We start from the raw sequence: 57,671 nt of genomic DNA on the forward strand, positions 1-57,671 counted from the left end.
CCCAGGATCCGGCTCAAGCGCCCGCGTCTGAAGCCCTTCCGGGAGCACAACCAGGTCGTGGTCGGCGCCGTCGGCCTCACCGTCCTCGCGCTGCTCACCGTCGCCGCCTTCAACGCCGACAGCCTGCCGCTGATCGGCGGCGGCGACACCTACAGCGCGGCCTTCTCCGAGGCCGGCGGGCTCAAGCCCGGCGACGAGGTACGGATCGCCGGGGTCAAGGTCGGCAAGGTCGAGGGCGTCGACCTTGCCGGCGACCACGTCAAGGTGACCTTCAAGGTGAAGGGCGACCCGGCGTTCGGTACCGACACGGGTGCGTCGATCCGTGTCAAGACGATCCTCGGAGCGAAGTACCTGGCCCTGTACCCGAAGGGGCCCGGCCGGTTGAAGCCCGGCAGCGAGATCCCGCTCCGGCGGACCGTGTCGGCGTACGACGTCGTCCAGGCCTTCAGCGATCTGACGACCACCACCGAGGAGGTCGACACGGACCGGCTCGCGAAGGCACTGGACACGGTCTCCGTCACCTTCCAGGACTCCCCCGAGGAGGTGCGGGCGTCGATCAAGGGGCTGTCGCGGATCTCCCGGACCGTCGCCGCCCGTGACAAGGCGCTGCGCGGGCTCCTCGACCATGCCGACGGAGTCACCGAGGTGCTGGCCGGTCACACGAAGGACTTCTCGGCGCTGGTGAAGGACGGTGACGCCCTGTTCAAGGAGATCGGCAAGCGCCGCACGGCGATCCACAAACTGCTCAAGAGCTCCGCGCTGCTGGGCATCGAGCTGTCCGGCCTGGTCGACGACAACAGCAAGGAGATCGGGCCCGCACTGAAGAACCTCAACACCTTCGTGAAGATGCTCGAACGCAACCAGTCGAGCCTCGATCGCAGCGTCCGGCTTCTCGCCCCCTACGTACGGCTCTTCACCAACACCCTCGGCAACGGCCGCTGGTTCGACTCCTACGTCCAGAACCTGGTCGCCGCCCCGGTCACACCACGAACGGGAGGCACCCGATGACCCGCAGACTCCTGGGCCTGTTCACCGCGCTCGCGATCGTCGTCGGCCTCGCCGTCGTCCTGTGGCCGGGCCCCGGTCCCGTCCGCGTCACGGCGTACTTCCCGCGCACCGTCGGCATCTATCCCGGTTCCGACGTCCGCGTCCTCGGCGTCCGCATCGGCGAGGTCAGGAAGATCACGCCGGAGGGCGACCGGGTACGGGTGGAGCTGGAATACGACCGGGGCCGCAAGGTCCCCGCCGACGCACAGGCCGCCATCATCAACTCCTCGGTGGTCAGCGACCGTTATGTACAGCTCCTGCCGGTGTACCACAAGGGCGCGGTGCTGCGGGACGGAGACGTCATCCCCGAGTCCCGTACGGCCGTCCCCGTCGAGCTGGACCGGATCTTCGACAGCCTGCACACCACCGCCGAGGCGCTCGGCCCGAACGGTGCCGACAAGAAGGGCTCGCTGTCCCGGCTGCTCGGGGTGAGCGCGGACAACCTCCAGGGGCAGGGCGAGAACCTCAACCAGACGGTGGAGGACCTGTCCCAGGCGGTCACCACGCTGTCCGACGGGCGCGGCGACCTGTTCGGGACCGTGCGGAACCTTCAGGTGTTCACGGCCGCGCTGGCGGCGGACGACACCAGCGTGCGGTCGTTCAACACCGACCTCGCCGACGTGGCCGGGCAGCTCGCCGGGGAGCGCAAGGACCTCGCGGCCGCACTCAAGTACCTGGCCACCGCACTGGGCGACGTGTCCGGCTTCGTGAAGGGCAACAAGAAGGCGCTGACCTCGGACGTGAAGGGCCTGGCCAAGGTCACCAAGGTCCTCGTCACCCAACGGGTCGCTCTGGAGGAGCTGTTGACCGTCGCTCCCACGGGCCTGTCGAACCTGCAGAACGCCTACAACCCCGCCGCCGGCACCCTCGACACCCGCAACAACGCGCAAGTCCCGCAGGATCCGGCATCCCTTCTCTGCTCGATCCTGAAGACGACCGGCGACGACCACGACAACTGTGCCGGGCTGAAGAAGCTCTTCGACTCCCTGCCCAAGGTTCCGTCGGCCCCGGCGTCGGCGGGCACGGTCGACAAGACCCTCGGCGGAATTCTGGGGGCACCGGCATGAGCGTGCGACGCAAGGGGCGGGTGGCCGCCTGGACGGCGGTCGGCTCGCTGCTGCTGACCGGCTGCGAGTTCAACGGCTGGTACGACGTCCCGCTCCCCGGCGGCGCCGCCTCGGACAATCACGCCTACCACGTCACCGTCGAGTTCCGGGACGTGCTGGACCTGGTGCCGCAGTCGGCGGTCAAGGTCAACAACGTCACCGTCGGCGCGGTCGAGAAGGTGGAACTGGACGGCTGGCACGCCCGCGTGCGGCTCAGGATCGCCGACTCGGTGAAGCTGCCCGGCAACGCGGTCGCCGATCTGAGGCAGACCAGCATGCTCGGCGAGAAGTACGTCGCCCTGTCCGGGCCGGCCGGCACGCGGCCCGTCGGACGGCTCCGCGACGGCGACCGCGTCCCGCTGTCCCGCAGCGGCCGCAACCCGGAGGTCGAGGAGGTGCTGTCGGCCCTGTCCGCGCTGCTCAACGGTGGCGGGGTGGCCCAGCTGAAGACGATCACCGTCGAGTTGAACAAGGCCCTCGGCGGTCGCGAGGACCGGGTCAGGTCCCTGCTGAAGCAGCTCGACACCTTCCTCGGCGGCCTCGACGACCAGCGGGCGGAGATCGTGCGCGCGTTGAAGGGCGTCGACCGGCTCGCAAAGCGGCTGAAGAAGGAGAAGAAGACGATCGCCCTGGCCGTCGACACCATGCCGCCCGCTCTGAAGGCCGTCGCCGACCAGCGCAAGGACCTGACGAGGATGCTCACCGCTCTGTCCAGGCTCGGCAAGACCGGCACCAAGGTGGTGAACGCCTCCCACGACGACGCCGTCGCCAACCTGAAGAGGCTCCGGCCCATCCTGCAGGAGCTGGACAAGGCGGGGGACGACCTGCCCAACTCCCTTGAACTCCTCACCACTTACCCGTTCCCGCGCAACGCGACCGACGCCGTCAAGGGCGACTACGTCAACCTGAAGATCACCGCCGACCTCGACCTGGCGGAGCTCTACGCCGACGTCGCCGGCAAGCCTGGCAAGGGCGGGAAGTCCCCGGCCCCCGGGACACCGCGTCTTCCCGGCGTCCCCTCGCCCACCCCTCTCCCCTCCACCCCGTCCCTGCCGGGCACCCCCTCCGTGCCCGCCGTGCCCTCCGCGCCCGCCGCGCCCTCGACGCCCTCCGACGGCAGCACCCTGCTGTGCCCGCCGGTGTGCACCGCTGCCTACGGCACCGGGGACGGCTCGCGTCGCCTCCCGCCGGGGGTCGATCCCGGCCTCGCCGAGCTGATGCTGAAGGGGATACTGCCGTGATCACACGTACGGTCAAGGTCCAGCTGCTCGCCTTCGCGACCGTCACCGCCCTCGGGGTGTCGTACGTCGGCGCCCGCTACACGGGCCTGGTGGACGACGTCCTGCACCGCGGTTACACCGTGCGCGCCGACTTCGCCGAGTCCGGGGGCGTCTTCCCCGGCGCCGAGGTCACCTACCGGGGGGTGCCGGTGGGCCGAGTGGGCGATCTGCAGCTGACCGGGTCCGGGGTCTCGGTGGCGCTGAAGATCGAGGACGGCGCCCCGAGGATTCCGGCCGACACGCTCGCGGTGATCGCCGACCGGTCGGCGGTCGGCGAGCAGTACGTCGACCTCCAGCCACGGCGGTCGGGCGGGCCGTACCTCATGGACGGCAGCCCGATCCCGCGCAGCCGCACCCGGACCCCGCTGCCGGTCACCGACCTGGTCCTCAGCCTCGACCGGCTGGTCAACTCGGTCGGCAAGGACGATCTGCGGGTCACCGTCGACGAGCTGGGCAAGGCGTTCGCCGGCACCGGACCGAACCTGAGCCGGCTGGTCGACTCCGGCGACGCGCTGGTGGAGTCGGCATCCGGGTCGCTCCCCCAGACGGTCTCGCTGATCGAGGACTCGCGGAAGGTGCTCAAGACGCAGGCCGACCAGGGCTCGGCCATCAAGTCGTTCTCCCGCGATCTTGCCGCGCTCACCGCACAGTTGAAGTCGAGCGACGGTGATCTGCGCCGACTGATCGGCACCACCGCGCCCGCCGCGCAGGAGATCGACTCCCTCCTGAAGTCCACTCGCCCGCACGTGCCGGTCCTGCTGACCAACCTCATCAGCGGCGGCCAGATCACCGTGGCCCGGCTGCCCGGCGTCGAACAGGCCCTGGTCACGCTCCCGCTCACTGTCGCGGGCAGCTACACGGTCGTCCCCGGCGACGGCACCACCCACTTCGGGCTGACCGTGAACGCCGACGACCCTCCCGCGTGCACCCAGGGCTACGGCACCCAGCGCCGCGACCCCGCCGACACCGGCACGCGCCCGGCGAACACCGACGCGCGCTGCACGGCACCGCGCGGCAGCAAGACCTCGGTGCGCGGAGCGCAGAACGCGCCCGGCGCGACGACCGGTCGGTACGGCGCCGGCCAGGCCGCGTTCGTGGCCCCGTACGACCCGGAGACCGGCACCGTGACCGGCCCGGGCGGAACGCCCGTCGAGATCGGCTCGACGGGCGGGGAACAGACCGTGTTCGGAAAGGAGTCGTGGCAATGGCTGCTCGTGGGACCGATGGTGTGAGAGGCGGACGCATGAGGCTGCTGTCGGCAGGGCTCGTCGCCGCGACCGTGCTGACGACCGTGCCGTGTGTCTGGCTGGGCCACAAGCTGTCCGACCAGCACGCGGCGGAACAGCGCCGTCAGGACATCCTGGCGGCGGCTCGCCAGTCGGCGCTGAGCTTCACCTCGCTCGACTACCGGCACTACGACCGGGACAGCGCCACTGTGCTGAAGGGCGCCACCGGCGAGTTCAAGAAGGAGTTCGCCGCACAGACCGCACAACTGACGAAGCTGGTCGCGCGGAACAAGTCGGTGTCCGAGGGGCAGGTCCTGGAAGCGGGCGTCGTGCGGTCCGACGCACGCTCGGCCCGGGTCCTGGTCGTGGCCGACAGCAAGGTGACCAACACCGCCGCGCCCGAGGGCCAGGCGCGCACCTACCGGCTCCAGCTCGACCTCACGCGCGTGGCCGGCCGCTGGCTGACCTCCGACGTCGCGTTCGTGGGCTGACCCACCCCGTGAGGCCATCGATGAGAAGAGACACCGTGGCGAACCCGACCTCCCGCACCCGCGGCACCGGCTCACCCGCCCGCCGCACCATGACCGCGGCCGCCCGCGCGGCAGCCAAGCGCGCCGGGCGGCCCGCGCGCCCCGAGCACGGCGCCCGCCAGGAAGAGCAGATTCCCTCCGGGAGCACCCTGCTCGTCGAGCCCCCGGCGAACGGCTGGGAGGACCCGCCGGAGCCCGAGTCACCCAAGTCGTTCGAGGAGGAGCCGGAGGAGGACGCGCCCTCGCGCGAGATCTGGCGGATCGTGCTCACCGCGGTGCTGGGCGTCGTCCTCGTGGCGGCCCTGGTCGCGACCGCCGTCGTCGGCTGGCAGTACCGGCAGGGGCGACAGGCGGAGCAGGCCCGCGGCGAGGCCCTCGCGGCCGCGAGGAAGGCGGCGCCGGTCGTGCTGTCGTACGACTACCGGCACCTGGACCGGGACTTCTCCCGAGCCCGCGCCCTGCTGACCGGGCACTTCCGCGACCAGTACGGCAGGACCACGAAGGCAGTGGTCACGCCGACCGCGACGAAGTACCACGGCGTGGTGAAGGCGACCGTGGCCACACCCGCCGACGGTGGCGCCCCGGCGGTCTCCGTCGTGTCGGCCACACCGGACCGGGCCGTCGTCCTGCTCTTCGTCAACCAGGTCACCCGGAGCACCCAGGCCCCGGAGCCCCGGCTGGACCTGAACCGGGTGCGTATGACGCTCACCCGCACCTCCGGCGGCTGGAAGGTGAGCGGCGTCGACGCCCTCTGACCAGGCCTGCGAAGGGGCCCCCGAACGGAGGCCCTCCGTTGTTACCGAAGCCGTTGGGCCGTTCGGAGGAGTTCGGGCAGCGAGACAGCCACGAGTCCCGCTGACCGTCAGTTCCTGTTTTTCCTGCTCCCGGCATGGTTCCGGGCCGGGACAGGGCCGACACCCGGGCTCCTCCCCGGCATCAATGGCGCATACAAGGGACAGTTACCGATATATCTGCGCTTTGTAACGCGAATCCTGTCCTTGCTCCGGTGTCGTCGCAAAGGGCCACAGTGTGGGTTCCTCGGCACCGAGCCGGGAATTTCGGACAGCACGCCCGGCTCAGACCAGGGTCGGCGTGCACGAACGTGAGGTGACAGATTCATGTCTGTTTCTCGTACGACGGTCCGCCTGATCGCCACCTTCGTGGCAACGGGCGCACTCGTCGGCGCGGCCGCGATGCCGGCTCTGGCCGCCGGAGCCGGCCATGACCGCGACAACGGGAGGGGCTACTCGCACAGCGACAGAAGCGACCGCCACCACGACGGTCACTTCGGCGACCGGGACCGGGGCTGGGACCGGGGCGAGCACCGCGGCTGGGACCGGGACCGGGACGACCGCTGGGGCCGGGACCGGGACCACCGCTGGGACCGGGACCGGGACCGGCACCACCGCTGGGACCGGGACCGCGGCTGGCACCACGGCTGGGACCGCGACCGGCACCACGGCTGGGACCGCGACCGCGGCTGGCACCACGGCCACCGCTAGACCGCCCTGGAGGCCGTGCTGCGACGCGGAGGCCCGCACCCTCTGCCACCCGTCGTCATAGCCGGCACGGCCGCCGCACCCATCCGGAGGGCCGAAGACCGTTCCTTGCGGTCTTCGGCCCTCCGGCCACGTCCGCCCGCCGTACGGGCGGGCCTTCGTCCCGCCATGCATCCGTGTTCCGCAGGCGGCGGGCGTGCGCTGTCACCCGGCCACGAGGCCGAGGGTCGGGCCGGCGATGGACAGGTCGCCGCTGAGCCGGGCGGCCTGTGAAACGGTCACGTTCTTGAAAGTGATGGTGCGGGTCGGCGCGGTGGAGTCGGAGAGCCACGGGGGCAGCGCGTCGGGCGTGACGGTGACGCCGCGGTCCGCCGGGAGCGGAGCGCCGCCCAGGCCGACGAGCGTGCCGCTCAGTTTCTGGACGTACAGAGTCACCACGTCCTCGCCCTTGACCGTGGACGTGGTCGCGGGCCTGGCCCGCAGTCGCACCGCCGAGCGGCCGCGGCCCGCCGTCAGATCGAGGCCGCCGAGGTCCAGCGACCGTGCGGTGAACTTCAGTACCCGCTCGGACCCGGCCGCGGTCCTGAGGACGGCCACGCCGCGGAAGGAACTGCCGTGGAGCACCAGCCTGTCGGCGCGCAGCACCCAGGGGACGTCCGGTGGGCGGGCGACCGGCGCGGCGCCGGCCGCCGGCGGCTGGGACGTGCGGAGGCCGCCAGGGGCGAGCAACGCCTTCGAGGCCGTGGGCGTGGCGAGCTGCAGGGCCAAGGACAGGGCGGCCACCGCCGACGCACAGGCGAGGGGCCGCAGCAGCCGGCCGGCCGAGCGGCGCTTCACCGCACCGCTCGGACGGCGGGGATCGCACTCCGGCCCGGTCGCCGTAGAGCCGGTCAGGGCGTCACTTGCCACCGTGGTCCTGACCCACGGGAACGGGAGGCGACGCACGGTCGGCCACGGGCTGCACATCCGTGGCGCCCGTCGGAGGGATCCAGGCGCAGGCCAGGGATCCGCCGATCAGGCCGGAGAGCAGCCCGACGAGGAGACCCCCGAGATTGGCGACGGGGAAGGAGATGAGGGCGAGCAGGATGACCGTGATCCCTGCGAACACACGCGACTGCCGGTGGAACCACAGGGAGACGGCGAGGGTGACGAGGAGAACCCCGATGATCAGCGAACCCGCGCCGGCCGAGGTCGACAGTGCCAGGGGGATGGCGCCGAAGTCCAGGCGGGCATAAGGAAGGTAGATGATGGGCAGACCCGCCGCGAAGGTGAACAGGCCTGCCCAGAAGGGACGTTCGCCCCGCCAGGTCCTGAATCTGCGTCGGGCGTCGGCGGCGAGGACGCGCACGTTCTCGCGTCTGCCGATTCGCTGGAGGAACACGTGAGCTTCCCTGGTGTTCGGCGGGAGGGAGTACGCGGCGAACGGGGGCGAAAGGCGCGTGCTTCGTGCCGGCGGATCAGAAGCACTCGTGGCGGCCTTGCCTCAGTTGCACATCGAGGTCCGGGACGTTGAACGTGGCGGCCGAGACGGCGACCGTGGTGAAGTGCACGTCGGTCAGGAAGACCGAATCCGCCTGCTGGGCGAAGCCGTTGGGATCGAAGAACCGGGAGTTGCGGTCCCCCCGGCTGATCGGGCCCTTGCTGACCGCTCCCGTCGCCACGCCGATGTCGAGGCCGTCGAAATTCGCCTGACTGCTCGACAGGGCTGTCGCGTCGAGGAACAGGTTCTTCGCTTCGACCCGACTGTGATCGCCACCGGTGATCTTCAGCGTGTACGGGCCCAGGACCGGGATCGTGACCACCACGGACTGGCACAGCCCACTGATCTCCGCATGGCTGGCGCCGGTGACGACGACCGGCACGAGGGTGCCCTTCTTGGTCACGTCCACCGTGCCGTAGATGGCCAGACCTCGGACGGCCAGAGTGTCCAGGGCCACCTGGAACTTCTGGCCGGAGATGAGGAACGACACGGCCAGCGCTCCTTGGGCCATGGCGATGCCGAGGGCCGCGGCAGCCACGGCACTCGGGACGAGAATGCAGGCGAAGCGCTTCCAGGAGGTCCTGCCTGCACTGCGCAGCATCCCGTCTCCTCCGCTCATACGTGGGCTCGCCGATGCCGGACAGGGGTAGGCGACGTCTCTCTAGTGGCGGATCCTAGGCTTCCGGACGGGGCAGCCGACGGTACGTCAGGTCGGCCGGACGGGTGAGTCGCCTTCTGTTGCACCATCCGGAGGACACGCGACGCGGTGCTGCCGTCGACATCTCCGAGCTGCCGGACACGGCCGAGTGGGCGGCCTGTCGTCGACGGCCGAGGGCGCTTCCTGGGCAGCGTCCGGCGGTTTCCCGCCGGGGCGCGGACGATGGGGCCGGCTCAGGAGGGTTTCCTCCCGGGCCGGCCCTTCGTCGTGTCCGAGGTGTCGCCCCGCGTGGCGGTGTAGTCCGCGCGGGCCGTGATCACCCGATTGTCGATCGCGTCAGTCGCCGGCCGGGACGATCGTCCAGGGGCGCATCAGGTCGTCGTCCTCGTGCTCGAGGAGGTGGCAGTGGTGGATGTACGTCGCCGGGAGCTTGGCGCCGCTTCCCGGGATCGACGCGATCTCATCCGTCGGCGGGACGAATTCCTGGATGATGATTCTGGTCACCATCTGCGCGGGGGCCTTGACCGTGTCCTTGTAGGACAGCGCTTCGTCCGGGTCCGGGGGAATCGGCGGGCCGGTGAAGTAGTCGGCCACGGCCGGGTGGTCCTCCGCTTTGCGGCCGCCGTCGATCCACTTGTCGTAGTCCTTCTGGTAGGCGGCCGCGTCGAACGGCTGCCTGTCCAGTACCTGGAAGTTGACGAGGTGGACATGCATCGGGTGGGCGTCGTGATTGGGATTGATGTACTCCCAGATCTCGGTCGAGCCCTCCTTGATGAAGTCCTGCGACGGCTCCATGTAGGGCACCGCGTTGAACGTCATCGTCCTGAAGAGCTCGTGCTGGTACACGACCCATTGCCGTCGGCGGGTGTGCGGTTTCGGCTTGATGGCCGGGACCGACTGCAGCTTGAGTTTCTCGGGTGGCGTCGACCTGTCCCTTCCGGACAGTGGCTTGCGGACCCGGAATCGCATGATCTCCGCGATTTCCGGTCCGCAGCCGGTGATGCCGGGGAAGTGGACCTGCGTCCCCGGGTAGTTCGTCAACGTGACATCTTTGTTCGGGGGAATGTGAGTGAAGTCGACGATCAGGTCGTACCGCTCGGCCGGACTGATCAGGAAGTCCAGCATCTGCAACGGAGCACGGAGGCCACCGTCCGTGCCGATCAGCCAGAACGGCAGTTGCGGCTGCGGAAGTACATCCCTGGGAACGTCGAACCTCAGCCGCCAGAATCGCTCGTTCGAAGCGTTGAGAATGCGCAGTCGGTAGCGTCGCGGCTCGACGTCCAGGTAGGGGTAGGCCTTCCCGTTGACGACCGGGGTGTCCTCGCCTTCCCTGTCGACCATGGTGTAGGCGAGCGAGCCGTTCGCGTTGAAGGTCCGGTCCTGCAGGATGAGGGGGACCTCGAATTCACCTCGCGGCAGCCCGAGCCGCTCGTCGGCGGGATCACGGATGAAGTAGAGACCGGCAAGTCCCGCATAGACGTTGAGAGCGCTCATCCCCATGGCGTGATCGTGATACCAGAGCATGCACGAATGGTCGTGGTTGGTGTAGGCGTAGATCGCTTCGTTGGGCTTGACCCGGCCCGGCTCCAGGGTGGTGTAGCCCTCGGCGTGAAAGCCCTTCGGGCTGAACGACTGCTCCGGCAGACCGTCGGACTGCGGTGCGGTGTAACCGCCGTGCTGGTGCACGACGTTCCACACGTTGATGTCGTCGGGGAACTGCGGCATGTACTCGTAGGGAGGCGGAGGGATCGGGGCGACGACGGGCTTCTTGTCGCGAATCATGTCGATCACGGGCTGGAACATGTGGGTGGTCGGCAGGTCGTTGCGGTACTTGACGACCGTCGGGCGGTCCCTGATCGTCTCGAAAGTCGGCCCGAGATAGCCCATGCCGATCGGCTCGTGGGGGTGGTGCGGATCCGTGGCCCAGTAACCCCACACGGGCGATGGAGCGAGATCCCGGTGGAAGCGCCACGACCCCTGCCGCATCGTGAACTCGTAGTAGTCGGCGCCCGGATAGGCGGACGGGTCCGGGACGGCCGTCGACGGTCTGGGCAGCGGGTCGACGAACTTCGTCAGCGAAGGGGTGTTGACCGCCTGGTCGTCACACCCTGCCGGCGGGTGAGCCGGCATCGCGTACGCCCGTGCCCCCAGGACACCCCGTGGAAGCATGCCCGCGGCCCCCATGGCACCGGCCATGAGGAATTTCCTTCGCTCGATCATCGTCTCCAGCTCTCCCTCGCCTCATGCGACGGTCAAGGGATACAGGGCTGGTTCGAAACACCGCCGAAGCGCACCGGTCCGGTCCGGGAAAAGCCACTCATTGAGCCGATCTCGACTCCAATTCCATATACATCGACATTGGGACCCGAGTAATTTGGAATGGGAACCTGATAATTATCGACAACCCTCATCGGATTTATCTGCGTTTTGTATGAGCCGGTAGGTATTTTTCTTTGCTGTCGGCGGAGGTCGGCTGCCGACCGGTCGGCGGTCGCCTGTCACCCACACGCGGGTCAGGGCAGTGCCGGGCCGCCCGTCGGGTCCGTGCCGCCCTGAGTCGCGCGGCTGCGTTGTTCGGCCCACTGGCGGAGTTCCTCGTCGCCCACCTGCTCGATCGCGGCGAGCAGCTCCCGGCGGGCCGTCTCGTCCCGGTCGGCCTCCGGCAGGAGCCGGTAGCGGTTGACTGCCCGGCGGAGGGTCTCGCGGGACTGTGACGCGAGGACGTAGCGCGGGCCGTGTGCGAAGACCTGGCGGAATCCGGTGAAGAACAGAGCCCCGCCCGCGATGATCGCCGTCAGCCAGGCCGGGGCGTGCAGGCCCGCCGCGACCACCGTCGCCGAGGACGTCGCCAGGGCTCCCAGTTCGGACACGCGGTACCACAGGCGCGCCGAGTCGCGGACCCTCTCGTAGAAGGCCAACTCGCCCAGGGCCAGGGCGAGTACCGGATCGGGGGCTTCGGACCAGGCGATGGCGTCTGGCGGCTGTCGGCGCATGGGTACATGGTGTCCTCGTGCCGCCCCACGGGAAACACCTCCCGTGCCCTCACGCACCGGGAACCCCGCGGCGAGGTCACCATCGGGGCACGCGACGGCCGCACCGCGTCGCCGCAGACGTCGGCCGCGCCATCACCGCACACACCGTCACCGCAGGCGTCGACCGCACCGTCACCGCACGCGCCGGGGCTCCCGGGTCAACACGTACGACTCCCCCGCGAGTCGGATCCGGTCGTCGCCGTCCACGTGGCAGCCCAGGCGTGCCGGAAGGCCGCGGAGATAGGCGACGGCGGGGGCGGTGAGGCGGATCCTGCCGTCGCCGAGCTGCGTGATGCCCTCGGGTGCGTCGAGCGCGGCGAACCAGGCGGCGTGCTCCCGGCGCACCTGCGCGGTGTACGTGCCGTCGCGGTCTGTCTCCTGTTCCAGGGCGAACAGGACGTCCCCGTAACGGGCGTGGTCGAGCACCGCGCGCACCGCCTCGACCACGTCCGGCAGGCCGGTGCCCACCTCATCGGTGGCGAAGACGCGGACACCGGGGCGGACCCGGGCGTACGCGGACCAGGCCCCCGCGCGGGACGGGATGACGTAGCCGACCGGGAACCCTCCCGGGAGCCCGTCGTCCACGCAGACGTACACGATCTCCGCGACGTCGCTCCGCTCCTGCGTGAGGAACAGCCCCCGCCGCTTCAGCTGACCCGTGAGGGACCGGTCGATGACGGTCACGTTCGTGTTCCTTCCTCGTCGGGAGGCGGCGGCCGTTCCCCCGGTCCACGGCCGCCGCACTTGCACACCCTCGCGGAAGACGCTGCAATGCCGGTGAAATTCTGATGATGCGCGGAGCGGAGGCCTCGGGGTGGGCTCGGAATCCCGTCGACGGTTACGACTCGCGGTGCTCGGGCCGATGCGGGCCTGGCGCGACGGCGGACAGCTGGCCCTCGGGCCCGTCCGGCAGCAGGCCGTGCTGGCCGCGCTGGCGCTGCGTCCGGGACTCCTGGTGAGCCGCGAGCAGTTGCTCGACGGAGTCTGGGGGGAGAGCCCGCCGCAGTCCGGCCGCAAAGTACTGCCCAGCTACGTCTACGGGTTGCGGCAGACGCTCGACGAGAGCGGCACCGCTCCGGCGGACTCGCTGATCCGCGGGGAGCGGGGCGGATACCGCCTCGTCGTCGACGGGGTCCGGCTCGATGTGGCGGAGCTGGCCGAGCGGGTCGACGAGGCCCAGCGGGCGAAGGCGTCCGGCGACCCGGCGACGGCGGCGGACCGGCTGTCGGCGGCTCTCGCCCTGTTCGACGGCGAGCCGCTCGCCGGACTGCCGGGACCGTACGCCGACGCCGAGCGGCAGCGGCTGCTGGCACGCCTGCGCACGGTTCGGCTGGAACGGCTCGAATGCCTCGTCCTGACGGGCCGGTTCGCCGAAGCCCTGGACGAGCTCGCCGCCCTGTCCGCGGCCGATCCGGCCGACGAGTCGCTGGTGGCGCTGCGCATGCGTGCCCTGTACGGCAGCGAACGTCAGGCGGAGGCGCTGGGCGTCTACCAGGACATGCGCGGGCGGTTGCGCGAGGAGCTCGGCGTCGACCCCGGTGACGAGCTCCGCCGCGTGCACGAAGCGGTGCTGCGCCGGGACGACGAACGTCTCCTCGGCCCGGCCGCGGCCCCCACCACCGACGTACCCGGTGCGGCACGGCAGGTCTCCTCGCCCCGCCGCACGGTCAACGACCTGCCGGGCGACTCGGGCCGGCTGATCGGCCGGGACAGCGAGCTGGCGCAGCTGATCGCGCCGGCCGCGCCCGGGTCCGTATCGGTCGTCACGGTGGACGGTACGGCCGGGGTCGGCAAGACCGCGCTCGTCGTGCGCGCGGCCCGCGAGCTCAGCGGCCACCACCCGGACGGCTGCCTGTTCGTGGACCTGCACGCGCACAGCGCGCAGCGGCGGCAGGCGCCGGAGCGGGCCCTGCAGCGGCTGCTGCGCAGCCTCGGCGCGGCGAGCGGTGAGCTGCCGGGCGACCTCGAGGAGCTCACCGCCGCCTGGCGCGCGGCGACCAGCCCGCTGCGGCTGCTCCTCGTGCTGGACGACGCCCTCGATGCCGACCAGGTAAGGCCGCTGCTGCCCGCGGGGGCGGGCAGCAGAGTACTGGTGGCCGGCCGGCGGCGGCTCGCGGAACTGGACGCCGACCGCCGGGTCACCCTGGAGCCCCTGGAGAGCGGGGACGCGGTGTCGCTGCTCACCCACCTCATCGGAGCGGAACGCGCGAGCGGGGAGCCGGAGGCGACGCGGCGGCTGGTCGGACTGTGCGACGGGCTGCCGCTGGCGCTGCGCATCGCGGGGTCGCGGCTGCAGAACCGCCGCTCCTGGACGGTGGAGTACCTGGTGGGCCGCATGGCGGGCGACGAGCACCGGCTCGGTGAACTCAGCGTCGGGGACCGCAGCGTGGAGGCGGCCTTCCGCCTGTCGTACGACCAGCTCACGCCCGGGCAGCAGCGCGGGTTCCGCGCCCTCGGTGCGGCGCCGACGGTCGAGTTCGACGTGCTGACGGTGGCGGCCGTGCTCGACGCGCCGCCCCGCGACACCGAGCGGGTCCTGGAGAGCCTGGTCGACACGAGCCTGTTGCAGGAGCCGCGGCCGGGCCGCTACCGGCTGCACGACCTGGTCCGCGTGCACGCGCGGCGGGTCGCCGAGGCCGTGCCCGACGAGGCCGCCGCGGCGCGCAGCGCCGCGTACCGGCTCTTCCTCGACGCGGGCCGGATCACCAGCGACTGGGGCCGTACCGGTTTCCCCACCGGGCCGCGGCCCTCCGGCGCGCCGTTCGGCACCTGGCAGGACGCCGAGGCCTGGCTGGACGCGGCCGGCGGGGAGCTGCCCGACGTCGTCGCGCACGCCGCGGCCCACGGCGAGGCCGACTTCGCCTGCTGGATCGCGGAGGCGTTGTGCGACTACTTCGTGCGGCGGGGCCGCTACCAGGAGGGCCGGACGGCGCTGGAGATCGCGCTCGCGCGGATCGACGAGGCCGGCGATCCGCGCATGTCCCAGGCCCTGCGGAACTGCCTGGGCTACATCTGTGTCCACCAGCGCCGGTACCCACAGGCCCGCGCCTGCTTCATGGAGGCGCTGGAGATCGGCCGGCGTGACCCCGACCCGCACGAGAAGGCCCGTTCCCTCACCGGGCTGGGGGCTCTCGACCTGAGTCTGGGGGACGGTGACGGCGCTGTTCGCCATGCCGCGGAGGGGGCGGAGCTGGCCGAGCGGCTGGGCAGCGACTGGGTCGCCTCGATGGCGCTCGTCATCCTCGGGCTCACCCACTACTTCGGCCGACGCGACGAGGAGGCGCTGGCCTGCTTCGCCGCCGCCCGGACCCACGCCGAGCGGGACGGCAGACCGCGCATGCTCGGCAGGCCCCTGAGCTGCGCCGCGGACGTCCACCTGCGGCTCGGCGAGCACGGTGAGGCCAAGCGCATGCTCCGCCGGGCGGTCGGCCTGGTCGAGCAGGCCGGGGACGTCTTCCTGTGCGCGCGCAGCCTGACCCGGCTGGGCACGGCGGAGCAGGCCGAGGGCGACCCGGACGCGGCCGTCGCCCTCCACCACCAGGCCCTGCGTCAGCACGCGCTGCTGTCCCCCCTCACGGAACCCAGCTACGACTGGCTGGAGATGGACATCCGTTCCCGCCTGGGCCAGGCCTATCTGGCGACGGGTCGCGTCCATGAGGCGAGGCAGCAGTTCCAGCACGTGCTCGCCGTCCACGCCGCCCACGCGCACGGAGCCGGACGCGCGGGCGGCGTCTGAATCCCTAGGGCGGGCGGAGGCGACACCGCACGCCGGCCGGGGACCGCCCGCCCTTCGGGCCCCGGCCGGCGTCGTCCGTCACCACATCGCCGGCAACCGCTCCGGGATGCGTTTCATGAATCCGGTGCGCCAGACCAACTGCTCGATCGGCACCGCGAGTCGGACGTCGGGCATGCGGGTGAGCACGGCCTCCAGGGCGATCTCCGCATGGCGCTTGCCCAGTGCGGTGGCCGGGCAGTAGTGGCGTCCGCCGCCGAAGGACAGGTGGGTGGTGCTGTTCTCGCGGGTCAGGTCGGGCCTGAGCGGGTCGGGGAACTCCTCGGGGTCGAAGTTGGCGCCCTCGACAAGGACCAGGACGAGTTCGCCCTTGCGGACGTCGACGTCGCCGAGCCGTACGTCCTCCAGGGCGAGTCGGGGCAGTCCGTCGCCGATGGAGAGGTTGATGCGTAGGAGTTCGTCGACGGCGGCCGGGATCCTCTCGGGGTGCTCCGTCACCTCCCGTCGCAGTCGCGGGTGCTGGAAGAGGGAGACCAGGGCCATGGTCAGGAACCCCGACGTCGAGATGACGCCCGCGCCGAACATCGTCACCCCGACCGTCGCCAGCATCTCGTCGGTCAGGTGCGCGTACTCCGGGTCCTCGCGCAGGGCCGCCAGCGCGGACATCAGGCCGGTCGTCGACGGGTCGTCGAGGCGGTCGGTCATGTACGCGATGTCCCGGTCCCAGTTCAGGCGGGCGCCGGTGACGGGGCAGGCGGAGTTCATGAACGCGATGTCCAGGCTGCGCATCAGCCGGGGTGCGTCCGCCTGGGGGATGCCGAGGATGTGGCAGTGCATGCCCGCCGAGTACGGGTCGGTGAAACCGCCGCGCAGGTCCACGGGCGCGCCCTCGGCGAGCAGGGCGTCGACCAGTCGGGCCGCGTGCGAGCGCATCCAGTCGGCGAGGCCCTCGCTCTTCGGGTTGAGGGCCTTGAGGACGGCCTTGCGCAGTCCGGCGCCGGTGATGTTGCCCATGTTGTCGACGACCTCGGGCGGGATCGTCAGGGCGTACTGGCGGGGCACGCCGGGCGCCGAGGTGTCCTTCAGGCTGAAGCGGGCGTCCTCCAGCACCTGGGTGCACAGCTCGTAGGACGAGACCAGCCAGGCCTCGTCCCCGGCGATGGTCCGCACCCGGCGCACGGGAGTCGACCCAGGCAACTCGGCTACCTCGGAGGGGAGTTGATCGCCGCGCCAGGAGAAGGGGAAGTCGAGCAGTTCCTCAGTGGGCATCGCCGGCTCCTTCCGCGGGCGTGACGATCGCGTGCCCCTGGTTGCGGGATGCGCGCAGGCCCGATCCGCGCGCGTAGAGCAGTTCGGCCATCGGCAGCAGCTGGTGGTAGCAGTTGAGGGAGGAGGGGACGCCCAGGATGGCCGGGGTGTCCAGGAAGAGCGGTGCCTCGGCGCACACGTACTCCAGGCACACGGCGCGCTGCCGCTCGGTGGCCGCCTGCCCGTCGAGGACCTTCGTGGCGAGGTACGCGTCCACCAGTGCGTCGCAGGTTTCGCGGAACTCCGCGTCCTCGTCGAGGAGTTCCCGGATGTGGTCGTGGATCCGCCGGTAGGCGGGGTTGTCCGCGAAGTCGGACATGGCGTGCGCGGCGAGCCTCCCGCCGCCCGCGCCGTGGGCCGCCGCCGCGGCGGTCACCTTGGCGCGTACGCCCCGCAGGTTCTTCACCGCCTTGCGCCGGGCTTCGTCGGCGGGATAGCCGAGCGCCTCGTACATCTCGGCCACATGGAGGTCGGTGTAGACGAGGTCGACCCGGTCGAAGTGCTCGGCGCCCCAGCGGGCCAGGTCGTCGACCCGGCGAGCCGAGAAGTAGCTGTTGCCCGGCGAGACGCCGATCACGGCGTGGTCGCCCGCGGCGTGGATGACCTGGCAGTGCGGTGTGTAGGGCTGGACTCGGAAAAGGCCCGCGATGGTCGGGCGGGGAGTGACGTGCTGGATCTCGGAGACGGTCGCAGTCGTCAACTGGAGAGTGTCCTTCGCGTCGCTAGTCCCGATGGAGCCTGGTGCTCCTGGTGTGGCGACGACGCCGCGAAGTTAGCTGGCGGACACGGAGAGTGTCAACGCCCGTCCGGAGAGTGGCCGGTTGCGGCGCGTCAGGGGCGCGGCGCGCGGATCAGGTGGTATTCCGACGGGTCCACACGGCGGGTCCGTTCCGCGTACTCGCCCATGTAGCCGGGCCAGTTGGCGACGTTGCGGCCGTCGGCCGTGCGGTACCAGGAGGTGCAGGCGGTCCATGCGGTACCCGCGAACCGGGCCCGCAACCGCTCCAGCCCGCGCGCCTGGGCCTCGGCACGCACGTCGAGGGCCGCCGCTCCGGTCCGCAGGGTCAGTTGCAGGGCCCGGCGGACGTAGGCGGCCTGCGCCTCCAGGAAGAACAGGATGGAGCCGCCCGAGGTGTTGGTGTTGGGGCCGTACATCAGGAACATCGACGGGAAGCCGGAGACGGTGATGCCCAGGTGGGCCTGGGCGCCCTCGGACCAGGCCTCCTCGACCGTGCGGCCGCCGCGGCCCGTGACCCGCATCGGCAGCATGAAGGTGTTGGTGCGAAAGCCGGTCGCGTAGATCACGCAGTCGACGTCGTGGCGGCGGCCGTCGGCGGTGACGGGGCCCTCCGGTTCCATCCGCACGATCCGGTCCGTCACCAGTTCCGTGTTCGGGCGCCGCAGGGCCGGCAGGAAGTCCGAGCTGAGCAGGACCCTCTTGCAGCCGAAGGGGTGGTCGGGCCATGCCTTGCGGCGCAGTTCCGGGTCGGGGAGCTGACGGCGCATGTGGGCGGCGGAGAGCGCGGCGCCGATCCGGCCCACCGTGCGGGGGTGGCGGACGCACAGGGTGATCAGCTCGATGCCGTGGTGGAGCAGTCCCCGCCAGGCCCGGCGCGCCACCGGCAGGCGGCGCAGCACCCGGGCCAGGAGGGCGGGGGTGGGGCGGTCGCTGCGCGGCAGGAACCAGTTGCCCGTCCGCTGGAAGACCGTCAGCCGGGCGGCCAGCGGGGCGATCTCGGGGACGAGCTGGGCGGCGCTCGCGCCGGTCCCGATCACCGCCACGCGCTTTCCCCGCGGGTCGTAGGTGTCGTCCCAGCGCGCGGAGTGGAAGCTGCGGCCGGCGAAGCGGGACAGCCCCTCGACGGCGGGGAAGGACGGCTTGTCCAGCTGCCCGGTCGCCAGCACCAGCGCGTCGGCCACCCGCTCCTCGTAGGGCCCGGTCGTGTCCGTGCGGCGGCTGCGGACCGTCCAGGTGCAGGTGCGGTCGTCCCAGGTGCAGGCGGTGACCTCGGTGCCGGTGACGATGCGCGGGGTGATGCCGAGGGAGTCCGCCGTCCGCCTCAGGTAGGCGAGGATCTCCGGCTGGTGCGAGAACAGGTGGGTCCAGTCGGGGCGTTGGGCGAAGGAGTACGAGTACAGGTGACTCGGTACGTCGCAGGCGGCGCCCGGGTAGCGGTTGTGGTGCCAGGTGCCGCCGGGCCCGGGCGCCGCCTCCAGCAGGGTGACGTCGTCCAGGCCGTGGCGCAGCAGCTCGGCGGCGACGGCGATGCCGCCGAAGCCGGCGCCCACGACGATCACCCTCGGCCTGCGCCCGTCACGCTCGCGTCCGTCGTCCACGCGGCCAAGCTAGCCCGCCGGCGCGCGCGGCGACAGACGGCCACGGGTCCTGGGGACCCTGGCGGCCCCGGGGGACCCTGGCCGCCCCAAGGGACCCCGGCGGCCCGGGCCGGCCTGCCGGCTCCGGTGCCTACGCCGATTCCGGTGTCTGCTCCGGCTTCCGTGCGGCGGCCGGACCGGGCCGAGGTTCCTGTGCCGGGCCCGACTCCGGCTCCGGGTCAGGCCGCGCGGGCCGTCGTCGTGCGGGGACCAAGGCCAGTGTCAGCGTCGTCGCCAGCGACGCGAGCGCCATCACCGTCATCGCCGCGCCGGGCGAGGTCAGCTGGGCGACCGCCCCCGCCACCGCCGCGCTGACGCCCTGCAGGGTGAGCATGCCCGAGGAGTGCAGGCCGAGCGCGTGGCCGCTCAGCTCGTCCGGGGTCAGCGACATCAGCTGCTCCTGCTGGATGAGGCTGGCGCCGAAGCCGACCGAGGCGACGGCGACGCAGACCGCCGCGACGGCCGTGCCCGGCCGCAGCGCGAACAGCAGGTACGGGGCCGCCAGGAGCAGTAGATAGGGGATGCCGAGACGGCAGCGGACCGCCGGCGGGACGAAGCGGCCGATCGTCACGTCGCCCACGAACATGCCGAACGCCGCGGACGCGAAGAGCAGGCCGGCCCGGTCGGGGGCGTACGACACGAACAGGGACTCGCAGCCGACGATCAGGCCGTTGGGGATCCACAGGAGCAGATAGGTCGTCCGGCGCGGGGGCGAGGACCACAGGAGCGCGTTGGTGCGCCAGGTCTGCGCCACCGAGGGGCGGCCGGTGGCCCGCGGTGCCCGGCGGGCCATGCCGAGGCGGACGGTCAGGGCCGACCCGAGGTACAGGACCGCCGCGGTCGCCAGGGTCACCTGCGCGGAGAGCAGCGTGACCAGGGCGGCGCCCGTCATGTAGCCGGTGATCTGCATGAGGCCGTTGACCATGTTGAAGACCGAGCGGCCCAGCAGGTAGCCCTCCTTGGGGAGGATCTCGTTGAGCAGGCCCCAGCGGACCCCGCCGCCGAGCGAGGAGACGAGGCCGAGGACGGCGATGAGGGCGAGGACCGTCCAGACGGGCAGGCCGGGCGTCGCCATCACGGCCGTGCCGACGGCGAACGACAGCGCGATGCCGGTCAGGGTGGCGCGCGGCGCCAGCCGGTCGGCCGCGGACAGCAGGGTGGTCGCGCCGGCCACCTGGGCCAGTTGCGGGCCGAACATGCTCACGGCCGACAGCAGGGGCGATTCCGTCGCCCTGTACACCAGCGTGCCGATGGCCAGGCCGCCGATCGTCGAGGCCGCCGCGTGGAGGGCGGAGGAGAGGAAGAGGGGGGTGAACTCCCGGGTGCGGAAGAGGTCCGAGTAGCTGCGCATGCGCGGAGTCTGGGGCGGGCCGCGGGACGGTCGATATTGTTTCGCGCGGGGGCGAAACCAACGGTCACGGACCGGACGGCGGACGGCCCCGCGCCGGGGACGGGTTGCTCCCGGCGACGGACGGCCCCCGCCGGACGGTCGCGGACCGGACCCGACGGCGGACGGCCGCGCGACGGACACGGACCGGACCCGACAGCGGACCGGGCCCGCAACGGACAGGGACCGGACCGCGCGGCGGACAGGCGTCGCGACGGACGGTCCCCGGAACGACGGACGGTCCAAAACAGGGACAGGCCCCGGAACGAGGGCGGGCCAAGGAGCACGGACGGAGGGTGCGCGCATGGGCTGGTGGCAGGTCAACGCCGACACCCTCGCCGGCAGCCGTTTCGTGCTGTCCCCGCTCGCCGAGACCTTCGCGGCCCTGAAGACGCTGGAGTCGGGGACCGCCTCGCACCCCGGCGAGCTGCGGTGGCTGCGGGACCATCTGCCCGCCTACCGGAGGCGGCTGGCCGCCGACCCGCTCACCGCCGTACTGATCCGCTCCGGGCTCGGGCGGGAGTGGATCGCCGACTTCCTGACCCCGACCCCGTACGGCGACGAGCCCTTCGAGGCGGAGATCGCCAGGGTGCGGGAGACCCCGCCGCAGGCGGCGCGCGCGCATCTCGCCGTCTCGCTCGGCGGCCCGCTGCCCGCCGCGCTGGCGGGCCGCGACGACCTGCCCGGGCGCGCCGCCGATCTCCTCACGCACGTGTGGGAGGAATGCGTACGCCCGGACTGGGAGCGGCGGCGGCGCGTCCTGGAGGCGGACGTGGTGGCACGGACCGCGCACCTGAGCCAGGGCGGCTGGGCCGCGGCGCTCGACGCGCTGCGGCCGGGGACGCGGTGGCTCGGCGACAACCGGCTCCAGGTGAACCTCCACGAGTATCCGCCGCGGGAGATCTCCGGTGCCCAGCTGCTGTTCGTACCCGTCACCCCGAGGGCCGGGTGGGTGTCCTGGGAGGATCCGCACCGGTACGCCGTCGTGTACCCCTGCACGGGCGTCCTCGCCGACGGACGGGCCGAGGCGGTGCCGGAGAGCCTCGGCGCGCTCCTGGGGACGGCGCGCGCGGGGGTGCTCGTGCTCCTGGACTCCCCCATGTCGACGAGCCAGCTGGTCGCGGTGACCGGACAGGGGCTGGGTTCGGTCGGACGTCATCTGAAGGTGCTGCTGGACGCCCGGCTCGTCGAGCGGCGGCGGGCGGGGCGGTCGGTGCTGTACTCGCGGACGGCGGCCGGTGAGGTGCTCGTCACGGCCCAGCGCGACTGACGGTCCTGTCACCGGGCGGAGTTAGCATCCGCTCATGACTACTGACCATTCTGTGCTCGACATCGAGATCGGGGCCCTCCAGGGCGGCTCCGCCGACCTCACGCAGTACCGCGGCAAGGCCGTGCTCATCGTGAACGTCGCCTCCAAGTGCGGGCTGACCCCGCAGTACGCGGGCCTGGAGCGCCTCCAGGAGCGCTACGCGGCCCAGGGCTTCACCGTGCTCGGCGTGCCCTGCAACCAGTTCATGGGCCAGGAGCCCGGCACCTCCGAGGAGATCGCCGAGTTCTGCTCGGCGACGTACGGCGTGACCTTCCCGATGACCGAGAAGGTCGAGGTGAACGGCGACGGGCGGCACGGCCTCTACGAGGGTCTGGTGGGCACCGCGGACGCCGAGGGCCACAGCGGTGACATCCGCTGGAACTTCGAGAAGTTCCTGATCGGGCGCGACGGCACGGTCGTCGGCCGTTTCTCGCCGCAGACCGAGCCGGAGTCGGCGGAGGTCGTGGCGGCGGTCGAGAAGCAGCTCGCCGCCTGACGTCGTTGACCTTGCCCCTGGGGCAGGGGGGAGCGTCCTCGTCACCGGGCGGAAGGCGCCCGGTGACGGAGGTGACGAGGGGCGGACCGGGCCCAGGAAGAAGGGGGTGCCGCCGTGGACGGGGACCTGCTCACCATCGGCGCGTTCGCCGCTCGGGCCCGGCTGTCCGCGAAGGCGCTCAGGCTGTACGACCGGCTGGGGCTGCTGACCCCGGCGCACGTCGACGAGGTCAGCGGCTACCGCTACTACCGCGTCGGTCAGGTCGAGCGGGCCCGGCTCGTCGTGCTGCTGCGCCGGCTCGACATGCCGCTCGCCCGGATCGCCGAGGTGGTGGAGGCGGAGGGGTCCGCCGCCGCCTCGCTCCTCGGCGCGTACTGGGACGACGCCGAGGAACGCTTCGCCTCGCAGCGGGCGCTGGCCGCGTACCTCCGTGGACGGCTGTCCGGGAGGAGTTCGCAGATGTACGAGAAGTTCGTGGTCGAGACCGTCGAGGTGCCCGAGCGGGTGGTGCTGACGGAGACACGGCATGTCCTGGCCACCGAGCTGCCGGTGTGGATCCCCGCCTCGCTGGGGCGGCTGGAGGAGGGCGCCCGCGCCTGCGGAGGGTTCGACGGGCCGCCCTTCGTCGTCTACTACGCGGAGGTCAGCACGGAGAGCGACGGGCCCGTGGAGGCCTGTGTGCCGGTCGCGGACGCCGACGCCGCGCGGGCGTGGGTCCGCGCGCAGGGGCGGGGCCGGGAGGTCAAGGTCCGCGTCGAGCCCGCGCGGCGTCTGGCCTACGCCCGGATCCCCAAGGCACAGGTCGCCTATCCGCAGATCCACGTGGCCTTCGAGGCCGTCGAGGCGTGGATCGCCGAACGGGGACTGTCGTACGACGGCCCCTGCCGGGAGGTGTACTTCGCCGACTGGGACGCCGCCGGGCCCGAGGACCCGGTGTGCGACGTGGCGTTCCCCGTGAAGTGAGGCGGCGCGGGTCGGCGGGGCGTGGGCCCCGCCGGGTCAGCGCATGTCCTCCGGGCAGGGCGTGCCGCGGGGCAGCTGGTAGGGCGCGGCCAGGCGGTAGGTGCCCGGCTTCGGGGCCAGCAGCTCCGTCCACTTGTCGCCCGCCGGGGTCTCCTCGGTCGGCATCAGACAGCCGTTGAGGTTGTCGTACGTCTTGGGTGTGCTGTCCTCGCGGTGCTTGGACTCCTCGGTCTCCTGCGGGGGCTGCAGGCTCTTGCCCTTGTCGTCGACGATGCTCAGCCACGGCGAGTAGGGGACGCGGATCAGGATGCGGCCCGCCTTCTTCACCTCGATCGTCATCTCGCCCTGTTCGGCGCGCTCGACGACGGCGTCGGGCTCGGCGAGCTGGACGGGGTCGGTGACGGCGAACAGCTGCCAGTTCGCGTCGCCCCAGATCTGGCGCAGGTAGGGCATGCCCCGCTGGACGAGTTGGCGTTCGCGTTCCCCGCCGTCGCCGTCGGGCTCGTCCTTGGGCAGCACGACGTAGTGGACGGCCCAGCGCTGGAGCCACTCGTGGTAGTTCGCCGAGTTGAGGGTGTCGTCGTAGAAGAGCGGGTTGCGCTCCATGTCGGCCTGGCGGTTCCAGCCGCGGGCGAGGTTCACGTAGGGGGCGAGGGCGGAGGCCTCGCGGTGGGACCGGGCGGGGACGACCTCGACGCGGCCCTTCTCGGCGCCCACCACCTGGAGCTGGTTGACGAGGGGGGCGAGCTCGCGGGCCCAGGACGCGGCCGGGGTCGTGTGGATGATGTCGTCGACCGACTTGACGCCGATCCAGGTGGTGAACCCGACGAAGGCGACGACGATCACGTACCACTTGCGGGAGCGCGGCACGGTGAAGGGCAGTGCCGCCAGCAGGGCGACGCCCCCGAAGAGCATGGCCAGGCGGGTGATGTTGGAGCCGATCTGCGAGCTGATCAGCCAGACGAGGACGACGGCGGTGCCGTACACGGCCGCCGTGATGCGGACCGTCGTCCACTCCTTGGGGACGAGGAAGAAGACGAACCCGGCGTACAGGAACGGCAGGATGACCGAGTAGACGGTCATCGGCTGAGTTCCGGAGAAGGGGAACAGCCAGGCCGACACCGCCACCACGATCGTCGGGGCGATCCCCAGGGCGTAGGCGCCGGGGCGGCGCTTCTGGAGGAAGAGTGCGACGGCGACCAGGCCCACGAACAGTCCGGCCACCGGGGACGCGGTGGTGGCGAGCGCGGCGAGCGGCGCCGCGCACAGCGCCTTCGCCCAGCGTTTGTAGCGCCAGCGGTAGGGCCAGCAGAACACGACGGCCGTCGCGGCGAGCGCGAACACCATGCCGAGGCCGTAGGTCACCCGGCCGGAGATGGCGTTGCACAGCAGCGCGAAGATCCCGGCGAGGGCCGGCCACAGCGGATTGCGCACCGCACGGCTGCGGATCAGGATCAGCATCAGCAGGCCGGCCGATATCGTCCCCGCGATCATCATGGTCGTGCGGACGCCGAGGACGGACATCAGGTACGGCGACACCACGCTGTACGACACCGGGTGCATCCCGCCGTACCAGGCGAGGTTGTACGCGGAGTCCGGGTGACGCCCGACGAACTCCGCCCAGGCGTCCTGCGCCGCCAGATCCCCACCACTGTTCGCGAATGTGAAGAACCAGGCGAGGTGGAGCACACCCGAGAGGACGGTGGCCAGGGTGACGGGGTGCCGCAGGAAGCGGCTCAGCCGGGTGCCGTGCTCCTGCTCCCGGGCGCCGGGGTCGTCACCGGCCTCCTCGGATATGCGGGAGCGCAGCGGTATTCGCGGACCCGTGCCCGGGCCCGGATCGGCGTCGTCGGCGTGTGTCGGCTCCGCTGTCGCCACTGCAAGGCACTCCCCGTGTCCCGTTTTCCGTTCTCGTCCGGGACCCGCGGCCCGCGGCGAGCAGCCCCGACTTCGCGACGCTAGCACGCACCCCGCCGGGTGGCGCCCGGGTGGGGCGCCGTCGGCGGGGTGCGGGGCGTGTGCTCGTATCCGGAATACGTCACCGACACGTGCGCGGGTACGTCATCGGTGCGTACGTCCGTCCGGGCGACGGCGGCGGCTCAGCCGACGCGCGTCAGCTTCGCGCCGAAGCCGGGTTCCACGAGGTCCGACTGGAGCGCCACGGGAATCTTCACGGCGTGGCTGGACCCGTCGCCGACCGTCAGTTCGCCGACGACCGTGCCGGCCTTGCCGGAGTGCGGGACCGCCTTGCCCGCGTCACCGATCGACAGCTCGGTCTTCAGACCCGGCCAGCCGATGGCCGTCATGTCCTTGGTGGCGACGACCGGGGTCCGGCCGCCGAGCTGGTCGTCCACATAGCCGACGATCTGCCCCTTCTTCACCACCTTGGCGGTGGTCAGACCCTTCTGGACCTTGTCGATCAGCTTCTGGCTGTTGACGAGCGCCAGGTGGAGGCTGTCCCAGACCTTGCCGGTTCCGGCGTTCTGGTTCATGACCGCGCCGTAGACGGTCTGGGTCTTGCCGTTCACCGTCTTGGTCGCGGCCCACACCAGGTTGCCGCCCGCGGGCGTGGACGAGCCGGTCTTCAGGCCGATCACCCCGACCTGCTGAACCAGCAGGTCGTTGTTGTTGTAGATGGGCTTGTCGAGGCCGGGGATCTTCGCGCTGGCCATCCCGACGATGCCGCGGAACACGTCGTTCTGCATGACTTCCTTGGCCAGCTTGAGCTGGTCGGTGGCCGTGCTCACCGTCGTCTTCTGCAGACCGCTCGGGTCGGTGTACGTCGTGTTCGTCATGCCCAGCTCGTCGGCCGCGGCGTTCATCTTGGCGACGAAGCTCTTGTTGTCGGAGTCCCAGCGGGCCAGCAGCCGCGCCGCGTTGTTGCCCGACGGGATCATCAGCATCTGGAGCATCTGGCGCTCGGTGAACTGCTGGCCCTTCGACATCGCCGCGGTCGACTCGTCCGGCAGCTTCGACTCGTCCTCGGCCTGCTGGTCGACGGTGATCTTCTCGCCGCTCTCGTCCCCCTTGAGGGGGTGCTCCTGGAGGATCACGTACGCCGTCATGATCTTGGCGACGCTCGCGATGGGCGCCGGCGTCTGCTTGCCGTCGGTGCCGAGGCTGCCGACGCCCTCCACCTCGATCGCCGACTGCCCCTGGCCGGGCCACGGCAGGTCGAGGGAGCCGCCGTCGAAGGTGTACGTCTCGTCGGCGGTCAGCGCGAGCGACGCCGCCGGGAGCGGACGCACGGCCTGCGCGACTGCAAAGATCACGGCGAGCAGCAGGACCAGCGGGGTCCAGATCTTGACCCGCCGCACGATCGTGCGGACCGGAGTCTGCGGGGGCGGCGGCGTGTTCGTCAGCTCCGCCAGGAGGTCCAGCGGCGGCTTGGGCGGCAGCGGTTGCTGGGTGGTGCGCTCGGGGCCGACCTGCGGGAGGGCGGCGGTCGCGTCCGCGGCGGGCCTGTCGGCGGTGCCGGGCGCGGACTCGGCGGGCTTCGGCTTCGCCGGGGCGGGCTCGTCGAGCGGCTTGAGCGCGACGAACCTGCTGGTGCGCTCGGCGGCGGGCTCGGGCTTCGCGGCCGGCTTGTCGGCGGGCTTCGCGGGGGCCTTGCCGGCGGGCTCGTCCCCGGGCTTCGCGGGGGCCTTGCCGGCGCCCGGCCTGGTGCCGCCGCCCAGCTTGAGCATCGTCGTGGGCTGGTCCACGGCGGGCGGCCGCGGCGCCTTGAAGATGGCCGTGGGCTGGTCGACGGGCGGCTCGGCGGGGGCCTTGGCGTCGGCCGGGGACTCGGCGCCGGCGCCGGAGCCCGCGTCGGCGGGAGCCTCGGCGTCCGCCGACGGCTCGGAGCCGTCCGAGGACTTGGCGTCGGCGGGGGCGTCGCTGCCGGCGGAGGCCTCGGCGTCGGCGGGAGCCTTCGCCTCGGTGGAGTCGGCGGGAGCCTCGGCGTCGGCCGGGGACTTGGCGTCGACGCCGGAGCCCGCGCCGGCCGGGGACTTGGCGTCCGCAGCAGGCTCGGAGCCGTCCGAAGGCTGGGAGTCGGCGGGAGCCTCGGCGTCGGCCGGGGACTTGGCGTCCTCCGGCGTCTCCGCGTCCGCGGCCGGCTTCGCGTCCGCAGGGTCCCCCGCGTCCGCGGAGTCCTCCCGGGAGTCCTCGGGCGCACTCTTCGGGCGGCCGGGGGCGGCGGTCTCGTCCGAGCGGGCGGCGTCCGCCCCCGACTTGGACTCGGGCTCGGACCCGGGCTCGGCCCCGGACCCGGACTCGGCCGTGTCGTCGGCGGTCGTGTCGTCGGTGGCCGTGCCGGACGCCACGTCGTCCCGGGGCTCGTCCCCGGACCCGTCGGTGGCGGCGTCGGTGTCGGCAGCCGTGTCCGCGGCCTCCTCGGCGGCTGCCCCGGAGCTCTGCCCCTCGGCGGCGTCGGCACCCGCCGCTGACGCTTCGTCAGCGTCCACGGAGTCGGCCTCGGCGCCGGAGCCCGCGTCCGCGTCAATGTCGGCGTCGGCGTCGGCGTCGGCGTCGGCGTCGGCGTCGGCGTCGGCGTCGGCGTCGGCAGCGTCGTCGGAGCCCGCGTCGGCGCCATCGTTCACAGCGTCGTCGGCGGCATCGGCGTCGTCGTCGGCACCGTCGGCGTCACGCCCCGACTCCCCCGCCCCGGCCGACGTCCCGGCCCCGGCGGGCTCACCGGCTCCCGCCGGCGCCTCCTCGTCCGTACCGGCCACCCACGCGGCCACGGCCGCGCGCAGCCGGGCGTCGCCCGCGGACCCGGCCCCGCCGGACCCGGCGGGCTCGTCGGCGGCGTCCGTGGAGTCCACGGTGTCCGCCGACGCGGGAGCCGACTCGGGAGCCGACTCGGCCTCCGTCACCGCCCGTTCCGCCGTGACCGCCTTCGTGGAGAACACCGCCGTCGCCTGATCCACCCGTACCGTGGCCGCCCTCTCGCGGGCCATCGCCACGCGGGGGTCGGCCGAAGCCGGAGCCGTGGACGGACTCGACGCGGCCCCGCGCGCCGGACCCGGAACCGCAGCCGGGGTCACCGGCGTCGGTTCTGCCGACGGCGCCGACGACTCGTGCTGCTTCGACCTGTCGGGGGACTCGCCCGCCACCGATGCCTCCTCCATGCGACGCACGCCCCGTGCGTCCAAACGAACCGTCATCCGTTGAACCGCCGCCCGAACACCGCTGTCCGAACCATGTACCAGTGTCCTGTGTGAGGGCTTGGCCCCTGTGGTAGACGAGAACGACATACCTACCGGTTCCACTGCATTCCGGTCACGCACCCTCGACAGACCGATGTGAGAGGGGTCACCCTGTCATTCATCCACGCGGGGAGGCATGGATGGGCAGGAGCCGCAGAACACTTCCGGAGGAGCTTCTGCTGCTGGCGTTGGACCCGACCACGGGTACCACCGCACAGCCGCAGTCGCTCGACCTCGGTCTGGCCGGAGCACAGCTAGTGGAGCTGGCGCTGGCCGGACGGATAGCCCCAGACGGGGATCGTATCGCCGTGGTGGCCCCACGGCCGACTGGAGATCCAACACTGGACTGTGCGTTGGAGTTGCTTCGCCGCCGCGGAGCACCCGTACGCGCGGTCAACTGGATTGGCGGACCCCGGCTGGGGCTGCGCCAGACCTACCTCTCGCATCTGGAGAGGTGCGGCATGGTCCATGCCGTGGCCGGCCAGATGTGCGGGGTGCTGCCGACGACTCGCTACCAGGCGACGGACACGGCGATCAGCCGGGAGATCAGGTCCCGGCTGGACAGTGCGATCCGCACCGGTGTGCCGCCGGACCCGCGGACCGCGGCGCTCGCCGCGCTGGCCCACGCGGTCGGACTCGGCAAGCACCTGTACCCGGGGAACGAGGGACGCTCGTCCCGCTCCCGGCTGCGGGATCTGATCAGGCATGACCCCATGGGCGGTCTCGTGGCCCACGCGGTCATGGACGTCCAGAACGGCGTGGCCGCTCAGCCTCGCCGCAACCCGGCACCGGCAGGCCGTCCGGCCACCGCCGGAGTCAGGTCCGCGCCGGAACCCGCCCGCGGTGTTCCGATGCAACCGCGCCGCGGTTCCATGGCGCGCGCCGTGGTGCACTGAGCCGCAGTCCCACGGCACCCCACAGCAGGACCAGCACCGCCGGAACCACCAGCACCGCCAGAACCTCAGCGCCGCACCGCAGTCCCCACGACCCGGTTCGGGAGCCGCTGGCTCGCGCGGGGCGATGAGGCCGTACGTCCGGACGACGACACGGCCCCAGCGCCCCGCGCGGCCGCATCCGGGGCCGCGGAGGCACGCCGCCGCGCGGCGGATCGCCGAACTGGCGCGCACCCAGCGCATATCCGCTGTTTCCCAGCGGTAGAAAGCACCTTGGTGGCAATCTGCTCAACAGCAGATACGCAAAGTACAGGCCTGCAGCCGGAGGTGCACGTCCCGTGGCGTCCAATGTCAATCCCACCGTCCGGCGGCGCCGGCTGGGCCAGGAACTGCGCCGGCTCCGCGAACTGAAGGGCATGACGGCCGAAGAGGTCGCCGAGCGGCTGCTGGTCTCGCAGTCGAAGATCAGCCGGCTGGAGAACGGGCGGCGCAGCATCAGCCAGCGGGACGTCCGTGACCTGTGCGGCGTCTACGAGGTCGAGGACCACCGGATCGTCGACTCGCTGATGCAGATGGCCAAGGACTCGCGCCAGCAGGGCTGGTGGCACTCCTTCGGCGACATCCCGTACAGCGTCTACATCGGCCTGGAGACGGACGCGGCCTCGCTGCGCGTGTACGACCCGCAGGTCGTCCCCGGCCTGCTGCAGACCCGGTCGTACGCCGAGGCCCTGATCGCGGGTGCGCTGCCGGAGACGGCGCCCGGCGACATCGACAAGCGGGTCCAGGTACGGATGAAGCGGCAGGAACGAATCTCCGCGCCGGACAACCCGTTGCGTCTGTGGACGGTCCTCGACGAGGCCGCCCTGCGCCGAACGGTCGGCAACCGTTCCCTCATGCGCGACCAGCTGGAGCACCTCGTCGAGCAGTCCCAACTTCCGCACGTCACGGTGCAGGTGATCCCCTTCGACATGGGAGCGCACCCCGGGCTGAACGGCCAGTACGCGATCCTGGAGTTCCCCGACGCGGCGGACTCCAGCGTGGTGTACATCGAGGGCGTGACGAGCGACCTGTACCTGGAGAAGGCGAACGACGTCCAGAAGTACAGCGTGATGTACGAGCATCTGCGGGCCCAGGCCCTGAACGTGGAGCAGTCACGCCAGTTCATCGCGGACATCGCCAAGGAGCACGCGCGCTGAGGCGGGGGGCTCCGGACGTCGGGGACGGCCTCACGGAGGGGTCCTGACGGGAAGGTGCCGGACGATACACCTTCGCCGGGCCGGGGCGGAAGACCCCATTGGAATATGCCATCCAGTCGAGTGAATAGTCGCTTCGTCAGCCGATGTTGGCGAGTAGCGTCGATCACGCCACCGAACAACAACGTTGGCGCAAACCGGACTGCGGGTTCCGAAGCGGACCCGTGGCGCGGTGGCACCGCGTCGACCGCGTCGTCGGGGGTACTCACAGATGAACGACTGGCTTACTGGAGCGAAAATGGCAATTCAGCAGGGCGCCACCGACACGTGGACCAAGTCTTCCTACTCCACCGGGAACGGTGCCTGCGTCGAGGTCAAGTCCCCGGTCCCCGCGGCGATGGCGGTACGGGACTCCAAGGTCCCCGCAGGCCCCACCCTGGCCTTTCCCGCGGACGCCTGGAACGTCTTCGTGGCCGACGTGAGCCGTGGGGCCGCCGGCCTCGTCTGAGGTGCGACCCCACGCCACGTCCGGCACATGACCCGACACAACTTCATACGATCCACCGACAGAGCCCTCTCGACCGGCCCGCCGTCCTGGCCGAGGGGGCTCGGCTTTTTTCCCCCGCGCTGCGCCGGGTGGGGTGACCCCGCCGGCTAGCGCAGCCGGTCCACGTACCTGTCCGTCCCCGGGATCGTGGGGATGAAGGGCGCTACCAGCTCCACCCTGCCGAGCGCCCCCGAGTCCGGGCCGTCGGCGGACGCGGCGGCCACCTCCGCGTCGAGCCCGGTGAAGTACTCCTCCCAGCAGTCCCGTGGGTCCGCCTCCAGGAACCACAGCAGCGTCAGCCGTGTGTCCACGCCCTCGACCTGCTTGACGTACGTCATCCGGTCGCCGGGCAGCGGGGTCGGGCTGAAGACGGTGACCATGGCGGCCGGTGAGCCCGCGAGCCGCTTGGGCAGGTGCCGGGAGCGCAGCCACTCCAGCAGTTCGGCGCGCCGCTCGGCGGACTCCGCGTCGACGACCTCCAGCACCAGCCCCGCGTACGGGTGGTCCAGGGCGTGATGGTCGCGGGGTCCCGCGGCACCGTCGCGGTACACGGTGGCCTCGTGGTCCTGGAAGGCCGTGAAGACGTGCGTGCGGTCCTGATAGACGCGGCCGTCGCGGTTGAGCCGCTTGTTGATGCCGACGGTCCACTTCATGTGGTCGTCGTAACGGCCCTCGGTGACCCAGTACGTGGAGAGGTAGCAGCCCGCGGTGACCGGCTGGGCGACCGCCGACTTCTCCGGGTAGCGCAGCAGTTGGAGGTCGCGGGTGGCGACCCAGCGGCGGCCTGCGTACATCCAGGGCATCGCCATCGCGCCGGCGTAGTAGTGGTCGTCCTCGTACCAGCGGTTGTACGCGTACTCGTGGCCCGGGTGCGGTTCGACCATGGTGATCAGGGCATGGCCCGGCCGGACGCCGTACGGGCCCACGGCGGCCAGTTCCGCGTACACCTCGCTGCGGGTCTGCTCACTCACGTCGCTCCCCTTCCTTCCTCCGGTCGACGCCCCTACTCTGACGCTCCGTCAGATAATGCGCCAGAGGTACGGCAACCGAAGGGGAGGCAGCGATGTCACTGCTCGCGGGCAGGACCGTGGTCGTGTCGGGCGTCGGGGCCGGACTCGGCCATCAGGTCGCGGCGGCGGTGGTGCGCGACGGGGGCCACGCGGTGCTCGGTGCGCGCACGGAGGCGAACCTCGCCAAGTCGGCGGCGGAGCTCGATCCGGACGGCTCGCACACGGCGTACCGGGCGACCGACATCACGGACGAGGGCCAGTGCGAGGCGCTCGCCGCGCTGGCGACGGAACGGTTCGGACGGATCGACGCGGTCGTCCATGTCGCCGCCTGGGACAGCTACTTCGGCGGCCTCCAGGACGCCGACTTCGCGACCTGGCAGTCGGTCATCGACGTGAACCTGCTGGGCACCCTGCGGATGACCCGGGCCTGCCTGCCCGCGTTGAAGGCCCGGGGCGGCTCGATCGTCATCATCGGCACGCAGTCGTCGGTGGCCGCGCCGAGCCAGGTGCGCCAGGCGGCGTACGCGGCGTCGAAGGGCGCGCTGACGAGTGCGATGTACTCGCTCGCGCGGGAACTCGGACCGCACCGGATCCGGGTCAACACCGTGCTGCCCGGCTGGATGTGGGGGCCGCCCGTGGAGGCGTACGTGCAGTTCACGTCACACACCGAGGGCGTGCCCGAGGCGGACGTGCTGCGGCGGCTCACCGAGCGGATGGCCCTGCCCGAGCTGGCCACGGACGGGGACGTGGCGGACGCCGCGGTGTTCCTGGCGTCCGACCGGGCGCGGGCGATCACGGGGCAGTCACTGCTCGTGAACGCCGGCGAACTCATGCGGTAGTCACTGCTGTCGCCCCTCCCTTCCCAGGCGTACGGGACCCGCATCCCGTACGGCTGTCGTCCGGTCGTCCTTCTTCGTGGGTCCGCCGGTCTGGCGAAGTGCCCGCTCATCGTGTGGTCCACGTCACGAGCACGACAACAGCCCGACGGGTAAAGTAGACGTAAAATCGTTCTGCTTTCTGATCTGCGTTCATATCTGTGACCGCGAAAGGTCTTGACCGGCCGGTCGGACCAGCGGTTCAATCCCCGAAGTCCCCGCTCCCGCACGGGGGCGCCGCCCCAGCGCGTACTGGCGAAGTGCCGTCCGGTATCAGCAGGTTCACAAGGCGGACCCCTGGAGGGGGCACATGAACGGTCTCGACTGGGCCGTCCTGGTCGCGTACTTCGGCGTGATGACAGCGATCGGCGTCTGGTCCCACAAGCGTGTGGACGATGTCAGCGACTTCTTCACCGCGGGCGGCAAGATGCCGTGGTGGCTGTCGGGCATCTCGCACCACATGTCGGGCTACAGCGCGGTGATGTTCACCGGTTACGCCGGCATCGCGTACACGTACGGCATCACGTCGTACGTCACCTGGGCCCTGCCCATCGCCATCGGCGTCGCCATCGGCGCCAAGGCCTTCGCACCCCGGCTCAACCGGCTGCGCTCGCGCCTGCACGTCGCCTCGCCCCTCGAATACCTCAAGGACCGCTACAACGTACCGACGCAGCAGGCCCTCGCCTGGTCCGGCATCCTGCTGAAGATCGTCGACGTCGGCGCGAAGTGGGCCGCCATCGCGACCCTCCTCAGCGTCTTCACCGGCGTCACGCTCACCCAGGGCATCATCATCACCGGCGGCATCACGGCGGTGTACTGCACGATCGGCGGGCTGTGGGCCGACGCGCTCACCGAACTCGGCCAGTTCGTCATCCAGTTGCTGGCCGGCCTCGCCATGCTGGTCATCGCGCTGAACAAGATCTCCGACCAGGGCGGCCTGTCCAAGGCGCTGGACTCACCGAAGCTGGACGGCCACGCGGACGGCTTCGCGGGCCCGTACCTCACCGTGTTCTTCATCGCGTACCTGTTCATCAAGCTGTTCGAGTACAACGGCGGCATGTGGAACCAGGCCCAGCGCTACATGGCCACCGGCAACGCCAGGCAGGCCACGCGCTCGGCGTTCCTGTCCGCCGGACTGTGGTTCGTGTGGCCGGTCATCCTGTTCATCCCCATGTGGCTGTCGCCGCTGCTCGTCACCGCGGAGAAGCCCGACGGCTCCGACGCGTACGGCCTGATGACCGAACAGCTGCTGCCCCACGGTCTGCTGGGGTTGGTCGTCGTCGGCTTCTTCTCGCACACGATGGCCATGTGCTCCTCGGACGCCAACGCGATCGCCGCCGTGTTCACCCGGGACGTCGTCCCCGTGCTGTCGAAGGCCGCGCGGGCCTGGGACACCCGGACCGGGCTGATCGCGGGCCGCGTCACCACCGTGGCCTTCCTCGGCCTCTCGATGGCGGTGGCCACCCAGGTCAACTCCCCCACCTTCAAGGACATCATCACGGTCGTCATCAAATGGGTGGCCGGCCTGATGGGTCCGATCGCGATCCCGTTCATCCTCGGACTGCTCCGCCCGTTCCGTAAGTCCGGGCCGACGGCGGCGCTGACCAGCTGGGCCTGCGGTCTGCTCGCGTTCTTCTTCGTCAACTACAACCTGGACTTCTCGCAGCGCACCGACGTGAAGCTGGAGTACCAGGTGGCCGTGCCCATGGTCATCTCCCTGGTCCTGTACATCCTCATCGGCCACCTGAGGCCCGAGGACACCCCGGAGCGGGACGCGATCATCGAGAAGATCAACACGGACGACGACACCGGCGGCGCGGCGGCGGCGATCCCGGCGCCCGCCGGGGCGGCCGACGGCGTGGTGGGAACCCCGACGAAGGACTAGGAGAGCGCCTCAGCCCCGCGGATAGCGGGCGAGCCACCCGGGGGACGACCCGCCCGGCCCGTGCAGCGCGGGCCCCTGGGTCATCTCCATCGCGAAGTCGTCCGCGAGGACCAGCACGGTGGGACGGCCCTCCAGCTCGGCCAGCCAGGCCGGGGGGAGGGCCGTTTCGCCGTGCAGGGCGCCGAGCAGCCCGCCGGTGAGCGCCCCGGCGACACCGGACGGGCCCCCGTGGTTGACCGCGAGACGCAGCCCGTGGCGGATGTCCTCGCCGACCAGCGCGCAGTACACGGCGACCGCGAGCAGCCCCTCCGCGGTGGCGTTCCCGGCGAGTTCCTCCACCCGCCCCGGCGTCGGCATGCCCTGCCGGACGGCACCCAGCGCGTGCTGGAGCGCGTCCGTGACGGGCTGCTGTCCTGGCCGCGCGCCGAGCAGCCCGAGGGCCCGCTGCACGCCGGCGTCCAGGCTCTCGCCGCGGGCCAGCGCATGCACGATCACGGCGTACGCACCCGCCGCCAGATAGGCCGCCGGATGCCCGTGCGTCTGCGCGGCACACTCCACGGCCAGCTGCATCACCAGCTGCGGCTCCCAGCCGACGAGCAGTCCGAAGGGCGCCGAGCGGGCCGCGGCCTCCGGTCCGGCCTCACCGGGGTTCTTCGGCGCGTCGAGCGTGCCCATGATCTCGTCGCCGAAGCCGAGCAGACAGGACCTGGCCGGGTCACGGCGCGCGTACAGCCATTCCTCGCGGGCCAGCCAGCCGTCGTCCTTGCGGCGCTCGTCGGGCCCCCAGTCGCTCTGGGTGGCGGCCCAGCGGCGGTAGGCCCGGTGCAGGTCCGTGGGCGGATGCCAGGCGCCCGTGTCGCGCCGCACCTGGGCGCGGATCAGCCCGTCGACGCTGAACAGCGTGAGCTGGGTGAGATGGGTGACGGCGCCGCGTCTGCCGTACGCGGACGCCAGATCGGTGAGGCCCTCCGCGCCGTGCGCCTCGCGGATCTCCTCCAGGCCGAGTCCGTCGAGCGGTGCGCCCAGCGCGTCGCCCACGGCCGCCCCCAGCAGCGTGCCGCGCACCCTGCTGCGAAAGTCCTGCTGCTCGGTACGGCCCCAGACGGCACCGGCTGTCGCACCCACCGAGACCTCCCAGGCACCGTCCGCACGTCCGACAGCTCAGCACTGTAATCGAACGCGAACGGTCGGTTGAGGTTCCGGATCCATATACGGGATGTGCTCCGAGTGACCTCAAGTGGTCGAGTATGGGCGGCGTTCGGACGGCATGTCCTGTGATGCTCCCCGTCGACGGAGGCAGGTCACCGACGCACGCGCGTCCGCCCGCGCCGCCTTCAGCGGCCGGCCCGTGCGGGCGCCCGGGCGCGCTACGCCGTGCCGCCCTCCCCGGCACGCGAGGCGCGTGCCAGGATCTCCGCCCGGCGGCTGTGCGCCCACGCGTAGTCGGGCCTGAGGCCGAGGGCCCGGTCCAGGTCCGCGAGCGCCTCCTCGTGGCGGCCCAGTTCGCTGCGGGAGACGGCCCGGCTCGCGTACGCCGACGCGTACCCGGGGTCGAGCTCCACGGCGTGGTCGTAGTCGGCCAGCGCCTCGGCGTGCCTGCCCGCGACGCGCAGGGCGTCTCCCCGCTCGCAGACGCCCCACGCCCAGTCGGGTTGCACGGCGACGGCCCGGTCGAGGTCCGCCATCTGCCGGACTTCCTCGCCGAGGGCGCGCCACACCCGGGCGCGGCGGGCCAGTGCCCACCCGTAGTCCGGTTTGAGTTCGAGCGCCCGTCCCAGATCTGCGAGGGCCTCGTCGAGTTCGCCGCGGCTCAGCCGGGTGGCTCCCCGGGAAGCCCAGGCGAAGTCCCGGGTGGGTTCGAGGGCGATCCCGCGGTCCAGGTCGTCGAGCGCCGCGTCGTAGTCGCCGAGAACCCGGTGGTACTCGCCCCGGACGGCGAACGACCGTCCGTCGTCCGGCAACAGGGCCAGCGCCCGGTCCAGGTCGGCGATTCCCGCCACGTAGTCACCCGACTCGGCACGGGTCATGGCCCGGCTGCGATAGGCCCGCACCAGCTCGGGATCGAGGGCGATCGCCCGGTCGAACTCCGTCATCGCCCGCTCGTACGCCCCGCCGTGCCGCAGGACGCTGCCGCGCACCGCCCGGGCGAACGCCTCGGTGGGCGCGTCGAACCCGGCGCGGTTCAGCAGCAGTTCCAGGGCGGCGGCCGGTCCGTCCTCGTCCAGCGCCCGGAGCAGGTCGCTCCCCAGGCGGGACGGCACCTCCGCACCGGCGTCACGCCCCGCCTCCGCCAGCACACGCGCCCACTGCCGGGCGGGAACGTCACCGGCGTCGCACGCGTCCACGACGTCGCGGAGCACCACCGCAAGCGCGGTCCGCGGACTCGCGCACAGCAGGTGGTACGACTCGGCGAGCCGCAGCTCCCGCCACCCGTCGTGCGCCCACAACCGGCTCCTGTCCTCTCCCGCTTCGGCCTCCTGCCGCCACCGGCCGAAGGTCTCCGCGAGACGGCCGTGCCGTTCGGTCCAGCCGCGCGGCGAACGGAGGCGCTGCGAGCGGAGCATCGGCGCCCGTACGACGTCGTGGTACTGGATCCCACCGCCGCGTTCGGTGACGAACGGCAGCCCGCGCAACCAGTCGAACAGGGCGTCGGCCGGCTCGTCCGGACAGTCCGCCGCCACGCGGAAGACATCGGCGTCCAGTCGTCGGGGGAACGCGCAGTTCAGGGCGACGGCCCGGTGCACCGGGTCGTGTTCCCACTTCAGGAAGCGGTCCACGGCCGTGGCACTCGGGTCGCCCACGTCGTCCGGATCGGCGGGGCGGGTCTCGGCGAGGGTCGAGACGAGGACCGGCAGCCGGCCGGTGACGCGGAGGATCTCCTCGACGACCGGCTCCGCCACCACGCCCCTGCCCGCGAGCACTTCCCGCGCTTCCTGCTCCGTGAACGGCAGCAGCGGCATCTCCGCCACGGAGCCGCCGCAGCTTCCCCAGCGCCCGGCGTCCAGCGGATTCCGTCCCGCGGTCACGACCACCACGTGCGCGGGCATCGCGCCGTGGACCCCCAGGGCCATGGTCGCGTGCAGCCAGGCGTCGAGGAACGGGCCGGTCCGCTCGTAGGTGTCGAAGAACAGCACCTGGCGGGGGCTACGGCCGACGGTCCTGGTCAGTTCCTCCAGCAGGACCGGAGTGAGCACGTCCTCGGGCGACAGAAGGAGCCGTACGTCGTCCCGGCTGCGGAAGTGCGCGCTGAGTCCGGCCCGCACCTGGTCGGCCGCGCCCGCGAGGAGGGCCGGGTCGACGGCTCCGGCCAACGGGCCGACACCGGGCACCATGCCGATCCCCACGAGACCCGCCCGCGCCAACGTCGTCCCGACGGCGGAGGGCTCTGCCGGCGGGGATCCCTGCAGCACCGAGTCGGCCTCGTGACGCCGCTCGCGGTGTCTGGCGAGCAGCCGCTCCAGATCCTTGAACCGGCGCCCTTGGCGGGCGAACTGCGCGCAGATCGCCTCCAGCGCCTCGGGCACGCTGCCGGTGCTCTCGTCGACGTACGCGGTCAGTGCCCCGGCCTCCTGGGCGAGCTGCTGCAACTCCCTGACGAGAAAGGTCTTTCCGACTCCGGCGTTGCCGTGCACATGGAACAGGAAGCGACGGCCCGGATCCCGCAGCGGCACATCGAAGTTCGCCAGGAACGCCGCGCGTTCGGCACCGCGGCCCACGAACGCGAGCCGTCTGCGCGCCTCGATCAGCTCCTGCATCGACGGCACCGAACGCGCCCCAGGCATCCGTCGTCCTCCCGACTCCCCCGGCGCACCACGCCCCGGCCTCTCCGTTCAGTCTGACCCAACTCGGCTGCGGGCGCCCGGCGGTGGGCCGAGCAGGAGAGCCCGCCGGAACCGGGGTTCCGGCGCCGTAGGGTGTTTCCCCGTCGCTACTCCAGCACCGGCAACAACTCCGGCAGATGCCCGTCCGACGCGGCGGCGGCCCGCTGCCGTTCCTCCGGCACCTCGCCGTACAGCGTCGTCCGGGGCCTGGCCGGGCGGCCCGCCGCGTCGGCCACCGCGATCAGGTCCTTGACCGACTTGTACGAGCCGTAGGACGACCCGGCCATGCGGGAGATGGTCTCCTCCATGAGGGTGCCGCCGAGGTCGTTGGCGCCGGAGCGCAGCATTTCGGCGGCTCCCTCGGTGCCGAGTTTGACCCAGCTGGTCTGGATGTTGGGGATGTGCGGGTGGAGCAGGAGACGGGCCATCGCCACCACGGCGCGGTTGTCGCGGGTGGTCGGGCCGGGGCGGGCGATGCCGGCCAGGTAGACGGGGGCGTTGGTGTGGATGAAGGGCAGCGTCACGAACTCCGTGAAGCCGCCGGTCTCCCGCTGGATACGGGAGAGCGTGCGGAAGTGGCCGAGCCAGTGGCGGGGCTGGTCGACATGGCCGTACATCATCGTCGACGACGAGCGGATGCCCAGCTCGTGCGCCGTCGTGACGACCTCGATCCATGTCGCCGCCGGCAGTTTGCCCTTCGTCAGCACCCAGCGGACCTCGTCGTCGAGGATCTCCGCGGCGGTGCCCGGGATCGAGTCGAGGCCCGCCTCCTTGGCGGCCGTGAGCCACTCCCGGAGGGACAGGCCGGTGCGGGTGGCGCCGTTGACCACCTCCATCGGCGAGAAGGCGTGGACGTGCATGCCGGGGACCCGTTCCTTGACCGCCTTCGCGATGTCGAAGTAGGCGGTGCCGGGCAGGTCGGGGTGGATGCCGCCCTGCATGCAGACCTCGACCGCGCCGACGTCCCAGGCCTGTGCGGCGCGGTCCGCGACCTGTTCCAGCGACAGGGTGTACGCGTCGGCGTCCGTGCGGCGCTGGGCGAAGGCGCAGAAGCGGCAGCCGGTGTAGCAGACGTTCGTGAAGTTGATGTTCCGCGTGACGATGTAGGTGACGTCGTCGCCGACGGCGGACCGGCGGACGTCGTCGGCGACCCGGCAGAGCGCGTCGAGCGCGGCGCCGTCGGCGTGCAGCAGGGCGAGCGCCTCGGCGTCCGTGAGCTTCGTGGGGTCGTCGGCGGCGGTGGCCAGCGCCTGCCGTACGTCGGTGTCGATGCGCTCGGGGGCCATGCCGGGCGCTGCCGCCTCGCGCAGCGCCTCCCAGTCGCCGTACACCTCGTCGAAGTCGTCGCGCCGGTCGCCGGTGCGGCCCTCGGTGTCGATGGTGTGGTGCAGGTCGGTGCGTCCGGAGGAGACGAAGGCCTCCTCGGGCTCCTGCCACGGGTGTCCCTCGACGACCGCGTCGGGGCGGGCGAGGCCGGTCTCCGGGTCGGCGAGCGCCCGGACGTGCGGCAGCAGCCGCGGGTCCAGCCAGGGCTCGCCGCGGCGCACGAACTCCGGATAGACGCAGAGGCGTTCGCGCAGTTCGAAGCCCTCGGTGGCCGAGCGGGCGGCGAGTTCCTCGATCCGCGGCCAGGGTCGTTCCGGGTTGACGTGGTCGATGGTCAGCGGCGAGACGCCGCCCCAGTCGTCGATGCCCGCGCCGATGAGCCGTCCGTACTCGCTGTCGACGAGGTTCGGCGGGGCCTGGAGGCAGGCCGACGGGCCCATGATGTGCCGGGCCACGGCGACCGCGGCGACCAGTTCGTCGAGTTCCGCGTCCGGCATGCCGCGCATCGCGGTGTCCGGCTTGGCGCGGAAGTTCTGGATGATCAGCTCCTGGATGCCGTGGTACGACCGCGACACCCGGCGCAGCGCGAACAGTGACTCGGCGCGCTCCTCGTACGTCTCCCCGATGCCGATGAGCAGTCCGCTGGTGAAGGGGACGGAGGAGCGGCCGGCGTCCTCCAGGACCCGCAGTCTGACGGCGGGTTCCTTGTCGGGGGAGCCGTGGTGCGGGCCGCCGGGCTCGCTCCACAGCCGGGTCGCGGTGGTCTCCAGCATCATGCCCATCGACGGGGCCACCGGCTTGAGCCGCTGGAAGTCCGTCCAGGACATCACTCCCGGGTTGAGGTGCGGGAGCAGGCCGGTCTCCTCCAGGATGCGGATGGAGATGGCCCGTACGTAGGCGATCGTGTCGTCGTACCCGTGGGCGTCCAGCCATTCCCGGGCCTCGGGCCAGCGGTCCTCGGGCTTGTCGCCGAGGGTGATCAGGGCTTCCTTGCAGCCGAGTTCCGCGCCGCGGCGGGCGACGTCGAGCACTTCGTCGGGGGACATGAACATCCCGTGGCCCGCGCGGCGCAGCTTGCCGGGGACCGTGACGAAGGTGCAGTAGTGGCATTTGTCCCGGCACAGGCGGGTCAGTGGGATGAAGACGCTCTTCGAGTACGTGATGACGCCCGGGCGGCCCGCCGCCGCCAGGCCCGCGTCGCGCACGCGCGCGGCGGACGCGGCCAGGTCGTCGAGGTCGGCGCCGCGCGCCTGGAGGAGAACCGCCGCCTCGCCGACGTCGAGCGCGACGCCGTCGCGGGCGCGCCTGAGCGCGCGCCGCATGGAGTTCGCCGTCGGCCCGGTCCCGGATGTCGCGGGAGTCGTGGGCCCGGTTCCGGGAGTCTCGGAAGTCGTCATCCTTCGAGCATACGATCGCGGTGATCAGGCCCAGCAGGGCCCGCGCGCATTCCCGGTCCGCCCCGGGGGCGTCGCCTGCGCGCAAACCGCCGATCCCCTTCCCGTGCAACGGCGTTCACGGCCGGGCAGCAGGGTTGCCCCTGCCACCCCCGCGCCACACCATGGCAGTCAATGTCATGCCACTGTCATGCTCGACACCCCTGGGAGCAGCAGCATGTGCGAGGACGACCACGGAAACGGGATGGGCAGACGCGCCCTGTTCGTGACGGGCGCCGCCGCGGCGCTTACGTTGGGAAGCGTGACCTTCGCGAGCGGCGCCGACGCGGCCGACGGCTCCGGCACCCCGGCAGGCGGTTCGGAGACCCGCACGGTGCGCGGCACCCTGCCCACCGGTTCGCCCGACTTCGTGTACCTGCCGGTCGAAGTGCCGCGCGGTGTGCGGGAGATCAGGGTCGCGTACACCTACGAGAGGCCGTCCGTGCCGGCCGGCACCGCGGGCAACGCCCTGGACATCGGCATCTTCGACGAGCGCGGCACCGCGCCGGGCGGCCGGGGTTTCCGCGGCTGGTCGGGCGGGGCGCGCACCGAGTTCTTCCTGCGTGGCGACGACGCCACCCCCGGGTACGTCCCCGGCCCGGTCCGCGCCGGCACCTGGCACATCGCGCTCGGCCCCTACACGGTGGCCCCGCAGGGACTGGCGTACGAGGTCACCGTCACCCTCACCTACGGCGAGCAGGCCCCGACCTCCGAGCCGGTCTACCCGCCGGAGCGCGCGAAGGGCCGCGGCCGGGACTGGTACCGCGGCGACTGCCATCTGCACTCCTGGTACTCGGACGGCCGCCGCACACCGGCCGAGATCGCCGCGCTGGCCCGCGCCGCCGGTCTCGACTTCATCAACACCTCGGACCACAACACCCACTCCGCGCACCCCCATTGGGCGGACCAGGCGGGCGACGACCTGCTGATCATGCTCGGTGAGGAGGTCACCACCCGCAACGGCCACGTGGTGGCCCTCGGCACCGACCCCGGCACCTTCGTCGACTGGCGCTACCGCGCCCGGGACAACCGCTTCGGCCGGTACGCGCGGCAGATCCGGGGCGCCGGGGGCCTCGTCGTGCCCGCCCACCCGCACGCCACCTGCGTCGGCTGCGCCTGGAAGTTCGGCTTCGGGGAGGCGGACGCGGTCGAGGTGTGGAACGGCCCGTACACGCCCGACGACGAGGTGGCCCTGGCCGACTGGGACGGCATGCTGGTCGCCTCCGTGCGCTCCGGGCGCGACTGGATCCCCGCGATGGGCAACAGCGACGCACACCGCGACCCCGACCCGGTCGGCACCCCGCAGACCGTCGTCCTCGCCGACGACCTGACGCGCGAGGCCGTCCAGGACGGCATCCGCGCGGGCCGCTCGTACGTGGCCGAGTCGAAGACGGTCTCGCTGTCCTTCACGGCGTCCGGCGGCCGGGGCGAGCACGCGGGCATCGGCGAACGGCTGCACGTGGACCGGGAGACCCCGGTCACCGTGCGTCTGGAGGCCACCGGCGTCCCCCGCTGCACGGTCCGCTTCGTCACCGACCAGGGCGTCCTGTTCACCAGCGCCCCGCTGCCGGTGTCCGGCTCGGGCACGGTCGAGTGGCGCACCACGGCCTCCTACGCGGCGTACGTACGGGCCGAGGTGCGGCACGAGGTGGCGGCCGGTCCGCTGCCGGGGGCCCTCGCCGCGTTCACCAACCCCATCTTCCTGGGGGCGTCCGGGGCCGCGGACGGGTGAGTCGGCCCCTCAGGCGCTGAGGGCCTGCATCACGACCAGGAGGAGCACCAGCACGCCCAGCCCGGCCCCGCCCACCTTCGCGCCGCCCCGGGGCAGGAAGACCCCGAGGACCGTGCCGAGGGTGACGAGCGGTACGGCTCCCTGCGCGACGGCGATCAGCGCGTCGCCGTGGCGCGGGGTGCGGACGCCGTCCTCGCAGGCCTCGCAGGCGATGGCGAGCAGCGGCCCGAACAGGCCGACGAGGGCGCCGGTGAACAGCACCAGCAGCGCGAGCGTGGTCAGTCCGGCCCATGCGGCGGGGGTACGCCGTGTTTCGGTGACGGGTTCCGTCGGTGCGCTGGAGCCTTTCGTGTGATCCATGCCCCGACGCTAGGGAGCCCGGCCCGCGCCGGACATCCGTGCCCGTACTCAGTCCGCCCCGGTACTCCGGCTCAGGACCGCCGTCCGCCCGACGGCCGTCCCGCCGGGCCGGTGTCGTCCGGGGGCGTGTTGGAGAGCCGGTCGAGCCACTCGCCGAGCAGGCCCGTCTCGGCGGGGGTGAAGGCCGGGCTCGGGGACTGGCGCAGGAGCGCGCCGAGGCGGGCGGCGGTCGCGGGGACCTGCGGCCCTTCCGCCCCGTCCGCGGACGGCGTACGGGGCTCCGCCGCGTCCGGGGTGAAGACCACGGCGTGCACGGCGTCCCGGACCCGTCGGGACAGGGACGCGTCGGTGAAGCTCGCCGGGCGGGAGACCAGCATCAGCGCGACCCCGACATTGGCGGACATGATCATCTGGGCGGCGAGCTCGGGGGCGAGACGCAGCCTGCCCTGTTCGGCGGCGCGCCGCAGGTCCGACGTGAGGATCTCGTGGGACTCCAGGGCCGCGGCCGGGGGCGTGCGCATGACCGGGGAGTTCATGAGCCGGTAGAGGTTCGGGTTGCGCAGGGCGAACTCGGTGTGGGTGTCCCAGCCGTCGCGCAGATCCTGGATCGGGTCCGTGCCGGGGCGGCGATCGCGTTTGGTCGCCAGGTACTGGTCCCAGCCGTGGTCGACGACCGCGGACAGCAGGCCTTCCTTGTCCCCGAAGTGGCGGTAGAGCGCCGGGGCGCCGACGCCGGCGGCCTCGCAGACCGCCCGGGTCGAGACGTCCCCGTCCGGTGACTCGGCGACCAGCGCGGCCGCCACTTCGAGGATGCGTGCTTTGGTACTCACGCCAGGGACGCTATCCGAGGCCGCGGTGGCGGCGGTGCGGGTGCTCACGCCGCCGTCCCCTGCGGGGCGAGCAGGTCGCCCAGGCCGATCCGGGTCAGGAACTCCACGCGGATGCGGTCCGCGACCCGGCTGACCTCCTCCGACCCGTCGTCCGCGGGGTCGACATGGACCCGGAACGGCCGCTCGCCGTGCGGGGTGTCGACGACCTCGACGACGGCGTCGGCGACCAGGGACGCGTCGGCGTCGGCCGGGGCGAGTTCGGCGAGCCGCCGCGCGACCTGCTCCGTCAGCGCGCCGTAGCGCTCCTCGTACGCCGGCAGCACGGTCCGCTCGGCGGGGTGACCGCCCGTCGCGAAGTGCTCGGTGCCCGAGGTGAAGGCGCCCGGCACCACGATGGTCGTCTCGATGCCGAAGCGGGCCAGCTCGGCGGCGTAGGACACGGCGAGCGCGTCCATCGCGGCCTTGGCGGCGAAGTACGGCGCGAGGTACGGCGGGGTGCCGCCCCTGCTGGACGTGGAGCCGATCCACAGCAGCAGGCCGTGTTCCCGGGCGCGCAGGTGGGGCAGCGCGGCCCGGTTGACGCGCTGGGTGCCGAGGACGTTCGTGTCGTAGACCGCGGCCAGTTCCTCGGGGGTGAAGGCCTCGGTGGGGCCGGTCACCATGTGGCCCGCGTTGTGGACGATCACGTCGAGGCCGCCCGCCTCGGCGAGGACGGTGGCCACGGCCGCGTCGGCCGACTCCTGGGAGAGGACGTCGAGTTCGACCGTGCGCAGGTCCACGCCGTGCTCCGCGGCATGGGCCGCCGCCCGGGCGACGCGGTCCGCGTTGCGCCCCCGTGTGTCGCGCATCGCGGCGTAGACCGTGTGCCCGGCGCGGGCGAGCGCGCGGGCGGACAGGGCGCCGAAGCCGCTGCCGGCGCCGGTGATGAGGATCGTCTTCTTGCTCATGTCGGAACTCCTGGGGTGCGGGACGGGCAGGCGGCGGGGGCGGCGGTGCGTCAGACGATGCCGCCGTTGGCGCGGACCACCTGGCCGTTGACCCAGTGCCCGGCGGGCGAGGCGATGAAGGCGACGAGGGAGGCGATGTCCCCGGGGGTGCCGAGGCGCTCCAGCGGCGGCTGGGCGGCCATCCAGGCGATGGTCTCCTCGTCCTTGCCGTCCAAAAACAGCTCGGTGGCGGTCGGTCCGGGGGCCACGGCGTTGACGGTGACGTCCCGGCCGCGCAGTTCGCGGGCCAGGATCAGCGTCATCGCCTCGACCGCACCCTTGGAGGCGGCGTACGCGGCGTAGCCGGGCAGGGCGAGACCCAGCACGGAACTGGAGATGTTGACGAGCGCGCCGCCCGCGCGCAGCCGGCGCGCGGCCTGCTGGTCGACGACGAACGTGCCGCGGATGTTGGTGCGGTGCATCCGGTCGAGGACGTCGAGGTCGAGGTCCGCGAGCGGGGCCAGGGTCATCGATCCGGCGGCGTGCACGACGACGTCGACGCCGCCGAAGGCCAGCTCGGCCGCGTCGAACAGGCCGGCCACCGCGGCCTCGTCGGCCACGTCGGCGCGGACGGCGATCGCCCGCCCGCCCGCTTCGGTGATCGCGAGGACGGTCTTGTCCGCCTCCGTGCCGTTGCTCGCGTAGTTCACGACGACGGCATGCCCCTGGGCGGCGAGCCGCTCGGCGGTCTCCCGGCCGATGCCGCGTGATCCGCCGGTGACGATCGCGACGCGGGGGAAGGCTGCGGCCGGCTCGTGCTGCTCGCTCATGGCGTTGCTCCTTGGACTGACGGTGGTAGCGGTGTTCCGCTCCCGATAGAAGCAACGCTAACACTTATGAGGTAGCGACGCTACCCCTGCTCCGTAGCATCGCTACGGAACACCGGTACGGCGGCTCGGCGGCTCGGGGGCTCGGCGGCTCAGCGGCTCAGCGGCTCGGCGGCTCGGCGGCTCGGCGGCTCACAGTGGCGTGAGGCGGTGGCCGGGAACGGCCCGCCCGGCCGCCCCCACCACGCCCCGATAGGGTCGACCGGACCGAACGGGAGAAGCCCTCATGCCGCGCTACCTCGACACCAAGCACCGGGCCGTCACGACGTTCCAGCGGCGGATCGGCAATCCGCTGCTGAAGCGGTTGCCCTGGCAGACCCTGCTGGAGACCACCGGGCGCACCTCGGGGCTGCCGCGCCGGACCCCGGTCGGCGGGCGCCGCGTCGGCGACTCGTTCTGGCTCGTCTCGGAGTTCGGCGACAAGTCCCAGTACGTACGGAACATCGAGGCCGACCCGCGGGTCCGGGTCCGCATCCGGGGCCGCTGGTACCACGGCACCGCCCATCCGCTCCCCGACGACGACCCGCGGGCCCGCCTCAGGCTGCTGCCGCGCCTGAACAGCGCTGCCGTCCGCGTCCTCGGCACCCGGCTGCTGACCGTCCGGGTCGACCTGACCGACTGACCGCCCGCGCCTGCCTGACCGGCCGACCGTCCGCAGCCGGCCGGACCCGCGGGCGGTCGTCCGGCCCCGCCTCACCCCGGCCAGACAATGGCCTGCACCTCGCTGTAGGCGTGCAGCGCGTAGGACCCCACGTCCCGCCCGACGCCGCTCTTCTTGAAGCCGCCGAACGGGGCCTCCATGTTGCGGCCGACCGTGTTCACGCCCACCCCGCCGGCCCGCAGCCGGCGGGCGACGCGGAAGGCGCGGGCGACGTCGCCGGACCAGACGTAGTCGATCAGGCCGTAGTCGCTGTCGTTGGCGAGGGTGACCGCCTCCTCCTCGTCGTCGAAGGGGAGGACGGCGACGACCGGGCCGAAGATCTCCTCACGCACCACCCGCATGTCGGGCGTGCAGTCGGCGAGCAGGGTGGGTGCGACGTAGAAACCCCGTTCGGCGGCGGGCCGTTCGCCGCCCGCGACGACGCGCGCGCCTTCCTTGCGCCCCAGTTCGACGTACGCCTCGACACGGTCGCGATGGGCCGCGGAGATGACCGGGCCGACCACCGTGCCCTGCCCCCTCGGGTCCCCCACCGTCAAGTGCCGTGCGTACGCGGCCAGTCGCTCGACCAGCCGGTCGTACACGCCTCGCTGCACGATCACCCGGGTCGGCGCCGTGCAGATCTGCCCGCTGTAGAACGAGAACGTGGTGCCGATCCCCGACACCGCCGAGTCCAGGTCGGCGTCGTCGAAGACGACCGCCGCGCCCTTCCCGCCCAGCTCCATCAGCTGCCGCTTCATCCCCCGGCCGCACACCTCGGCGATCCGCTGCCCGACCGCGGTCGAACCGGTGAAGCTGACCATGTCGACGTCGGGGCAGTCGACCGCGGCCTCCCCGGCCTCCGGGCGCGATCCCGACACCACGTTCACCACGCCCGGCGGGGCGCCGGCCGCCTCCAGGGCCTCCGCCATCCGGTACACCGACAGCGGGTCCTGCGGCGCGGGCTTGACCACCACGGTGTTGCCCATGGCCAGGGCGGGGGCCACCTTGCCGGCCGGATTGGCCCAGGGGTTGTTGTACGAGGTGATGCACGTGACCACCCCGACCGGGTGGCGCACGGCCAGCGCGCCCATCACGGCGGCCCCGCCGAACGGGCCGGCCTCGTTGATCTGCGGCGGCAGCGGCTGTTCGACGGGCTCGACCTTCGCGTAGCGCCGGAAGCGGGCCACCGCGACCCCCACCTGCATGCCGCGCGCCGTGCCCGTCGTGGCACCGCTCTCGGCCTGGGCGAGCTCGGCGTACGGAAGGAAGTTGCGCTGGATGATCCCGGCCGCCCGGCCGAGCACCGCGGCGCGTTCCTCCGCGGGTGTGCGCGACCACGCGCCGAAGGCCTCACGGGCCGCCGCCGCGGCCGCGTGCACCTGGTCCCGCGAGGCCTCGGGCGCGAGCCCGACGGCCTCCTCGGTCGCCGGATCGATCACCTCGTAGTGCCCGTGCTCGGGCTCCACCCACGCCCCGCCGATGAACAACCGCTGCTCGCCGGTCACCTGACCCCCTCGAAGAACCGGTCCGGGCCGCCGCGCGGCGGCCCGGACGCCCGTCACCTGGTGTTCACCGTCCGCGTGTCCCGCCCGGAGCGGAGCACCTTGCCGGGCACGGCGCCGGTCACCGTGTCCTGCCGGATCGCCTCGACGCCGTTGACCCACACCGCGGTCACGCCGATCGCCTTGGAGTCGAGGCGCGGGCTGTCACCCGGCAGGTCGTGCACCAGGGTGGCCTTGCCGGCGTCGATCCGTTCCGGGTCGAAGAGGACCAGGTCGGCATGGAACCCCACCTCGATGCGTCCGCGCTCGCGCAGCCCGAACAGCTGCGCCGGATCGTCCGTCAGCATCCGTACGGCCTGCTCCAGCGTCGCCAGCTTCCGCCCGCGCAGACAGTCGCCGAGGAAGCGCGTGGTGTACGGGGCTCCGCACATGCGGTCCAGGTGGGCGCCCGCGTCGGAGCCGCCGAGCAGCACGTCCTGGTGCTGCCAGGTCTCCGCGCGCAGCGCCCACGAGCCGGGGTCGTTGTCGGTGGGCATCGGCCACAGCACGGTCCGCAGGTCGTCGTGGGCGCAGATCTCGACCAGGCACGCGAAGGGCTCCTGGCCGCGCTCGGCCGCGATGTCCCGGACGACCCGGCCGGTCAGGCCCTCGTTGGCCGCGCTGTACGTGTCCCCGATGACGTAGCGCCCGAAGTCGGCGAGCCGCCGGAACACGCCCGCCTCCTTGCTGTCGGCCCGCCGCAGCATCTCGGCGCGGACGTCCGGGTCGCGGAGCTTCGCGATGCGTTCCGGGACGGGCAGCGCGAGGACCGGACCCCAGCCGGGGATCAGGTTCAGCGCGCAGAAGGTGCCGAGCGACATGTTCATCGGGGTGAGGATCGGCATGGTGAGCGCGACGACGCGGCCACCGGCCTTGCGGGCGCGTTCGCTCGCCTCCAGTTGCCGCGGGACGCGTTCGGGCACGGCCGCGTCGATCGTCAGGACGTTCCAGTTCAGGGGGCGGCCCGCCGCCGCGCTCATCTCCACGAACAGGTCGATCTCGGCGTCGCTGAACTGATCGAGGCAGCCCGCCACGATCGCCTCGATCTGTGTGCCCTCGTGCTCGCCGACCGCCTTGCTGAGCGCCAGCAGTTCCGCGGGCCGGGCGTGCCGTGAGGCGACCGGTTCGCCGTCGCCGTCGGAGTGGGTGGAGGACTGGGTGGTGGACAGGCCCCAGGCGCCCGCGTCCATCGCCTCGTGGAGCAGGCGCAGCATGTCCTCCAGCTGGCCCGGGGTGGGCCGGCCGCCCACCGCGTCGGGTCCCATCACATGGCGGCGCAGCGCGCAGTGCCCGACCATGAAGCCGGCGTTGACGGCGATGCGGCCCTCCAGGGCGTCCAGGTACTCGCCGAAGGTGTGCCAGTTCCAGGGCGCGCCCTCCTCCAGGGCGACCAGGGACATGCCCTCGACCTTGGACATCATGCGGCGGGTGTAGTCGGCGTCGGCGGGGCGGGCGGGGTTCAGCGGCGCCAGGGTGAAGCCGCAGTTGCCGCCCGCGACGGTGGTGACCCCGTGGTTCAGGGACGGCGTCGCGTACGGGTCCCAGAAGAGCTGGGCGTCGTAGTGCGTGTGCGGGTCGACGAAGCCGGGCGCGAGGACGAGGCCGGCCGCGTCCTCGGCCGTGCGGGACTCCTCGGTGACCGCGCCGACGGCGGCGACACGGCCGTCCCGTATGCCGACGTCGGCGACGAACGCGGGCGCGCCGGTCCCGTCGACGACGGTCGCGCCCCTGATGACGTGATCGAGCATGGCGGCGTCCCTCCTTGAACTCCGCGGCGGTGGGCGCCCCCACAGGGGCGCGGGGAACTGCGCGGCCGGCCGCCGGGGGTCCGCGGTCGCCCGGCGGTCCGCGGCCCCGCGGCGTTCAGGCGCTCTGCCGGAACCGCGTGGTCCGGTGCACGGGATCCGTGTCGATCTTCGGGATCACGTGTTCGCCGATCAGCCGGATGGTCTGCAGGGTCTCCTCCTTGGGCACCCCGACCGGCAGACCGAAGCTGAGCTGGTCGGCGCCCGCCTGCTCCCAGCGCTTGCACTGGGTGAGCACCTCGTCCGGGTCGCCGCAGATCAGCAGTTCCTCCTCGATGAGGAGCTCGACGAACTCGGGGGTGTACTCGGGGAGCGTCTCGGGCCAGACGGGGAAGCCCTCGGGGCGCGGGAAGGTGTCGTGGTAGCGGAAGACGAGGGACGGCAGGTAGTGCAGTCCGCCGCGGACGGCGATGTCGATGGCCTCGTCGTGGGTGGGCGCGCAGATGGCGGTCGTCGTCACCATCACGTTGTCGTTGACGAAGTCGCCGATCGGTTCGGCGTTCACGATCGCGGTCTTGTACTGCTCCAGCACCCACTCCATGTCGGAGACCTTCTGGATGCTGAAGCCGAGCACTCCGAGGCCCTTGCGGGCGGCCATGGCGTACGAGGGCGGTGAGCCGGCGGCGTACCACATGGCCGGGTGCGACTTCCCGTACGGCTTCGGCAGGATCTTGCGCGGCGGCAGCGACCAGAACTTGCCCTGGAAGCCGACGTACTCGTCCTGGAGCCACATCTTCGGGAACTCGGCGATCGTCTCCTCCCAGATCTCCTTGGTGAAGTTCATGTCGGTGACGCCCGGTATGAAGCCGAGGATCTCGTGCGAGCCGGCGCCGCGCCCCGAGCCGAACTCGAAGCGGTTGCGCGAGAGGTGGTCGAGCATGGCGACCTTCTCGGCTACCTTCACCGGGTGGTTGACCTGGGCGAGCGGGTTGAAGATGCCCGAGCCGAGGTGGATGCGTTCGGTCGCGTGCGCCAGGTAGCCGAGGTAGACGTCGTTCGCCGAGAGGTGCGAGTACTCCTCCAGGAAGTGGTGCTCGGACGCCCAGGCGTACTTGAAGCCGGACTTGTCCGCCTGGATGACGTACTCGGTCTCCTCCATCAGCGCCTTGTGCTCGGCGAGCGGATCGGTCTCGGCCCGCTTGCCCACGTATCCCTGTACAAAGAGCCCGAATTCCAAGGAGGTTCACCGTCCCCACGTCTTTATCTGACAGACCGTCAGATCTAATGCGCCGACTGTTGCACCGCACCCTTGAGCCGTCAATAGCTGACAGCACGTCAGATGACGCTGATCCCGGCCAGCCATCCCCCGTCGATCACGAACGGCTGCCCGGTGATGTAGGAGGAGTCCTCGCCGGTCAGGAACAGGGCCAGCCGGGCCACCTCCTCCGGCCGCCCGACGCGCCCCAGCGGCACGAGCTTGCGGTACAGCTCGTCGAGGGCGGCGGAGGTCTCCTCGGGGTCCGCGTCCGGGTCGAGCTGGGCGGGGTTGCTCATGGCGGTGTCGACGGCTCCGGGGCACACCGCGTTGACCCGTATGCCCTTGGCCGCGAGCTCCAGGGCGGCCACCCGGGTCAGCCCGACGATGGCGTGCTTGGTCGCCGCGTACGCGCCCACCCACGCCATGCCGGTGAGTCCCGTGTACGAGGCCGTGTTCACGATCGTGCCGCCGCCCGCGGCGGCGATCTCCGGCGCGACGGTCTTGATGCCGAGGAACACCCCGACCTGGTTGACCTGCACGATCTGCTGGAACTCTTCGAGGGGCGTGTCGACCAGTTCGTTGAAGCGCAGGATGCCGGCGTTGTTGACGAGCCCGTCGACGCGCCCGTACGCGCCCTTCGCGGCGGCCGTGGCCGCGCGCCAGTCGTCCTCACTGCTCACGTCGAGGTGGACGTACCGGGCCCCGATCTCCTTGGCGAGGGTCTCGCCCTGGTCGTCCAGCACGTCGGCGAGGACGACCCGCGCGCCCTCCGCCACGAAGAGCCGCGCCTCCTGCTCGCCCTGTCCGCGCGCCGCGCCGGTGATGAGGACGACGCGTCCGTCCAGCTTGCCCATGCCGTGTCTCCCTGCTCTGCCTGGTTGGGGTGGGTGCGGGCGAGGGCGGCCCGGCCGCAGCTCCTGGATCCGGACCGTGCCCCGCCTCAGTCGAGGAGGGGCCCGACCTCCGCGCCGAACGCGGCCATCTGGTCGGTGAGCTCGCCGCGGCTGCGGCTGCGGAAGCGCACCTGTATCTGGTGCACGCCCATCGCGCGGTACGCCCGCAGCGACTCGGCGAGCGCCTCGGGCGATCCGTGCAGGGTGCGCCGCCCGACGTCCCAGCCCGGCTCGCCGACGTACAGCGGCTCGGTGATGGCGCCGACGGTCAGGGGGTCCTCGATGCCCGCCTGCGCGCGCAGCTCGCCGAGCCGGGCGATCTGCGCGGGCAGCCGGTCGCGCGGGTCGCCCTGCGGCAGCCAGCCGTCGCCGCGGACCGCGGCACGGCGCACGGCGGCGGGCGAGGAGCCGCCGACCCACACGGGCACCCGGTCCTGGGCCGGCCGCGGCCGCTGCCCGAGCCCCTCGAAGTCGTACAGCTTGCCGTGGTGGACCGGGAACTCCTCGGGACCGAGGGCGGCGCGCAGCGCGTCCACGGTCTCGTCGAGCACCGCCCCGCGCCGCTCGAAGTCGGCCCCGACCGCGTCGAACTCCTCGCGCACGTGCCCGGCGCCCACCCCGAGCACGAGCCGGCCGCCGGACAGGTGGTCGAGGGTCGCGTACTGCTTGGCCGTGACGAGCGGATGCCGCAGTCCGACGATCGCGACATGGCTGAGCAACCGGACCCGTTCCGTCACGGCCGCCAGGTGCGCGAGGGTGGCGACGGGGTCGTACCAGATGGTGCTCATCGCCCCGGCGAGGCGGCGCGGGATGGCGACGTGGTCGCAGCTCGCGATGTAGTCGAAGCCGGCGCGGTCGGCAGTGCGGGCGATCTCGACGAGGTCCGCCGGGCCCGCCGAGGCCTCCCACGCCTCCGCGTAGAGCGTGCTCTGCGACTGGACCGGGAGCTGCATCCCGTACGCCAGTCGTCCTTCGGGCAGCACCTGCATGGCACGCCCTCCCATCTGACGATCCGTCATGTCGCTCGGGCTGTCGCCCATCGTCGTAGCTGACGGACCGTCAGACAAGAGGCGGGCCGGTATTCAGGGCGCCCAGAGACCGTCCTCCGTGAGCCCCAGCAGGTCGATCGCGTTGCGCCGCACGATCCGCTCGACGACATCGGGGGCGAGATGGGCCATCTGCGCCTCGCCGACCTCCCGGGACTTCGGCCAGGTGGAGTCCGAGTGCGGGTAGTCCGTCTCGTACAGGACGTTGCCGACGCCGATCGCGTCCAGGTTCCGCAGGCCGAAGGCGTCGTCGAAGAAGCAGCCGTACACATGGTCGGCGAACAGCTCGGACGGCGGCCGGTGCACCTTGTCGGCGACACCGCCCCAGCCCCGGTTCTCCTCCCACACCACGTCGGCCCGTTCGAGGATGTAGGGAATCCAGCCGATCTGCCCCTCCGCGTACATGACCTTCAGGTTCGAAAAGCGTTCGAACTTGCCGCTCATCAGCCAGTCCACCATCGAGAAGCAGCAGTTGGCGAAGGTGATGGTGGAGCCGACGGCGGGCGGGGCGTCGGCGGAGGTCGAGGGCATACGGCTGGAGGAGCCGATGTGCATGGCGACGACCGTGCCGGTCTCGTCGCACGCGGCGAGGAAGGGGTCCCAGGCGTCGGTATGGACGGAAGGCAGCCCCAGATGGGGAGGGATCTCGGAGAAGGCCACCGCGCGTACGCCACGGGCCGCATTGCGCCGTACTTCTTCCGCCGCAAGTTCGGCGTCCCACAGCGGAATGAGGGTCAGCGGTATGAGGCGGCCCGCGGCCTGAGGTCCGCACCATTCCTCCACCATCCAGTCGTTGTAGGCCCTCACCGCGAGAAGGCCCAGCTCGCGATCCTTGGCCTCGGTGAACGTCTGGCCGCAGAAGCGCGGGAACGTGGGGAAGCAGAGAGCGGACTGGACATGATTGACGTCCATGTCGGCCAGGCGCGAGGGCACGTCGTACGAGCCTGGTCGCATCTGCTCGTACGTGATGACTTCGAGCCTGATCTCGTCGCGGGAGTACCCGACGGCCGTGTCGAGCCGGGTGAGCGGGCGGTGCAGGTCCTCGTACACCCACCAGTCGCCGACCGGACCGTCGTCGCCCGGGGCGCCCATCACCGGGGCGAACTTCCCGCCGAGGAACGTCATCTCCTTCAGCGGCGCCCGGACGATGCGGGGGCCGGTGTCCTGGTACCTGGCCGGGAGCCTGTCGCGCCAGACGTCGGGGGGCTCCACCGTGTGGTCGTCCACCGAGATGATCTTCGGGAAGGGCGTTTCGGAGGTCACCGAAGGGCCCGCCTTGCTCTGCGTGGTCTCCATACGGCCCACGGTAGCGCTGATCTGACGACCCGTCAGCTCCCTGTCCAGCCGCCCGTACCGCCACCCGTGGGCTGGGCGATTGTGTGCGGACATGTGAGGAGACTGTGTGAGGACCTTGTGGTGTACCGTCCGGCGCCCTGTGACAGCCGTCTCCCACGGCTGACGCATCCGCCATGAACAAGGCAAACTGGCCTCGTTGTACTGACGGTTCGGCAGGGGGACAGCGATGGTCGGTGTGCCGCGGGTACCGGAGCAGCGGCGTCCCGAGGGATCGGCGGCGTTGCGCTTCAGCGTGCTCGGACCGGTGCGCGCCTGGCGCGGGGACGACGCCCTGCCCGCCGGGTCACCACAACAACGCGCCCTGCTGGCGGCCCTGCTGCTGCGCGAGGGCCGCACGGCCACGGCATCCGAACTCATCGACGCCCTCTGGGGCGACGAACCCCCCTCCCAGGCGCTGGCCGCCGTCCGCACCTACGCGTCACGGCTCAGGAAGGCCCTGGGAACCGACGTCCTGGTCAGCGAGTCCGGCGGATACGCCATCCGGTCCCTCGGCGACGGGGCGCTGGACCTCGCCCGCGCCCAGGAACTCGCCGCCGACGCGGAGAAGGCCCGCGGCGGTGGAGACCTGTGCCGCGCCCGCGAGCTGCTCCGGGACGCCCTCGGCCAGTGGGACGGCGAGGCGCTCGCGAGCGTGCCCGGCCCGTACGCGGAGACCCAGCGGGCACGGCTCGACGAATGGCGGCTGCAACTCCTGGAGTCCTGCCTCGACATGGACCTGGAGCAGGGCTGCCACGCGGAGGCCGTCTCGGAGCTGACCGCCCTGACGGCCGCGCACCCGCTGCGCGAACGGCTGCGCGAACTGCTGATGCTCGCCCTCTACCGCAGCGGCCGCCAGGCCGAGGCCCTCGCGGTGTACGCGGACACCCGGCGCCTGCTCGCCGACGAGCTGGGCGTGGACCCGCGGGCGGGCCTCAAGGAGCTCCAGCAGCGCATCCTCCAGGCCGACCCCGGCCTCGCCGAACCGTCCGCCCCGGCCGCCGAGCCCGCCGCGGCTCCGGTACGCCCCGCCCAGCTGCCGGCCACCGTCACCGACTTCACCGGGCGCGCCTCCTTCGTCCAGGAACTCAGCGAGGTCCTGGCCTCCGCCACCTCCGCGGAGGGCAGCGTGATGGCGGTCTCCGCGCTCGCCGGGATCGGCGGCGTGGGCAAGACGACCCTCGCCGTGCATGTCGCGCACCAGTCGCGCGGGGCCTTCCCCGACGGTCAGCTGTACGTGGACCTCCAGGGCGCGGGCGCACGCTCCGCCGAACCCGAGACCGTGCTCGGGGCCTTCCTGCGGGCCCTGGGCACCGCCGACTCGGCGATCCCCGACTCCCTGGAGGAACGGGCCGCCCTCTACCGCTCCGTGCTGGACGGGCGCCGCGTGCTCGTCCTGCTGGACAACGCGCGGGACGCCGCACAGGTGCGTCCGCTGCTGCCCGGCACCGAGGGCTGCGCGGCGCTGGTGACCTCCCGGGTGCGGATGGTGGACCTGGCGGGCGCGCACCTCGTGGACCTCGACGTGATGTCCCCCGAGGAAGCCCTCCAGCTCTTCACGAAGATCGTCGGCGAGGAGCGGGTGGCGTCCGAGCGGGAGGCCGCCCTGGACGTGGTCGCCGCGTGCGGCTTCCTCCCCCTGGCCATCCGCATCGCCGCCTCCCGGCTGGCCGCCCGCCGCACCTGGACCGTGTCCGTCCTGGCCGCCAAGCTCGCCGACGAGCGGCGCCGACTGGACGAGCTCCAGGCGGGCGACCTCGCCGTCAAGGCGACCTTCGAACTCGGCTACGGCCAGCTGGAGCCCGCACAGGCCCGCGCCTTCCGGCTGCTGGGCCTGGCCGACGGCCCGGACATCTCGCTGCCCGCGGCGGCCGCCGTGCTCGACCTGGGCATCGAGGACACCGAGGACCTCCTGGAGTCCCTCGTCGACACCTCGCTCCTGGAGTCCGCGGCGCCCGGCCGCTACCGCTACCACGACCTCGTACGGCTCTACGCGCGTGCCTGCGCCGAGCGCGACGAACAGCCGCCGAGCGAACGCGCCGCGGCGATGTCGCGGCTGCTGGACTTCTACCTGGCCTCGGCCAGCGCGGTCTACGCCATCGAACGCCCCGGCGACCGGACCGTGGACCATCTCGAAGTGACCCGGCAGCAGGGGCAGGAGTTCGCCGACGACGGCAAGGCGCTCGACTGGCTGCACGCCGAGGCGGCCTGCATCCTGGCGTTCGTCCAGCAGTCGCTCGGCCCGGACACACTGCGCCGGGGGGTCGATCTCCTGCTCGCCTCCAAGGACCTCGCGGAATCGGGGGCCAGCTCCCTGGCGTACGAGGCGGCGACCAGGGCCGCCCGGGATGCCGCGGAGGCCCTCGACGACGCCCACGCGGCGGGGCGCGCCCGGGTCACGCTCACCCAGGTGCTCAGCACCGCGGGACGCTTCGACGAGGCGGCCGCCGAGGCCGACCGGGCCGTCGTCCTCGGCGAGGCGGCCATGGACCCCTGGACCAGCGGCAACGCGCCCAACGAGCTCGGCATCATCGCCATCTGCCGCAACGAGCACGCCGCCGGCGAGGCGCATCTGCTCAAGGCGATCGACCGCTTCCGCGCGGACGGCAACCGTCCCGGTGAGGCGAGCGCCCTGTGCAACCTCTCCCGTGTGCTGGTCTCCATGAACCGCACCGCGGCGGGCATCGAGCTGGCCCAGCAGGGCATCGCGATCTACGACGAGCTGGGCCTGACCGTCCGGCTCGCCAACGCCCGCTACGCGCTCGGTATCGCGTTCAGCCACGCCGGGCGCCACGTCGAGGCACTGCAGCAACTCACCCAGGCGCTCGCCATCTTCGTCGAGAACCGGCAGCGCCTGTGGGAGGGCACCACGCACT

At 72.1% G+C, this 57,671-nt stretch carries 45 protein-coding genes (1 of these 45 running past the window's edge); 19 read left to right on the top strand and 26 right to left on the bottom strand.

The window, feature by feature from the left end:
* The 7 genes from BKI49_RS16050 to BKI49_RS35320 all read left to right on the top strand — a co-directional run.
* Positions 1-1,008: MCE family protein (locus BKI49_RS16050; protein ID WP_257004815.1), on the top strand; the 1,008-nt coding region annotated here is incomplete at its 5' end.
* Positions 1,005-2,114 (top strand): MCE family protein, encoded by a 1,110-nt coding sequence (locus BKI49_RS16055; RefSeq protein WP_179332467.1) that lies wholly within the window; start codon positions 1,005-1,007, stop codon positions 2,112-2,114. The genes BKI49_RS16050 and BKI49_RS16055, both read left to right, overlap by 4 nt.
* On the top strand, positions 2,111-3,394 hold the full coding sequence (locus tag BKI49_RS16060; protein ID WP_095934968.1) for an MCE family protein: 1,284 nt from the start codon (positions 2,111-2,113) through the stop codon (positions 3,392-3,394). Before BKI49_RS16055 ends, BKI49_RS16060 begins: the two co-directional genes overlap by 4 nt.
* The gene (locus BKI49_RS16065) at positions 3,391-4,665 is read left to right on the top strand and encodes an MCE family protein (RefSeq protein ID WP_095934969.1); all 1,275 of its coding nucleotides are present in this window, start codon (positions 3,391-3,393) and stop codon (positions 4,663-4,665) included. Before BKI49_RS16060 ends, BKI49_RS16065 begins: the two co-directional genes overlap by 4 nt.
* A gap of 11 nt (positions 4,666-4,676) precedes the next feature.
* On the top strand, positions 4,677-5,150 hold the full coding sequence (locus BKI49_RS16070; RefSeq protein ID WP_257004816.1) for a hypothetical protein: 474 nt from the start codon (positions 4,677-4,679) through the stop codon (positions 5,148-5,150).
* Between the two features lie 35 nt (positions 5,151-5,185).
* Entirely contained in the window at positions 5,186-5,944 is a 759-nt protein-coding gene (locus tag BKI49_RS16075) for a hypothetical protein (RefSeq protein ID WP_257004817.1), read from the top strand.
* 363 nt (positions 5,945-6,307) lie between these two features.
* On the top strand, positions 6,308-6,691 hold the full coding sequence (locus BKI49_RS35320) for a hypothetical protein (protein ID WP_179332468.1): 384 nt from the start codon (positions 6,308-6,310) through the stop codon (positions 6,689-6,691).
* Between the two features lie 201 nt (positions 6,692-6,892).
* Here the strand turns inward: BKI49_RS35320 and BKI49_RS16085 are convergent, their stop codons facing one another.
* The 6 genes from BKI49_RS16085 to BKI49_RS35325 all read right to left on the bottom strand — a co-directional run bounded on the left by BKI49_RS16085 (position 6,893) and on the right by BKI49_RS35325 (position 12,542).
* Entirely contained in the window at positions 6,893-7,597 is a 705-nt protein-coding gene (locus BKI49_RS16085) for a hypothetical protein (protein WP_179332469.1), read from the bottom strand.
* The gene (locus BKI49_RS16090; protein WP_095934973.1) at positions 7,587-8,069 is read right to left on the bottom strand and encodes a DUF6114 domain-containing protein; all 483 of its coding nucleotides are present in this window, start codon (positions 8,067-8,069) and stop codon (positions 7,587-7,589) included. Before BKI49_RS16090 ends, BKI49_RS16085 begins: the two co-directional genes overlap by 11 nt.
* A 76-nt stretch (positions 8,070-8,145) precedes the next feature.
* Positions 8,146-8,769 carry a DUF6230 family protein gene (locus tag BKI49_RS16095; RefSeq protein WP_095934974.1) on the bottom strand — a complete coding sequence of 208 codons (624 nt, stop codon included), beginning with the start codon at positions 8,767-8,769 and terminating at the stop codon, positions 8,146-8,148.
* 393 nt (positions 8,770-9,162) lie between these two features.
* On the bottom strand, positions 9,163-11,046 hold the full coding sequence (locus tag BKI49_RS16100; protein WP_257004818.1) for a multicopper oxidase family protein: 1,884 nt from the start codon (positions 11,044-11,046) through the stop codon (positions 9,163-9,165).
* A 293-nt stretch (positions 11,047-11,339) separates the two neighbouring features.
* Complete coding sequence (locus BKI49_RS16105; protein WP_095934976.1) at positions 11,340-11,819, bottom strand: SLATT domain-containing protein; 480 nt, start codon at positions 11,817-11,819, stop codon at positions 11,340-11,342.
* 171 nt (positions 11,820-11,990) lie between these two features.
* Complete coding sequence (locus BKI49_RS35325; protein WP_095934977.1) at positions 11,991-12,542, bottom strand: hypothetical protein; 552 nt, start codon at positions 12,540-12,542, stop codon at positions 11,991-11,993.
* A gap of 130 nt (positions 12,543-12,672) precedes the next feature.
* Between BKI49_RS35325 and BKI49_RS16115 the strand changes: the two genes are divergently transcribed.
* A complete protein-coding gene (locus BKI49_RS16115; protein WP_257004819.1) occupies positions 12,673-15,594 on the top strand; it encodes an AfsR/SARP family transcriptional regulator in 2,922 nt (973 codons plus the stop codon).
* A 78-nt stretch (positions 15,595-15,672) separates the two neighbouring features.
* Here BKI49_RS16115 and BKI49_RS16120 read toward each other — a convergent pair whose 3' ends face one another.
* The 4 genes from BKI49_RS16120 to BKI49_RS16135 form a co-directional block, all read right to left on the bottom strand.
* Positions 15,673-16,860 carry a cytochrome P450 gene (locus BKI49_RS16120; protein ID WP_095934979.1) on the bottom strand — a complete coding sequence of 396 codons (1,188 nt, stop codon included), beginning with the start codon at positions 16,858-16,860 and terminating at the stop codon, positions 15,673-15,675.
* On the bottom strand, positions 16,850-17,599 hold the full coding sequence (locus tag BKI49_RS16125) for a cyclodityrosine synthase (protein ID WP_095934980.1): 750 nt from the start codon (positions 17,597-17,599) through the stop codon (positions 16,850-16,852). The genes BKI49_RS16120 and BKI49_RS16125 overlap by 11 nt, the downstream gene beginning before the upstream one ends.
* A gap of 131 nt (positions 17,600-17,730) precedes the next feature.
* Positions 17,731-19,236: a flavin-containing monooxygenase gene (locus tag BKI49_RS16130; RefSeq protein WP_095934981.1), complete on the bottom strand. Its 1,506-nt coding sequence runs from the start codon at positions 19,234-19,236 to the stop codon at positions 17,731-17,733.
* Positions 19,237-19,366: 130 nt separating this feature from the next.
* Positions 19,367-20,626 (bottom strand): MFS transporter, encoded by a 1,260-nt coding sequence (locus tag BKI49_RS16135; RefSeq protein WP_095934982.1) that lies wholly within the window; start codon positions 20,624-20,626, stop codon positions 19,367-19,369.
* 340 nt (positions 20,627-20,966) lie between these two features.
* Between BKI49_RS16135 and BKI49_RS16140 the strand changes: the two genes are divergently transcribed.
* From BKI49_RS16140 to BKI49_RS16150, 3 genes are all read left to right on the top strand, one after another.
* Positions 20,967-21,932, top strand: coding sequence for an ArsR/SmtB family transcription factor (locus BKI49_RS16140; protein ID WP_095934983.1), 966 nt, complete (start codon positions 20,967-20,969; stop codon positions 21,930-21,932).
* Between the two features lie 34 nt (positions 21,933-21,966).
* Positions 21,967-22,467 carry a glutathione peroxidase gene (locus BKI49_RS16145; protein ID WP_095934984.1) on the top strand — a complete coding sequence of 167 codons (501 nt, stop codon included), beginning with the start codon at positions 21,967-21,969 and terminating at the stop codon, positions 22,465-22,467.
* Positions 22,468-22,581: 114 nt separating this feature from the next.
* Positions 22,582-23,430 carry a MerR family transcriptional regulator gene (locus tag BKI49_RS16150; RefSeq protein ID WP_095934985.1) on the top strand — a complete coding sequence of 283 codons (849 nt, stop codon included), beginning with the start codon at positions 22,582-22,584 and terminating at the stop codon, positions 23,428-23,430.
* 36 nt (positions 23,431-23,466) lie between these two features.
* On the opposite strand, the gene BKI49_RS16155 is transcribed toward BKI49_RS16150, so the two are convergent.
* Together BKI49_RS16155 and BKI49_RS16160 are read right to left on the bottom strand one after the other, a co-directional pair.
* Positions 23,467-25,308, bottom strand: a complete 1,842-nt coding sequence (locus BKI49_RS16155) for a hypothetical protein (protein WP_095934986.1) — start codon at positions 25,306-25,308, stop codon at positions 23,467-23,469.
* Between the two features lie 221 nt (positions 25,309-25,529).
* Entirely contained in the window at positions 25,530-28,343 is a 2,814-nt protein-coding gene (locus BKI49_RS16160) for a serine hydrolase (protein ID WP_257004820.1), read from the bottom strand.
* Positions 28,344-28,762: 419 nt separating this feature from the next.
* On the opposite strand from BKI49_RS16160, the gene BKI49_RS16165 reads away from it, so the two are divergent.
* From BKI49_RS16165 to BKI49_RS16175, 3 genes are all read left to right on the top strand, one after another.
* The gene (locus BKI49_RS16165; RefSeq protein ID WP_095934988.1) at positions 28,763-29,518 is read left to right on the top strand and encodes a GOLPH3/VPS74 family protein; all 756 of its coding nucleotides are present in this window, start codon (positions 28,763-28,765) and stop codon (positions 29,516-29,518) included.
* Between the two features lie 335 nt (positions 29,519-29,853).
* Positions 29,854-30,711, top strand: coding sequence for a helix-turn-helix domain-containing protein (locus tag BKI49_RS16170; RefSeq protein ID WP_028802748.1), 858 nt, complete (start codon positions 29,854-29,856; stop codon positions 30,709-30,711).
* 295 nt (positions 30,712-31,006) lie between these two features.
* The gene (locus tag BKI49_RS16175) at positions 31,007-31,216 is read left to right on the top strand and encodes a DUF397 domain-containing protein (protein WP_095934989.1); all 210 of its coding nucleotides are present in this window, start codon (positions 31,007-31,009) and stop codon (positions 31,214-31,216) included.
* A gap of 146 nt (positions 31,217-31,362) precedes the next feature.
* On the opposite strand, the gene BKI49_RS16180 is transcribed toward BKI49_RS16175, so the two are convergent.
* The gene (locus BKI49_RS16180) at positions 31,363-32,226 is read right to left on the bottom strand and encodes a hypothetical protein (RefSeq protein ID WP_095934990.1); all 864 of its coding nucleotides are present in this window, start codon (positions 32,224-32,226) and stop codon (positions 31,363-31,365) included.
* A 92-nt stretch (positions 32,227-32,318) separates the two neighbouring features.
* On the opposite strand from BKI49_RS16180, the gene BKI49_RS16185 reads away from it, so the two are divergent.
* Positions 32,319-33,104, top strand: a complete 786-nt coding sequence (locus BKI49_RS16185) for an SDR family oxidoreductase (protein ID WP_095934991.1) — start codon at positions 32,319-32,321, stop codon at positions 33,102-33,104.
* Positions 33,105-33,450: 346 nt separating this feature from the next.
* Positions 33,451-35,025 carry a sodium:solute symporter family protein gene (locus BKI49_RS16190; protein WP_095934992.1) on the top strand — a complete coding sequence of 525 codons (1,575 nt, stop codon included), beginning with the start codon at positions 33,451-33,453 and terminating at the stop codon, positions 35,023-35,025.
* Between the two features lie 9 nt (positions 35,026-35,034).
* Here the strand turns inward: BKI49_RS16190 and BKI49_RS16195 are convergent, their stop codons facing one another.
* From BKI49_RS16195 to BKI49_RS16205, 3 genes are all read right to left on the bottom strand, one after another.
* Positions 35,035-36,150 carry an ADP-ribosylglycohydrolase family protein gene (locus tag BKI49_RS16195; RefSeq protein WP_095934993.1) on the bottom strand — a complete coding sequence of 372 codons (1,116 nt, stop codon included), beginning with the start codon at positions 36,148-36,150 and terminating at the stop codon, positions 35,035-35,037.
* 242 nt (positions 36,151-36,392) lie between these two features.
* Positions 36,393-38,807: a tetratricopeptide repeat protein gene (locus BKI49_RS16200; RefSeq protein WP_257004821.1), complete on the bottom strand. Its 2,415-nt coding sequence runs from the start codon at positions 38,805-38,807 to the stop codon at positions 36,393-36,395.
* Between the two features lie 146 nt (positions 38,808-38,953).
* The gene (locus BKI49_RS16205) at positions 38,954-41,569 is read right to left on the bottom strand and encodes a bifunctional FO biosynthesis protein CofGH (protein ID WP_095934995.1); all 2,616 of its coding nucleotides are present in this window, start codon (positions 41,567-41,569) and stop codon (positions 38,954-38,956) included.
* Positions 41,570-41,783: 214 nt separating this feature from the next.
* Between BKI49_RS16205 and BKI49_RS16210 the strand changes: the two genes are divergently transcribed.
* A complete protein-coding gene (locus tag BKI49_RS16210) occupies positions 41,784-43,337 on the top strand; it encodes a CehA/McbA family metallohydrolase (protein WP_095934996.1) in 1,554 nt (517 codons plus the stop codon).
* Between the two features lie 9 nt (positions 43,338-43,346).
* Here BKI49_RS16210 and BKI49_RS16215 read toward each other — a convergent pair whose 3' ends face one another.
* The 4 genes from BKI49_RS16215 to BKI49_RS16230 form a co-directional block, all read right to left on the bottom strand.
* A complete protein-coding gene (locus tag BKI49_RS16215) occupies positions 43,347-43,697 on the bottom strand; it encodes a hypothetical protein (protein WP_095934997.1) in 351 nt (116 codons plus the stop codon).
* A gap of 71 nt (positions 43,698-43,768) precedes the next feature.
* Positions 43,769-44,527: a TetR/AcrR family transcriptional regulator gene (locus BKI49_RS16220; protein WP_095934998.1), complete on the bottom strand. Its 759-nt coding sequence runs from the start codon at positions 44,525-44,527 to the stop codon at positions 43,769-43,771.
* Between the two features lie 44 nt (positions 44,528-44,571).
* Positions 44,572-45,474 carry an SDR family NAD(P)-dependent oxidoreductase gene (locus BKI49_RS16225; protein ID WP_095934999.1) on the bottom strand — a complete coding sequence of 301 codons (903 nt, stop codon included), beginning with the start codon at positions 45,472-45,474 and terminating at the stop codon, positions 44,572-44,574.
* Positions 45,475-45,524: 50 nt separating this feature from the next.
* A complete protein-coding gene (locus BKI49_RS16230) occupies positions 45,525-46,283 on the bottom strand; it encodes an SDR family oxidoreductase (RefSeq protein ID WP_095935000.1) in 759 nt (252 codons plus the stop codon).
* Between the two features lie 283 nt (positions 46,284-46,566).
* Between BKI49_RS16230 and BKI49_RS16235 the strand changes: the two genes are divergently transcribed.
* On the top strand, positions 46,567-46,962 hold the full coding sequence (locus tag BKI49_RS16235; RefSeq protein ID WP_095935001.1) for a nitroreductase/quinone reductase family protein: 396 nt from the start codon (positions 46,567-46,569) through the stop codon (positions 46,960-46,962).
* Between the two features lie 71 nt (positions 46,963-47,033).
* On the opposite strand, the gene BKI49_RS16240 is transcribed toward BKI49_RS16235, so the two are convergent.
* The 6 genes from BKI49_RS16240 to BKI49_RS16265 all read right to left on the bottom strand — a co-directional run bounded on the left by BKI49_RS16240 (position 47,034) and on the right by BKI49_RS16265 (position 54,759).
* Positions 47,034-48,485, bottom strand: coding sequence for an aldehyde dehydrogenase family protein (locus BKI49_RS16240; RefSeq protein ID WP_095935002.1), 1,452 nt, complete (start codon positions 48,483-48,485; stop codon positions 47,034-47,036).
* A gap of 53 nt (positions 48,486-48,538) precedes the next feature.
* The gene (locus BKI49_RS16245; RefSeq protein ID WP_095935003.1) at positions 48,539-50,269 is read right to left on the bottom strand and encodes an N-acyl-D-amino-acid deacylase family protein; all 1,731 of its coding nucleotides are present in this window, start codon (positions 50,267-50,269) and stop codon (positions 48,539-48,541) included.
* 115 nt (positions 50,270-50,384) lie between these two features.
* A complete protein-coding gene (locus tag BKI49_RS16250) occupies positions 50,385-51,503 on the bottom strand; it encodes an LLM class flavin-dependent oxidoreductase (protein ID WP_095935004.1) in 1,119 nt (372 codons plus the stop codon).
* Positions 51,504-51,601: 98 nt separating this feature from the next.
* Positions 51,602-52,378, bottom strand: coding sequence for an SDR family NAD(P)-dependent oxidoreductase (locus BKI49_RS16255; protein WP_095935005.1), 777 nt, complete (start codon positions 52,376-52,378; stop codon positions 51,602-51,604).
* Positions 52,379-52,464: 86 nt separating this feature from the next.
* On the bottom strand, positions 52,465-53,406 hold the full coding sequence (locus BKI49_RS16260) for an LLM class F420-dependent oxidoreductase (protein WP_095935006.1): 942 nt from the start codon (positions 53,404-53,406) through the stop codon (positions 52,465-52,467).
* A 93-nt stretch (positions 53,407-53,499) separates the two neighbouring features.
* A complete protein-coding gene (locus BKI49_RS16265) occupies positions 53,500-54,759 on the bottom strand; it encodes an amidohydrolase family protein (RefSeq protein ID WP_095935007.1) in 1,260 nt (419 codons plus the stop codon).
* Positions 54,760-54,985: 226 nt separating this feature from the next.
* Here BKI49_RS16265 and BKI49_RS16270 point away from each other — a divergent pair, with 226 nt between their 5' ends.
* Positions 54,986-57,671, top strand: partial view of an SARP-family global regulator AfsR gene (locus BKI49_RS16270; protein WP_095935008.1) — the 5' portion only. It continues 263 nt past the right edge of the window; only the first 2,686 of its 2,949 coding nucleotides appear in the window; the start codon lies at positions 54,986-54,988; the stop codon falls past the right edge of the window.

The sequence above is a fragment of the Streptomyces sp. Tue6028 genome (genome assembly GCF_002300165.1).
GTDB classification, from domain to species: domain Bacteria; phylum Actinomycetota; class Actinomycetes; order Streptomycetales; family Streptomycetaceae; genus Streptomyces; species Streptomyces siamensis.

Coding starts and splice junctions, on each gene's coding strand:
- BKI49_RS16140 (WP_095934983.1), top strand. CDS start 20,967: ATGGGCTGGTGGCAGGTCAACGCCGACACCCTCGCCGGCAGCCGTTTC.
- BKI49_RS16245 (WP_095935003.1), bottom strand. CDS start 50,269: ATGCTCGATCACGTCATCAGGGGCGCGACCGTCGTCGACGGGACCGGC.
- BKI49_RS16260 (WP_095935006.1), bottom strand. CDS start 53,406: ATGCAGGTGCTGCCCGAAGGACGACTGGCGTACGGGATGCAGCTCCCG.
- BKI49_RS16215 (WP_095934997.1), bottom strand. CDS start 43,697: ATGGATCACACGAAAGGCTCCAGCGCACCGACGGAACCCGTCACCGAA.
- BKI49_RS16230 (WP_095935000.1), bottom strand. CDS start 46,283: ATGAGCGAGCAGCACGAGCCGGCCGCAGCCTTCCCCCGCGTCGCGATC.
- BKI49_RS16225 (WP_095934999.1), bottom strand. CDS start 45,474: ATGAGCAAGAAGACGATCCTCATCACCGGCGCCGGCAGCGGCTTCGGC.
- BKI49_RS16200 (WP_257004821.1), bottom strand. CDS start 38,807: ATGCCTGGGGCGCGTTCGGTGCCGTCGATGCAGGAGCTGATCGAGGCG.
- BKI49_RS16165 (WP_095934988.1), top strand. CDS start 28,763: ATGGGCAGGAGCCGCAGAACACTTCCGGAGGAGCTTCTGCTGCTGGCG.
- BKI49_RS16095 (WP_095934974.1), bottom strand. CDS start 8,769: ATGCTGCGCAGTGCAGGCAGGACCTCCTGGAAGCGCTTCGCCTGCATT.
- BKI49_RS16135 (WP_095934982.1), bottom strand. CDS start 20,626: ATGCGCAGCTACTCGGACCTCTTCCGCACCCGGGAGTTCACCCCCCTC.
- BKI49_RS16145 (WP_095934984.1), top strand. CDS start 21,967: ATGACTACTGACCATTCTGTGCTCGACATCGAGATCGGGGCCCTCCAG.
- BKI49_RS35320 (WP_179332468.1), top strand. CDS start 6,308: ATGTCTGTTTCTCGTACGACGGTCCGCCTGATCGCCACCTTCGTGGCA.
- BKI49_RS16265 (WP_095935007.1), bottom strand. CDS start 54,759: ATGGAGACCACGCAGAGCAAGGCGGGCCCTTCGGTGACCTCCGAAACG.
- BKI49_RS16255 (WP_095935005.1), bottom strand. CDS start 52,378: ATGGGCAAGCTGGACGGACGCGTCGTCCTCATCACCGGCGCGGCGCGC.
- BKI49_RS16235 (WP_095935001.1), top strand. CDS start 46,567: ATGCCGCGCTACCTCGACACCAAGCACCGGGCCGTCACGACGTTCCAG.
- BKI49_RS16055 (WP_179332467.1), top strand. CDS start 1,005: ATGACCCGCAGACTCCTGGGCCTGTTCACCGCGCTCGCGATCGTCGTC.
- BKI49_RS16210 (WP_095934996.1), top strand. CDS start 41,784: ATGTGCGAGGACGACCACGGAAACGGGATGGGCAGACGCGCCCTGTTC.
- BKI49_RS16120 (WP_095934979.1), bottom strand. CDS start 16,860: ATGCCCACTGAGGAACTGCTCGACTTCCCCTTCTCCTGGCGCGGCGAT.
- BKI49_RS16185 (WP_095934991.1), top strand. CDS start 32,319: ATGTCACTGCTCGCGGGCAGGACCGTGGTCGTGTCGGGCGTCGGGGCC.
- BKI49_RS16070 (WP_257004816.1), top strand. CDS start 4,677: ATGAGGCTGCTGTCGGCAGGGCTCGTCGCCGCGACCGTGCTGACGACC.
- BKI49_RS16175 (WP_095934989.1), top strand. CDS start 31,007: ATGGCAATTCAGCAGGGCGCCACCGACACGTGGACCAAGTCTTCCTAC.
- BKI49_RS16100 (WP_257004818.1), bottom strand. CDS start 11,046: ATGATCGAGCGAAGGAAATTCCTCATGGCCGGTGCCATGGGGGCCGCG.
- BKI49_RS16205 (WP_095934995.1), bottom strand. CDS start 41,569: ATGACGACTTCCGAGACTCCCGGAACCGGGCCCACGACTCCCGCGACA.
- BKI49_RS16105 (WP_095934976.1), bottom strand. CDS start 11,819: ATGCGCCGACAGCCGCCAGACGCCATCGCCTGGTCCGAAGCCCCCGAT.
- BKI49_RS16190 (WP_095934992.1), top strand. CDS start 33,451: ATGAACGGTCTCGACTGGGCCGTCCTGGTCGCGTACTTCGGCGTGATG.
- BKI49_RS16060 (WP_095934968.1), top strand. CDS start 2,111: ATGAGCGTGCGACGCAAGGGGCGGGTGGCCGCCTGGACGGCGGTCGGC.